The sequence below is a fragment of the Kitasatospora sp. NPDC051164 genome (assembly GCF_044455625.1).
Taxonomy (GTDB): Bacteria; Actinomycetota; Actinomycetes; order Streptomycetales; family Streptomycetaceae; genus Kitasatospora.
Genome location: NZ_JBITFB010000025.1, coordinates 57,330 through 112,373, shown reverse-complemented (window position 1 = coordinate 112,373; position 55,044 = coordinate 57,330). Strand labels below are relative to the sequence as shown.

Sequence of the window (55,044 nt, the reverse complement as noted above, 5' to 3'; positions counted from 1 at the left end):
GCCGAAGACGTTCATCGCGAGCGGCATCGACGAGCCCTTGACGTTCTCGAAGAGCAGCGCGGGGCCCTTGGCCTTCTGCACGCGGTCGACGATCTCGCCGATCTCCAGGTGGGGATCCACCTCCGCCTTGATGCGCTTGAGGTCGCCTTCGCGGTCGAGGGCCCGGAGAAACGAGCGGAGATCGTCGTATGCCATGCCTGTCAGTATCCGCCACCAGATAGCCTGGCTTGCGTCAAGGGCCCCGGGAAGGCGCCCGCCAATGCCGCCCGCTGGGGGGAGCTCGCAGCCATGTTGCGGATTCTGCTGACCATCGTCCTTCCGCTCGCGCTCTGGGTGTGGGCGTTCGTCGACTGTCTGACGACGCCCGAGGACGAGGTGAGGCATCTGCCGAAGGTGGTCTGGGTGCTGATCGTGCTGCTCTTCCCGCCGCTCGGCCCGATCGCCTGGCTGATCGCCGGCAAGCAGCGCTTCCTGCGGGCCGCGACCGCCGACGGCTACCCGGGGTACCCGGCCGCCGGCGGCCCGGGGCGGCCCGCCGCGCGTGGCGGGCGTCCGCTCGCGCCGGACGACGACCCGGAGTTCCTCGCCTCGTTGAAGAAGAGCGACAAGGATCACGAGTCCATGCTCAAGGAATGGGAGGCCGATCTGCGCCGCCGGGAGCGGGAGCTGCGCGACCGGGACGAGCCGGAGGACGGCCGAAAGAGCTGATCACGGGGGTTCTCACGATCCCTCCAACGGCCCACCCGGGCGGCCTCGGGTGGGCCGTGGCCTTTTTGGCGCTTCCCTACGACTGAACGCCGTCTCACGCGGATGGCCTCGATCCGGGCGCCCGGCTTGAGTGGACCTTGAGCGGCACCCCAGATGACCGACCTACATTACTGAGGGACGGCCCTGACCTGCGCTTTTGTTCATGCTCAGATCATCGGACCATCATCTGCCCGACAACCCCCGGTATTCGAACGAACACCCAGCGCTCCGGCTCCGACCCGCCCGCTTCTGTGCAAGCCTGACAGCTAAACGAACTCGACCTTGTACGGAATCGACGCCGAAACCAGCGCACGGCCCCTCGTACAGTCATAAGTGAAGAAAGTGATTCGCGGCCGGGGGCACAGCAGACGTTGGCTGTCGGACAGTTCCCTCACCCTTGGAGTGGTTCGAGATGACGGTTGTGCATGAGGCGCCGGTCGACGGCGAGGTTCCCGAGGTCCCGGCCGACGCCCGCGGTCGGGTCGCCGAGCTGCACGAGCTGCGCGAGAAGGTCCGCCGCGGCCCCAGCGACAAGGCCACCGAGGCCCAGCACGCCAAGGGCAAGCTGACCGCCCGCGAGCGCATCGAGCTGCTGCTGGACGAGGGCTCCTTCCGCGAGGTCGAGCCGCTGCGCCGGCACCGCGCCCAGGGCTTCGGCCTGGAGGCCAAGAAGCCGCACACCGACGGCGTCGTCGTCGGCTGGGGCACCGTCCACGGCCGCACCGTCTTCACCTACGCGCACGACTTCCGGATCTTCGGCGGCGCGCTGGGCGAGGCCCACGCGCAGAAGATCCACAAGATCATGGACATGGCCATCGCGGCCGGCGCGCCGCTGGTCTCGCTGAACGACGGCGCCGGCGCCCGCATCCAGGAGGGCGTCACCGCGCTGGCCGGCTACGGTGGCATCTTCCAGCGCAACACCAAGGCCTCCGGCGTCATCCCGCAGATCTCGGTGATGCTCGGCCCGTGCGCCGGCGGCGCCGCGTACTCCCCCGCGCTGACCGACTTCGTCTTCATGGTCCGCGAGACCTCGCAGATGTTCATCACCGGCCCGGACGTGGTCCAGGCAGTCACCGGCGAAAAGATCAGCCAGAACGGCCTCGGCGGCGCGGACGTGCACGCCGGCGTCTCCGGGGTGGCCCACTTCATCTACGACGACGAGCAGTCCTGCATCGAGGAGGTCCGCTTCCTCCTGTCGATGCTGCCGCAGAACAACCGCGAGATGCCGCCGTCCGTGGTGAGCGAGGACCCGGTCGAGCGGCGCAACGACGGCCTGCTGGACCTGGTGCCCGCCGACGGCAATCGCCCGTACGACATGCGCAAGGTGATCGAGGAGATCGTCGACCACGGCGAGTACCTGGAGGTCCACGAGCGCTGGGCCACCAACGTGCTGTGCGTGCTGGCCCGGGTCGACGGCCACGTCACCGGCATCATCGCCAACCAGCCGCAGTCGCTGGCCGGCGTGCTGGACATCAACGCCAGCGAGAAGGCCGCCCGTTTCGTGCAGATGTGCGACGCCTTCAACATCCCGCTGGTCACCCTGCTCGACGTTCCCGGCTTCCTGCCCGGCGTCGACCAGGAGCACGGCGGCATCATCCGCCACGGCGCCAAGCTGCTGTACGCGTACTGCAACGCCACCGTGCCGCGCATCTCGCTGATCCTGCGCAAGGCCTACGGCGGCGCCTACATCGTGATGGACTCCCGCTCCATCGGCGCCGACCTGTCCTACGCCTGGCCGACCAACGAGATCGCCGTCATGGGCGCCGAGGGCGCGGCCAACGTCATCTTCCGGCGTGAGATCAACGCCGCCGAGGACCCGGACGCCATGCGCGCCCAGAAGATCAAGGAATACAAGAGCGAGCTGATGCACCCGTACTACGCGGCCGAACGCGGCCTCGTGGACGACGTCATCGACCCGGCCGAAACCCGCCAGGTGATCGCCTCCGCCCTGGCCATGCTCCGCACGAAGCACGCCGACCTGCCCAGCCGCAAGCACGGCAACCCGCCGATGTAGCAGCGCGGTTCACCGCAGCAAGCCCTACCGAGCACCGCACCGGGCACCACCTCAGACCACAGCAACCGGGGGAGAAACCAGAACATGACCGCTTCCGCCGAACCCCTCGTCCGCATCGTCCGCGGCAGCCTCACCGACGAGGAACTCGCCGCCCTGACCGCCGTCCTGATGGCGCGCGCCGCCGCCGCGCAGCAGGCCGCCGCCTCCGCGCCGATCGAGCCGATCGCCAACTGGCAGCGCCTGGAGCGCCGTCCGGCCTACTACTCGCCGGTCAGCTGGCAGCAGGCCGCCTGACGGCCCGCGGCTTCCGCCGACGGCCGGTCACCCCCATCGGGTGACCGGCCGTCGGCCGTTCCCGGGGAGCGGGCGCACCCTTCGCGTCCGTCCGGTCCGCCCCGGTGCGCCTCGGGCCGGGAACAGCCGACCGGCGGCTCGGTAGGATGCCTGCTGGACGGTATGCCTCCGCCGCCCCGTCGGCCCCATAGGATCGGCCGCTGCCGAGGTACCAGAACTTTCCAGGGAGGCTGCGATGGCCAGGCAGGCCCGCGCACTGGCGACCCGCCAGGCGGTACTCCTCGCGGCGGCCGAGGTGTTCGACGAGCGCGGCTACGCCGCCGCCACGATGTCCGAGATCCTGGACCGCGCCGGCGTCACCAAGGGCGCGCTGTACTTCCACTTCCGCTCCAAGGAGGAGCTGGCGCTCGCCGTCATCGAGGGACAGGGCGCCTGGATCGCCGGCTGGGAGCCGTCCTCGGACAGCTCGGTGCAGAACCTGATCGACCTCGGGTACGCCTTCGCCCGCGCGCTCCAGGACGACCCGCTGGTGCGCGGCAGCATCCGGCTGACCATCGAGCACGGCAGCTTCACCCAGCCGCAGATCGCCGCCTACCAGGGCTGGATGGACCTGGTCCGGGAGCTGCTGGAGCACGCCAGGGACGCCGGCGACCTCCACCCGGGGATCGACCTGGTCGCGGCCTCCGGGGTGATCACCGGGGCCGTCACCGGGATCCAGCTGAGCTCCCAGGTGCTGGCCGACCGGCAGGACCTGATCCAGCGGATGGCCGACCTGTGGACGCTGCTGCTGCCCGGCCTGGTCCAGCCGCACGCGCTCGCCCGGCTGAGCGTGGCCGAGCGCTCCTGACCGCGCGCCCGGGTCGGACCGGGGCCAGGCCGGTCAGAGCCGGTCAGAGCCGGTAGCCGACCCGGTTCTCCGCCGCCACCAGGGCCGGCAGCGCGGCCGTCCACACCCGGCGCACGGCCTCCGGCCGGGGCCGGTCGGTCTCCTCGCCCGCCAGCAGCACCTGGCCGGCCGCCACCGCGGTGAGCAGCTCGGCGGTGGCCGCCAGGTCCACCCCGGGGCGCAGCTCACCGGCTTGGGCGGCGCGGTCCAGCAGGCGGTGGACGACCGCGGTGAGACTGCGCCAGGTGGCGTCGGGGCCGGGCGGGCCGCCCGGGACGGCGTGCCGGCGCGGGCCCTGGCGGCCGAGCCGCACTCCGGCTCGCACCACCAGGTCCTCGCGCAGCATCCGGGCCAGCTCGTGCGAGAAGTCGATCAGTCCCTGGAGGGCCGGGCCGTCGGCGCGCAGGGCACGCAGCGCGGCCGAGCCGATCTCCCGCCCGGCGGCGCCGCGCACCCCGTCGGCGAGGGCCTGCTTGGACACGAAGTGGAAGTAGAGGGCGCCCTTGCTGACCCCAGCGCGGCGGCTGATGTCGACCAGGCTCGCGGCCTCGAAGCCCACCCGCGCGAAGGTCTCCGCGGCGGCGAGCAGCACGGCCTGCCGGGTCCGCCCAGCCCGTTCCTGCTTGACCACTGGCCCCCTCCGGACTCGACCGGGCGTGATCCCCTCCCCGCCCGGCTGCTGTCGGCGCGCCCCCTGCCGGGAGCGACGCTCGCATGCGGACGGCCGCGACCGAAACCGCATGGTTGGTATCTAATCTAGCGCGTGCGTCGCCCCCGCCGTCCAGCGGGGACGGCCCCCCGCCCAAGGTCTGCGGTCATCCGCAGGGCATTGCCCCAGCCCACGGGGCGGGTAGCGTGAGCGGGCCGGGCTGCGCGGCCGGGGCACCCCAGTCGCTGAACACAAACCGGGTGGTCTGTATGTTTTGCTCGGGCGTCCATGGCGGCCGCTCGACCGACACCCTGGGAGCGGGGGCCAGTCATGCCATCGATCGTAGAGCCGGACCCCCACGGCGCGTACGCCCACCCCGGCCCCGGCCTCGGCCCCGGTTCCGGCTACGACTTCCACGACCGGACCGTCTCCCGGCACCTGGTGCACCGCGCCTCGGTGTCCGAGGTCCTCCTCACCGGCTGGCAGGCCACCGGCCCGTACGACTTCCTGCTCGGCGCCCAGTGGCCCCGGCTGCACGGCTTCTACCGGCTGCCCGGGGACCGCTACCACGACCCGGTGCTGATGGCCGAGACCGTCCGGCAGGCCGGGCTGCTGATCGGCCACGCCGGGTTCGGGGTGCCGCGCGGCCACCACTTCGTCATGGACGACCTCTCCTACGCCCTCGCCGAGCCCGGCCTGCCCGGCCTGGCCGTCACCTCCACCCCGGCCTCGCTGATGCTCGCCGTCGGCTGCGAGGACGTCCGGATGCGGCACGGCCGACTGGTCTCCCTGCGAGTGCACGCCGAGGTCACCCGGGACGGCCGGCCGATCGGCCGGGGCTCGGGCCAGCTGCGCGTGCTCTCCCCCGCCTCGTACGCCCGGCTGCGCGGCCCCGGACGGCACGCCGTCGCCCCGCCGCGGCCGCCGGCCCCCACCGCGCCCGAACTCGTCGGCCGCGCACAGCCCGCCGACGTGGTGCTCAGCCCGACCCTGCGACCGGACACCTGGCTGCTGCGCGCCGACGCCACCCACCCGGTGCTCTTCGACCACGAGCTGGACCACGTGCCCGGGATGCTGGTGCTGGAGGCCGCCCGGCAGGCCGCCCAGCGGCTGCGCCACCCCGAGCCGGTGGTGCCGGTCGAGCTGGTGACCTCCTTCGACCACTACATCGAGCTGGACCGGCCCTGCTTCGTCCGGGCCGTCCCCGAGCCGGCGGCGGACGGCCGCCGACTGCCCGTACGGGTCCAGCTGATCCAGGACGGGCGGACGGCGGCCGAGTGCCGACTGCTCACCGAGCCCCTGGACGGGCCGCTGGACGGGCCCGCCGAGGGCCCGACGGTGCCGGCCCGGCGGGACGCCCTCGACGGCCGCACCGCCGCGCCGGGCCTCGGCAGCACCCGGCTGCCGCTGGCCAGTTGACCCCCGCTACGCGGCCACCAGCGCCGATGACGGCCGCCGCCCGGCGTGCATCACGCTGAGGTTGGTCGCCAGCCTGACCGGGTCCTGGGCCAGCCAGAGCCGCAGCGCCGCCCCCAGGGCGGCACTGGCCGACTCGATCCGGACGTCGGTGATCTGCGCGATCCGGGCCGCGCCGGGCACCAGCAGGTCCGCCAGCGCGGACGGCAGCCAGACCGTCAGGGCACACGGTGCGGGCATCGCGAGCGCCCCCAGCAGCCGGTAGGCGTCCCCCGGCGCGCTCAGCGTGGGAATGATGTCCAGCAGAGCGTCGGCCACCACCTCGGACACGTCGCTCCGGTGTCCCTGGGCGAGCCGGCGGAGCAGCATGCGCTCGGCGGCGGTGATTCGGACGGTCAGCATGACCTCTTCGCACTCCATTGCGCGATTTCCTCCTCAGTTCCCTCTCGCGCCGACCGGCGGCCGGCACGAACTACCCCTGTCACACCTCGGCCCGGCTACCTTCTGCGGAGAGCCGGGCCGGTGGGTGGTTGCGCCCCGGTCAGATCCCCGCGTACGAGTGCTTGCCGGTGACGAAGATGTTCACGCCGTAGAAGTTGAAGAGCCAGAAGGCGAAGGCCGCCAGCGCCAGGTAGGCCGCCTTGCGTCCCTTCCAGCCGGCCGTCGCCCGGGCGTGCAGGTAGCAGGCGTAGGCGACCCAGGTGATGAACGACCAGGTCTCCTTCGGGTCCCACTCCCAGTACTTGCCCCAGGCCGCCTCGGCCCAGATCGCGCCCGCGATGATGGTGAAGGTCCAGAGCGGGAAGACCAGGGCGTTGATCCGGTAGGACAGCTTGTCGAGGGTGGACGCGGCGGGCAGCCGGCGCCAGACCGACGCCGGGGTGCCCAGCGGGCCGGTGGTCAGACCGGCCGCGATCCGCTTGTCGAAGGAGTCCTTGCCGAGGTAGAGCAGCGTGGCGATGAACGCCGCGTAGAAGGCGCCGCCGCAGAAGATCGCGGTGGAGACGTGGATCGCCAGCCACGGCGAGTGCAGCGCCGGGACGAGCTGGTCGGAGTCGGTGTACAGCATCGACGTGGCGATGCCGAGCGTCAGCAGGACCGCGATGGTGACCGGCAGGCCGAGCCAGCGGACGTTCTTCCGCGCGGCCAGCAGCACGATGTACGCCGCCGCCATGGCCAGCGCGAAGGCGCAGGAGAACTCGTACATGTTGCCCCACGGCCAGCGGGACACCGAGAGGCCGCGGGTGATCACGCCGCCCGCGTGCAGCAGGGACCCCAGGACGGTGAGCGAGACCGCGATCCGGCCGGCCAGGTCGGCCTTCTCGCTGGTGCCGGCCGCGCCCGGGCCGTCCACCTCCTCCTCGCCGCGTCCGCTGGTGACCACCGTCGCGCCCTCGCCCGCCAGGGCGGTGCGGGTCAGCGTGGTGGTGCCACCGTTGGCGCCCGCGACGGTCACCGTGACCTTCTTGCCGCCCTTGGTGCCGGCGGCGGCGACGGTCTCGGCCAGGTTCCCCGACTGCTCCTTCGAGCGGACCGCGACGGCGCCCTTGCTGCCGAAGGTCCACTCGAAGATCTGGGCGAACATGGCGATCGTGTAGACCACCATCGCCGAATAGATCAGCTTGTTGGAGAGGTCGGCCAGGTGTGGGTCGACCCCCGAGGCGAGATGCACCGTCTACTCCTTGGAGTTCTGGTCGGCGGGGACTGCGGGGTCTGCGGGGTCTGAGGCCTCGGCCTCGGTGTCAGCGGATCCGGCGGCGGCTTCCTCGCCGTCCGGAGCCGGGGTGTCGTCCTCGTGCTCGTGCTTGTGCTCGCCCTCCCCCTCGGAGGCGGGGGCGTCGTCCTCCTCGGAGGCGGGGGCGTCGTCCTGGAGGTCCACCGCGAGCTCGGCCAGCTCCTCGGCGATCTTCGCCGACTCGCTGCGGCCCAGCCCGGCCAGCTCCACCTGGGTGCCGCCGCCCGGCAGGGCGACCGCCCGCACCCAGATCCGGCGGCGCTGCACGAACAGCGAGCCGATCAGGCCGAGGATCGCCAGCACCGCACCGGACAGGGCGATCGCGTTGCCCGGGCGGTGCGAGACGTCGAAGCTGGCCCAGCGCTTGTAGCCCTCGAAGGTGACGGTGCCGTAGCCGTCCGGCAGGTCCCACGCCTGGCCGGGCCTGAGCCGGATCTTGGCGGGCTGGCCGTCCTGGGTCAGCTGGGTCATCTTCCGCATGTTGAGCTGGTAGATGTTCTGCGGCAGGCCGGAGTCGGTGCCCAGGTCGCCCGCGTAGGCGTTCAGGACCAGCTCCGGCGCCGCGTCGTCCGGGAACAGCGAGATCGGACCGGTGCCCTCGAAGCTCACCGGCGCGGTCGGCAGGAAGAAGCCGCTGAAGCCGAGCTGGGTCCGCTGGCCGTCCTTCTCGCCGTAGTCGGAGACCTTCACGACGCCGGTGGAGGTCTGGTTGGCGTCCTGCGGCAGGAACGGCGTGGCGCCGCTGTAGACGACCTCGCCCTTGGCGTTGCGGACGGTGACGACCGGGGCGAAGCCGTGGCCGATCAGGTAGACCTTGCTGCCGCCGATCTCCAGCGGGTGGTTGACCTCGATCGTGGACTTCTTCAGCTTCGACGCGTCACTGCCGGTCGCGTACTCGACGTTCGCGGTGAACTGCCGGGCGGCGCCGATCTGGGAGCCGCTGGCCTGGAACTTCGCGGTGAAGGTGTCCAGCTTCAGGTAGAAGGGGTCGAGGTCGTCGCTGCCGTAGAACCGGGTGCCGTTGAAGTCGTCGAGCTGGGTGATGGTGTTGGAGTAGCCCTCGCCCTCGACCATCAGCTTGCCGCCGGTGCCCGAGGCCAGGCTGGCCCAGGCGAAGCCGCCGAGCAGCGCGAACAGCGACAGGTGGAAGAGCAGGTTGCCGACCTCGCGCAGGTAGCCCTTCTCGGCGGCCACCGCGCCGCCGGACAGGTCGGCGCGGAAGCCGCGCTTGCGCAGCAGCCGGTGTGCGGCGGCGTTCACCGTGTCGGCGTCCGCCTCGGTGCGCCAGGCCGCGTGCACCGGCATCCGGGTCAGGTTGCGCGGCGCGGCCGGCGGCTGGGCGCGCAGCACGCCGACGAACTGCCAGGTACGCGGGACGATGCAGCCGGCCAGCGAGACGAACAGCAGGATGTAGATCGCGGAGAACCAGACCGAGCTGTAGACGTCGAACAGCTGGAGCTTCTCGTAGATCGGCGCGACGGTGCCGTGCTGCGCCTTCCAGGCCTCGACCTTCAGCTGCCCCTGGCCGTTCTGGTACTGCGGGATCAGCGAGCCGGGGATGGCGGCCAGCGAGAGCAGGAAGAGCAGGATCAGGGCGACCCGCATCGAGGTCAGCTGACGCCACATCCAGCGCGCCCAGCCGAACGCCCCTATGCCGGTCGGTCCGTCGGACTCGACCGGCGCGGAGCTGAGCCGCTCGGCGGCGAGGTCGTCCGGCGCCGGGGGCTGCTCGGTCTCGGTCGTGGTGTTGCTCACGGTCAGATTCCGATCGAGGAGTCGGCGGTCCAGGACTGCAGTTCGCTCATCCAGGAATCCCAGATCCCGGTGACGAGCAGCAGACCGACCACGACGAGCATGCCGCCGCCGATCCGCATGACGAGCGGGTAGTGCCGCTTGACCCACCCGAAGGCGCCCAGTGCCCGGCGGAAGGCCACCGCGGCCAGGATGAACGGTACGCCGAGGCCCAGGCAGTAGAAGGTCATCAGCATGGCGCCGCGCGCGGCGTCGGCCTGGTTCAGGGCCAGGTTCTGGACGGTCGCGATGGTCGGGCCGAGGCAGGGCGTCCAGCCGACGCCGAAGACCACGCCCAGCAGCGGGGCGCCCAGCAGACCGACCGCCGGACGGCGGTGGGAGCGCACCTCGCGCATGCTCAGGCCGGGGACGAGGCCCATGAAGGCGAGGCCCATCACGACGGTCACCACGCCGAGGACCATCGAGATGACGCGCTTGTGCTCCTGCAGGGTGTCGCCGAACTGGCCGAACAGCGCACCGCCGGAGACGAAGACCGCGGTGAAACCGAGGATGAAGAGCGTCGCCCCGAGCGCCATCCGGCCGCGCCGCACGCCGCGCGCGTCCGCAAGGTCGGCCGCGGAGAAGCCGGTCACGTACGACAGGTAGCCCGGGACGAGCGGCAGCACGCAGGGCGAGAAGAACGACACCAGGCCGGCCGCCAGCGCGATCGGCGCGGCCACCAGCAACGCTCCGCTCTGGAGGGTGCCGGTGTTGTCGGCGAGCTGCTGCGGCAGGCTCACTGCTTCTGCTCCGCGACCACCGGCTGCAGGATCGACTCCAGCGCGTCCTCGGTCGTGCCGCCGACGGCGCGGGCGGCCAGCTTGCCGTCGCGGTCGACGATCAGGGTGGTCGGGATGGACTGCGGATTGAGGCTGCCCTTGGGGAACTTGAGCAGCTGGGTGCCGGCCGGGTCGAAGATGCTCGGGTAGGTGACGCCCTGCTCCTGCTCGAAGCGGACGGCGTTGGTCTTCTCGGTGTCCCGGGTGTTGACGCCGAGGAACTGGACGCCCTGGTCCTTGTACTTGTCCGCGACGGCCTGCAGGCTCTTCGCCTCGGCCCGGCAGGGCCCGCACCAGGAGCCCCAGACGTTCAGCACGACGACCTTGCCCCGGTAGTCGGAGAGCTTGGTCTGGCTGCCCTCCAGGGTCTCCCCGGAGATGTCCGGCGCGTCCCCGCGCTTGCCGGCGTCCGCCTTCGACAGGTTGGTGCCCTTGACCGTGACGAAGCCGACCTGGCCCGCGCCGCCGCCGGACGAGCCCGAGGAGGAACAGCCGGTGAGGGCGAGCGCAGCGGCCGCGGCGGTGGCGGCGGCGGCTGCGGCGACACGGGGACGGGGGCGCGCCATGGCAGACATGTGAAAAGTTTCGCATGGAGTTCCGGGCAGGTTCGGGGGGGTCCTGCCTTGCGCGTCGCACCCCCTCTGACCTGCGACGAAATCGGGTCACCCGGCGCTCGCCGGGTGACCCGAAGTCATACTTACGCACCGCTTACGGAGGCGCTCGCGAGTGTCAGGCGCCGAAGCTCTTGCCCACCGGCTTGTCGCCCTTGCGGCCCTTGCCCACCAGGTGCGCGGGCAGCAGGTCGCGGGCCGGTTCGCGGTAGCCGACCGAGACGATCTTGTCGCCCTCGAAGGTGAAGCTGGTCAGCGAGGCCAGCGAGCACTGCCGGTTGCGCGGGTCGTGCCAGAGCCGGCGGCGCTCGACGAAGGACCGGACGATCCAGATCGGCAGCTGGTGGCTGACGCAGACCGCCTCGTGCCCGCGCGCGGCGTCCCGGGCGGCGCCGAGCGCGCCCATCATCCGCACCACCTGGTCGAGGTACGGCTCGCCCCAGGAGGGCTTGAACGGGTTGGTGAGGTACTTCCAGTAACCCGGGTTGCGCAGCGAGCCGTCGCCGACGCCGAAGGTCTTGCCCTCGAAGATGTTCTCGGCCTCGATCAGCCGCGCGTCCGCCGCGACGGCCAGGCCGTGCGCCTTGGCGATCGGCTCGGCGGTCTCCTGGGCCCGCTCCAGCGGCGAGGCCACCACGTGGGTGATGTCCCGGCCGGCCAGGTCCTCGGCCACCCGGTCGGCCATCCGTCGGCCCAGCTCGGACAGGTGGTAGTCCGGCAGCCGCCCGTACAGGACGCCCTCCGGGTTGTGCACCTCACCGTGCCGCATCAGGTGGACGACGGTGATCTCTTTGGCGCTCACTTCTCAACTGCTCCTGGGGCTCGGGGTGGACTGGGCCGTGGCGGCCGGTCTCGCGACCGGGCCGTGGCGACTAGGCCGTGGCGGCGGCAGCGGCGCGCGCGGCGACCGGCAGGGCGGCGGCGATCCGCTCGATCGCCCGCTCGTCGTGGGACGCCGAGACGAACCAGGACTCGAAGGCGGACGGCGGCAGGTAGACGCCCTCGGCCAGCATCGCGTGGAAGAAGGCGGTGAAACGGTACGCCTCCTGGGTCTTCGCCTGGTCGTAGTCGGTCACGGCGGCGTCGGTGAAGAACACCGAGAACATGTTCCCGGCGGTCTGCAGCCGGTGCGCCACGCCCTCCTTGGCGAGCGCCTCGGTGACCAGGCCGGACACCTCGGCGGCGACGGCGTCCACCTTCGCGTACACCTCGTCGGTGCAGCCGCGCAGCTGGGCCAGGCCGGCCGCGGTGGCGATCGGGTTCCCGGACAGGGTGCCCGCCTGGTAGACCGGGCCGGCCGGGGCCAGGTGCGCCATCACGTCGGCGCGGCCGCCGAAGGCCGCGGCCGGGAAGCCGCCGCCCATGACCTTGCCGAAGGTCAGCAGGTCCGGCGCCCAGCCCTCGTTCGCGGCCTCCAGGCCGTACCAGCCGGCCTTGGAGACGCGGAAGCCGGTCATCACCTCGTCGGAGATGAACAGCGCGCCGTTGTCCCGGCAGAGCCGGGCCAGGCCCCCGTTGAAGCCGGGCAGCGGCGGGACGACGCCCATGTTGCCGGGCGAGGCCTCGGTGATCACACAGGCGATCTCGCCCGGGTGCGCCGCGAAGGCCTGCTCGACGGCGGCCAGGTCGTTGTACGGCAGCACGATGGTGTCGCCGGCCTGGGCGCCGGTGACACCCGGGGTGTCCGGCAGGCCGAAGGTCGCCACACCGGAACCGGCGGCGGCCAGCAGGGCGTCCACGTGACCGTGGTAGCAGCCGGCGAACTTCACCACCTTCGCCCGGCCGGTGAAACCGCGGGCCAGCCGGATCGCGGACATGGTGGCCTCGGTGCCGGAGGAGACCAGGCGGACCTGCTCGACCGGGGCGACCCGGGCGACGATCTCCTCGGCCAGCTCGACCTCGCCCTCGCCGGGCGTGCCGAAGGAGGTGCCGCGGGTGACGGCCCGCTGGACGGCGTCGATCACCGCGGGGTGCGCGTGGCCGAGGATCATCGGACCCCACGAGCACACCAGGTCGACGTACTCGCGGCCGTCGGCGTCGGTCAGGTAGGGGCCGGTGCCGGACACCATGAAGCGCGGCGTGCCGCCGACCGCGCGGAAGGCGCGCACCGGGGAGTTGACGCCGCCGGGCGTCACCACGGAGGCGCGATCGAACAGCGACTGGGACTGGGGGGCTTCGTACGGGTAGCTCACGGGAGACATGGTCTCAAATCGTGTCCTTGCCCTCTGCATGTCGGACCCGATCATCTGGAACGATGATCCGGGCACCGTTGTCTGTACGGTTGTCCGTACAGTCCGTACGGACGGGGCCGCTGAGTGCTCCGGAGGACGGACCAGTCAGACTGTGTACACAGAGTGCGCGAGCGCTCCGGTTTGTGTACAGGGGTGTGGAGAGGACTGCCGCGTACCGCGAGTGGGTACGGCGGCGCATGACGGGTAAGGAGCACGTCCGGAGGGACGCCGGACGTGCGGGGGTCTGTCGATTCCGGCGAATTCCGGTGAGGATGGTCCGAGTGTCCGAGGCGCAGGACGGTTACGACGAGGCCGCGGGGGGCTCCCGCAGGCCCGCCGAGACCGCACGCGGGGGTACGGGAGCGGGTACGGGACGTGGTCGCCGCGGCGGCGAGAGGCGGGGTGAGGGACGCGTGGGGGTGACGTACAAATACTTCGGCGCCCCCGACCGCGCCACCGCCGCCAGAGTCCCCACCGCCCTCGGCCCGGGCGGACTCGGCCTGGACGCCGGCGAACTCGGCTCGCTGGGGCGGCTCGGCGACCTCATGGAGACCAGCGGCTCCCCCACCGGCCACCTCTCCACCAAGATCAAGCCGGAGACCATGAGCGCCATGGTCCTCACCGGGATCCAGGGCGTCCCACTGCACCAGGTGCCCCCGCTGGAACTCGTCGTGCTGCACCCGGACTACGCCGTCGTCCAACTCCCCCACAACGTCGTCGAACCACTCCGCAAGGCGGACGAGACCGAGCTCGGCGCCGCCGCCTTCATCTGGTCCACCGTGCCGGACCGGCGCGGGCCGCGGGACGCCTTCGTGATCTACAGCATGCTGCACGAGTGGCAGGACTTCGCCAACCGGCTGCACGACGCCGGGCACCAGCTGTACTGCCTGGTCTGGCCGTAAGGCGACCCGCGACGCCGCTCGCAACACCGGCCGTGATGCCGACCGCAACACCGGCCGCAGCGCCGCGCCCCGAACCGCTGGACACGGGCCGGGGCGAGGCGAGTCGACTTGACATCAATTCTCTTCGGTGGCGGTCGACTTGAGCACGGTGGCGGCGACCAGCAGCGCCGCGGTGAGCAGGCCGGCGGCGATCCCGAAGGCGAGCCGGAAGCCGTCGGCAAGGGCGTCGGCGCCGGCCTGCCCGGCCGCGGCCAGGGTGGCGGTGCGGCCGTCGGCGAGGGTGGTGAGGACGGCGACCCCGAGCGCGCCGCCGATCTGCTGAGTGGTGTTGAAGAGGCCGGAGGCGGCGCCCGCGTCGTCCGGACCGGCGCCCGACATGCCGAGGACGGCGAGGGTGGAGAGCACCAGGCCGCCACCGCCGACGAGCAGCATGGTCGGCAGCAGGTGAACGGCGTAGTCGGCGTCGGCGGGCAGCCGGGCCAGCAGGCCGAGCGCGGCGACCAGCAGGGCGAGACCGGCCAGCAGGACGCGGCGCTCGCCGAAGCGCGCACTCAGCCGGGCCGACAGCAGCAGGGACACCGCGCCGATGGCGACCGCGGCCGGCAGCATCGCGAGGCCGGTGGCGGCGGCCCCGTAGCCGAGGACGTTCTGCAGGTAGAGGGCGACCAGGATCTGGAAGCCGAACATCCCGGAGATGGTCAGGACCTGGACGAGATTGGCGCCGGAGACGTTGCGGGAGCGGAACATCCGCAGCGGCAGCAGCGGATGGGCGGCCCGGCCCTCGTGCCACAGGAACCCGGCCAGCAGGGCAACGGCGAGCGCGCCCAGGCCGAGGGTGCGGGCGGAGGCCCAGCCGTGCTCGCCGGTGCCGACGATCGTGTAGACGCCGAGCATCAGGGCGGCGGTGATCAGCGCGGCGCCGAGGGCGTCGGCGCCGGCCCGCAGGCCGGGGCCTCGCTCGGACTCCAGCACCCGGACGGCGAGCAGGGCGGCGGCGATGCCGAGCGGCAGGTTGATCAGGAAGATCCAGTGCCAGTTGAGGGCCTGGGTGAGGACTCCGCCGAGCACCTGGCCGATCGAGGCGCCGGCCGCGCCGACGAAGCTGAACGCGCCGATCGCGCGGCCGCGTTCGCGCGGTTCGGGGAAGAGCGTGACGATCATGCCGAGGCTGACCGAGGAGGCGAGCGCGCCGCCGACGCCCTGGAGGAAGCGGGCGCCGATCAGCAGCCCGGGGCTGGTGGCGACGGCGCAGAGCAGCGAGGCGGCGGTGAAGACGGCGAGCCCGGCGACGAAGACCCGCTTGCGGCCGATCAGGTCGCCGAGCCGGCCGGCCAGCAGGAGCAGGCCGCCGAAGGCGATCAGGTAGGCGTTGACGGTCCAGGTCAGCCCGGACGGCGAGAAGCCGAGGTCCTCCTGGATGGCCGGCAGGGCCACGGTGACGATCGAGCCGTCCAGGATGATCATCAGCATTCCCGCGCAGAGCACCGCGAGGGCGAGGGCGCGGGAGCGGGCGGGGACGGCGAGGGCCGCGAGGGGTGCGGCCGGGGCGTGCGTGGTCATGGCGGTTCTCCCGGTTCGTCGAGTACCGAGTAGAACGCTATCGGATTGTTTTGTTCAGGACTATCTATTTCGGGAGCAGGTCGCGAGGTGCTCGGCGAAGTGGGCTTACCCGCGGGAACGACGGGCCCGGCGTACGGTGCGGTCGCTCTCCACCGGCTCCGCGAGAGGGCCGTCCACCAGGTGCGACAGGGCCGAGACGAACACCTCGCGCTCGGGCTGCGGCAGCGACTCCAGCACCTCGCGGTGCACCCGGTCCGCGATCGCGGTGCCCTGCACCACGGCGCGCGCGCCCGCCTCGGTGACGGAGATGACCCGGGCCCGGCGGTCGGTCGCGGACGGGCGGCGCTCGGCCAGGCCCGCCTTCTCCAGCTCGTCCACGGTGACCACCATCGTGGTCTTGTCCAGGTCGCTCAGCTCGGCCAGCTGGATCTGGGTGCGTTCGGCCTCCTGCGCGTGGAACAGCACGCAGTACGCGCGGGGGGTGATCCCGAGCTCGGTGAAGGCGGCCGACATGCGCGTGGCCAGCACGTGGCTCGCGTGGTCCAGCAGGCCGGAGATGTCGCGGATCTGCCGTACGGGCGGGGTCGTCGTCATACGTCCGAGGTTAGCAACGGCCCGTCTGCTGCCGGATGATCCCGTTGCCAACCAACGCCGGGTCTACGGAATGCCCAACTCGAACAGCGCATAGCCGGCGTACCAGCCGGCCGCGATCACGGGCATCGCGAACAGCCCGACCAGCGAGGACACCCGCACCCGGCGCAACGCGAACGCCAGGCCGATGCAGAGCGGGAAGGCCGGCAACAGGTACCGCGAGATGTTGCCGAAGATCTGGTTGCTGCTCAGCGCGGTGGCGATGGTGAGCGCGGTGTAGACCCACAGGACCAGCGGCGGCCGGGCCCGCCAGAGCAGCACCAGCAGTCCGGGCAGGGCCATCAGCAGGGCGATGGCGATCAGGTCCGGGACGGGGTTGGACTGCCAGAAGTCCCAGTGGCCGGTGATCACGTCCATGATCGTGCGGAGCGTGGAGGCACCGCCGTCGAAGTAGCGGTTCCACGCGCCCCGCTGGAGCTTGAAGTAGCCGCCCCAGTCGCCCATCTTCCAGCCGACCCAGGCGACGAAGCCGATCAGGCCCCACGGGGTGATCAGCATCGCGGTCAGCGGACGGGCCACCCCGTCGGTCCGGCGCACCAGCGCGACCAGCGCGGCGATCGACACGGCGGCGATCAGCGCGGCGGCGGTCGGCCGGTTGAGGCCCGCCACCAGCGCCAGCAGACCGGCTGTCAGCCAGCGGTGGGTCATCACGCAGTAGCAGGCCCAGGCGGACAGCGCCACGAACAGCGAGTCCGAGTAGACCGCCCACTCCACGCCGGAACCCGGGAACAGGCCCCAGATCACCGCGGCCGTCACACCCGCCCGGAAACCGCCGAGCCGCTCGGCGATCGCGAAGATCCCGGCCGCCGCGACCAGCGAGGCGAGCACCGAGACCACGATCCCGGAACCGTACGAGCCGAGCCCGGTGACCGCGCCGACCAGCCGCATCAGCCACGGGTAGAGCGGGAAGAAGGCGGCCGAGTTCTCGTAGTAGGTGGCCAGCGGGAAGCCGTGCAGCGGAATCAGCTGCGGGTCGTACCCGTTGTCGGCGATCCGCTGGTACCAGACGCCGTCCCACGTGCTCAGCACGTCCCAGGGGTTGGCGCCGCCGCCGCGCCCCGGCTGCTTCTTCAGGTAGTCGCCGGTGTGCGAGAGCAGCAGCATGAAGACGGTCAGGCCGATGGCCTTGACCACCGCGTACGCGCCCAGCGCGGGCGCGAACCGGTCCACCAGCGCCCCGAACCGCCCGGGCCCCCGGCCCGTCCGCTCCTCGGACGGCGCCGGCGTCGCCGCGGCGGACGCCCCGGGCTCGGTGCTGGACGACTCGGTGCTCGATGCCGTGCTCATCTGCTCTGGGTACTCCCCGCCCCGCTCGTGGTCCGCGCGGCTCCGGCGCAACGATTTTCCCGTGAGCCTACGGCACACCCCCGGCGGGAAAACCGCTGGCGCCCCGGCGGCGGCGGCCGCGACGATTCCGGGTATGCCGAGCACCCCGCCGACCCGCCGGATCCGGGCCGCCCACACCGCCGACACAATCACCGTCTACCAGGCGTTTCCCCCGGAGATCGCCGAGCCCGCGGCGGCCGACGGGCGGTTCCCGGAGGCGTTCAAGCGTGACCGGATGACCTGGATCAAGCCGTCGTTCCTCTGGATGATGCACCGCAGCGACTGGGGAAGGAGCCCCGGGCAGGAGCGGGTGCTGGCGCTGGAGATCAGCCGGGAGGGCTTCGACTGGGCGCTGGAGCAGGCGGTGCTGAGCGCCTACACCGGCCGGGTACACGACTCGCAGGCCGCGTGGAAGCGGGAGCTGCGGCACAGCCCGGTGCGGGTGCAGTGGGACCCGGAGCGCGACCTCCACCTGCGGCCGCTGGACCACCGGGCGATCCAGGTCGGACTGCGCGGCAAGGCGGTGCGGCGGTACGCGGACGAGTGGATCCGGCGGATCTCGGACGTCACCGAGCTGGCCGGGCGGGTGCGGCTGGAGCGGGACCCGGCGTTGCTGCCGGTCGAGACGCCGTACCCGGTGGGTGCGGCCGTCGCCGCCCGGTTGGGGGCGGCGACGGCCTGAGCGGTGCCCGGGGGGTCAGCCCTGGACGTAGACGATGCCGAGCTTGGTGAGCTGCCAGAGCTGGTTGGCGGCGCCGGTGTCGGTGGCCAGCTCGACGTAGGGGTTGCCCTTGGCGTCGAGGGTGCTGCCGGCCGCCAGGACCCTGCTCTGGTCCTGGGAGTCGGCGATCTTGTAGCGGCCGTCGCCGGCCGGCTTGAACACCCAGTGCTGGTTGCCGCCGCCGTTGCAGCGCCACTGCTGGATCCGGGTGCCGGGGGCGGTGGCGGCCGCGTTGGCGTCCAGGCACATGTCGCGGTTGCCGCTGAAGTCGAGTTCGTAGCTGCCGCCGGCCTTGGCCTCCAGCACGAAGGACTGGTTCAGCCCGCCGCCGGCCGGGTAGCTGATGGCGGCCCGACCGTTGGTGGAGTCGCCGTAGGTGCCGCCGCCGGTGAGGTCCAGGGCGTTGCCGGTGCCCGCGTTGGTCAGCTGGTACCAGGCGCCGTCCTCGGGGCCGTCACCGAAGGGTTTCCCGGGGGTGAGCGGCTGGATCGACGTGGTGTTCTGCTGGTTGAGCGTGCAGTAGGCCTGGGTCAGTTCGGGCCGGGCGTAGAACTGGCCGAGGCAGACACCCTCGCCGCGGTAGCCGGCCACCCGCAGGTGGTACGACTGGCGGACCATGTTCATGCACAGGCCGGGGATGCCGATCTGCGAGTCACAGCCGTTGCGCACCCACTCGGAGAGGTTGATGACGTCCCCGTTGGAGTACTCGTACGGGGAACTGGTCCACTCCGCGCAGACCTCGTGCCCGAAGGCGACCCGCCGCTGGTCCAGGTACCGGACGCCGGGCACCTGTTCGGCCGCGCCGCGCAGCGCGTCGCTCAGGGTCGGGACCACCCAGTTGTGGCCCCAGGCGAGGTCCTCGGGGAAGGCCGGGCAGCCGTCGGCGACCTTGCCGAGGTAGTCGTTGCGCCGGATGTCCGGGGTGATCGGGTTGAAGTACGACTGGTAGACCAGCTGGTACGAGGAGTCGGCGTAGCCGGCCTTGCGCATGGTCTGCCGGATGTTCTGCAGCGCCGCGACGACCTTGGGCTGGACGCCCTTGGCGCGCCGGAGGATCTCGTCGCTGCCGATGGTGTCGCGGCAGCCCTGGTCCTTGGGGACCGGGAAGTACTGCGCCAGGCAGTGCATCATGATGCCGCTGAAGTCGAAGTCGTCGTTGGCGCCGATCGTCACCACGACCAGCTTGACGTCGTACTTGGACGCCGCGTCGGCGAGCTTGACGTCCTGTTTGGGCTCGCCGAAGTCGCCGCTGCCCGCGCCGGTGATCTTCGCCAGCTCGGGGTCGCTGACCAGGTCGCCGGTCTGGGCGCCGGAGCAGGCGAGGTCGATCGGGGTGACCCCGGGGATGTCGGTGACGAAGATCTCCGACTTGGGGTGCCGGTGGCAGTAGTTGGTGGGGCTGTCGGTGTCCGGGAAGTAGCCGTCGCCGGTGTCGGTGCCGGCGCCCTCCCCGGAGATGGCGCTGTCGCCGAGGGCGACGACCGCCGCCGGTTTGACGGCGCCGGGTGCCGGGGCGGAGTCGGCGAGGGCGGCGGGGGCGCCGGCCAGGCCGAGGGTGGCTATGAGGGCGCCGGTGGCGAGCGCCGCCGACAGGCGGGACCTGATCACACGCGACTCCTTGCGAGGGGGTGGGGGACCGCCCGGGCGGGCGCCGAGCGGCGCGGTGCAAGAGAGGGGGCCGAAAAGGTGAGCAGGACTCGGATTGTAGGTACTGACAACTAGTGCAACAAGGCTCGTGACAGCGCCGGGAATCGACGGACGACTCCCGGGCGAGCGGCGACCGGGAAAACGAAGAGCCGCCGCCCCGCACCCCAGGAGGGAAGCGCAAAGCGGCGGCTCTCACCGGCCGAACCGGCCGCGGGTTCAGCCCGCGTTGACGCAGTGGTTGCCGAACGCGGGGTTCAGCAGGCCGGCACCGTCGATGGTGTTGCCGCACAGGTTGACCGGAATGTGCACCGGAACCTGGATCTGGTTGCCCGAGACGACACCGGGGGAGCCGGCAGCGACGCCCTCGGCGCCGGAGCTGGCCATCGCGGTGCCGGCGCCGGCGGCCACGATGCCCGCCACGGCAGCGCCGACGGCAGCGGTCTTCTTGATGCTCATGCGAGCCTCCTGACTGTTCAACAGAGATGCACGGGGAGTGCGACATCTAGAACGAGACCTGTAGGGACCGGTTGCGACGGCGCGCACACTGTCACCCGTCCGGCTCAACGGGGCCTGGGTGCCCGGCATTCGGGTGATCGAAAGGCCGGACCGTTTCCCCCCGCCCCCCGCCTCGTTCTCCCTGGCGGAAGACGATCCACCGGCCCCACTCACGAATCGAGTACCGCCCATGCGCAGCTCGCCCACGGCCTCGTCGGCACCGAGGCCACCGGCAAGTCGCTCGACGTGGCGGGCCCCCTGAACCCGGCGTTCGGCGGCACCGCCTGAATGTCCGACCGGGAACTCCTGGTTGCGCCTCGCCAGAATCGTTCCCGGCCGTGCGGGAATCGTTCGCGAGGCGCCGGAACAACGCGACGGCTGCGTCGACGCCCGAGCCATGGGCGGAGCACGCCGGTGTGCGCCGTCAGAGTGACAATCACGGCAACCCCTGAAGCCATTGGGCAAGTAATTCATGCTCGCCCGGCCCCCGACGTCCACCGTCCGTCGGGCAGAAACTCGGAGGAAAATCATGCACAACTTCAAGAAGGCCGCTGCCCTGACCGTGGCCACCACCGGCCTGGTGCTCGGTGTCGCCGGGGGCGCCTTCGCCAGCTCGGGCGCCGAGGGTGTCGCCGCCGGCTCCCCGGGTGTGCTCTCCGGCAACCAGCTCCAGATCCCGGTGCACGTCCCGATCAACATCTGCGGCAACAGCGTCGGCGCCACCGGCATCCTGAACCCGGTGTTCGGCAACCACTGCGCCAACGTCGGCTGAACCGGCGGTCGCCGCACCGGCGACAGCTGAATCACCGAGCCCGTGCCGCGCCCCGCAGTGCCGGGGCGCGGCACGCTCCCCCCGTGTGTGATCGAGGAGATCAACCCCCATGCAGAACGTGAAGAAGGCCGCCGTCCTCTCCGTCGCCGCCGCCGGCCTGGTGCTGGGCGCCGCCGGATCTGCCGCCGCCAGCTCGGGCGCCGAGGGCGTCGCCGCCGGCTCCCCCGGCGTCGCCTCCGGCAATCAGCTCCAGATCCCGGTGCACATCCCGGTCAACCTGTGCGGCAACTCCCTCAACGCCAGCGGATTCCTGAACCCGGTGTTCGGCAACAGCTGCGCCAACGTCGAGGCGCAACCCACGGACGACTGCTGATCCCCGATCGGCACCTGATCCGGCCGTCCTGCCCCCCGACCAGTCGGCCGGGGGGCAGTTCGGCATATCCGGACAGCCGTCCGGGACCCCGATCCATCGAAGGGTGATCCGCATGGTTTCGAAGAAGGGCGGGGCCGGCCTGGCCGCCGCCGTCGGTGCCGCGGTGCTGCTCGGCGCCGGTTCGGCGCAGGCCGCCACTGCGCCGGCCGCACAGGCCCCCGCGGGCCCGGCCACGCTGGCCAGGAACGACGTCGGCCAGGCGCTGAACGGAACGACCTCCGGCCTCGGCTACGGCATCGCGCCGATCAAGGGCCTACGCCTGGACCCCTGGGCGAACTCCTCCGCCGACGTGCTCAACAACGGCGCGACCGTCCAGCCGGACCAGGGCCTGGCCCCGGTCGGCACCGGCGCGCTGACCGGCCCGCTGAGCGCGGGCGGCGGCGTCAAGGACCTGCCGTTGGTCGGCGGGCTGACCGGCGTCCTGCCGGGCTGAGCGTCCGTCCGGACGCACCGGAGCCCGGTATCCCGCTCGCGGCGCGGGGTACCGGGCTCCTGCCGTCCGGGGGGCGCCGGGTCAGAGCCGGGTCAGGTCGGTCAGCCCGGTCTGCTGGAGCACGCCGGTGGCCGTCGCGGTGGTGGCCGCGGGGTCGGCCAGGCCGGTCTGCCCCACCACCCCGGTGGTGGTCGCGGCGGTGGTCGTGGTCAGGTCGCCGACCTCGTCGGTGACGGAGAGCCGGTGGTTCTCGGTGCCGAGGCTCGCGTCGGCCCCGGGGACGGCCTGGACGGTCCCGGTGAGCAGGCGCGGGTCGACCTCGCCGACCTTGAGCCGACCGTCGGCGAGCTGGCCGGCGCCATCCTGGGCGAGCGAGAGCGGCTTGCCGAGGCTGACCCCCGGGGTGTCGGCGTGCAGCGGCGAGGCCGGGGCGTCCAGCAGCACCTGGCCGAGGTCGGCGCCCTGGTCGACCAGCGGGAGCGGCAGCTCGGCCTTGGCGCTCGGGCCGACCTTGCCGGTGCTCAGCTGCGGGACGATCCGCTCCGGGATCAGCTCGCTGCTGGTGCTGGTGGTCCGGCCGGGCACCGGCGGCATGACCAGCGAGGTCGGGATGCCCGCCGAGAGGTGGCTGCCCAGCGGGGTGAGCGGCACATCCGCCGGGACCTGCCGGGTGGCCAGCGCGTCCTCCAGGGCTCCGACGTGGTCGGGGCCGACCGGGGCGGCGGAGGCCGCCCCCTGGGAGGCGAGCACGCCCGCACCGACCGCCAGCAGCATGGCACCGGCCCGCTTGGAGAACTTCATGCTTTTCACCGTTCTGCTGTCCGTACAGAGAATCACTGAGGAAGGGCTGCGCGGGCGCAGCCGGAAAGTAATCCGCTCAACGAGCAACCGGGAGTTCGGATTGCGCCGGTTAGCCGATTCGGCCTAATAATGCGACCGGAAACCATCCGCCGCCGCGCCTCCCGGACTCATTTCAAAAAACCCCGTAACCTTCCGTGCCGTCATTCTTTGATCTGGACGTCAGTGACTGCAGACCGGGTCTGAGCGTTCTACGCGTTGCACGCAAGGAATCCAAGAGCATTTCAGAGAGGGATCTCCCTATGATCCAGAAGTCCTTCGCCGCTGCCGGCCTGGCCGTCGCCGCGCTGGCCGCCGCCGCCGCGCCCGCCTCGGCCATCGGTGACGCGGACGGCGCCGCCGCCACCATCCAGGGCAACGGCGGCACCAACTTCACCGGGACGGTCGGAAACAACAGCCCGAACTTCCACTTCCTGGACAACCTGAACGTCTGCCTCCCGGAGATCCACAACATCGCCGTCAGCGCGGCCGGGGGCCTGGCCGTCCCGATCGAGGTCCCGATCGCCAACAGCGGTGGCAAGCAGTTCTGCACTCAGGGCCAGGGCACCCAGAGCCACGGCGACGCGGGCGTGTCCCACCTGGTCGGCTGACACTCCGCTCAGCTCGCCCCCCCCCTGCACCACCCCCACTGATCCACCTTCGAATCGCTCCCCGATTCACACCCGAGAGGAAAACCGGAAATGATCAAGAAGTCCCTCGCCGCCGCCGGCCTGGCCGCCGCCGCCATCGCGATGTCCGCCGGCTCGGCTTCCGCCATCGTCGACTCGGACGGCGCCGCCACCTCCGTCCAGGGCAACGGTGGCACCAACCAGACCGGCACCCACGGCAACGGCAGCCCGAACTTCCACACCCTGGACAACGCGAACATCTGCCTGCCGGAGATCCACAACATCGCCATCCCCGCCGCAGGCGGTGTGGCCGTTCCGATCGAGATTCCGGTCCTGAACAGCACCCCGAAGCAGATCTGCAACGTCGGCCAGAACACCCAGTCCTCGGGCGACGCGGGCGTCTCGCACCTGATCGGCTGATCAAGGGGCACCGCACGGACGGAGGGCCCGGGGAGGAAGGTCTCCCCGGGCCCTCCGGGCTTGGCGGACGAAGTGTCCGGTCGGCCGCAACAGCGCGGACCGGCCGGGTGACCGGCCGTCCGGCCCGGCGGGGCGCCGGGCCGAGCAGCCGGATGTGAACACGTGTCAGAGCGCCCGTGCGGGCGCTCCCAGAGAGAGGGCAGATCCATGAAGAGCATGCTGGCCAAGGCCGCGCTGACCGCCACCGCCGCGCTGGCACTCGCCGGTGCCGCCACCCCCGCCTTCGCCCACGTGGGCCTGGTCGGCGGCGGCGCGGTCGTCGCCACCGCCGACGAGCCGTTCGTGGCCGGGGAGGGCTTCGGCCTCGCCCACACCAGCAACACCGCCGCGGGCGGCTTCGGCTGCGGCGCCGCCACCTCCACCGACCTGATGGGCCGCGGCGAGGGCTTCGCCCACGTCAACGGCTGGGAGTAGAACCCGGAAGGCCGGGCCGCCCCCCAACGGGGAGCGGCCCGGCCTTCTGCGTGCGCGAGTACCCGCCCCGAGCCGAAGGGGCGCGCCGGTGCCGAAAGGGAGAAGCGACAAGCGAGGCACGAGCGCCGGAGCGCCGACCCTCGGCACCGGGTCGGAGCGCCCCGGAGGCGAGCGGGCGAGTAACAGCTACTTCAGCATCGCGGCGGCCTCGACGGCCCAGTAGGTGAGGATCTGCTCGGCGCCGGCCCGGCGGATCGAGGTGAGCGTCTCCATGATCATCCGCTCCCGGTCGATCCAGCCGTTCGCGGCGGCCGCCTCGACCATCGCGTACTCGCCGGACACCTGGTACGCCGCGACCGGCACCGGGGAGGCGTCGGCGACCTGGCGCAGGATGTCCAGGTAGGCCATGGCCGGCTTGACCATCACCAGGTCGGCGCCCTCGGCGAGGTCCTGCTCCAGCTCGCGCAGCGCCTCGCGGGCGTTGGCCGGGTCCTGCTGGTAGCTCTTGCGGTCGCCCTTGAGCGAGGATCCGACGGCCTCGCGGAACGGGCCGAAGAAGGCCGAGGCGTACTTGGCGGTGTAGGCGAGGATGCCCACGTCCTGGTGGCCGGCCTCGTCCAACGCCCGCCGGACGACGGCGATCTGACCGTCCATCATGCCGGAGGGGCCGACCAGGTGGACGCCGGCGTCGGCCTGCACCCGGGCCATCTCGGCGTAGCGCTCCAGGGTGGCGTCGTTGTCCACGCTGCCGTCGGCGGCCAGCACGCCGCAGTGGCCGTGGTCGGTGTACTCGTCCAGGCAGAGGTCCGACATGACCACCAGCGAGTCGCCGACCTCGGAGACCACGTCCCGGATCGCCTGCTGCAGGATGCCGTCCGGGTTGGTGCCCTCGCTGCCGATCGCGTCCTGCACCTGCGGGACACCGAACAGCATGACGCCGCCCAGGCCCGCCTCGGCCGCCTCCACGACGGCCTTGCGCAGGGTGTCCCGGGAGTGCTGGACCACGCCCGGCATCGAGCTGACCGGGACGGGCTCGCTGACGCCCTCGCGGACGAACAGCGGCAGGATCAGCTCCGCCGGGTGCAGCCGGGTCTCGGCGACCAGGCGGCGCATCGCCGGGCTCTGCCGCAGTCGGCGCGGGCGTACGTACGGGAATTCAGCGGACACGGCTTCTCTCTCCGAACGGTTGTGCAGTGCCGGGGGCGACGGCTCGCCGCCCCCGGCCGGGGTTGGGGCGGGCCCTCAGCGGGCCTTGCGGCGCGAACCGGGACGGCGCTCGCTGGGCCGGTAGACCGGTTCACCGGCGGCCGTCGCGGTGTCGCGGCGCTTGGCCCCGAAGTCTGCCAGGGCCTGGGCCAGCGCGGCCGCCGACGGAGCCGGGGCCATCACGTCGACCCGCAGGCCGTGCTCCTCGGCGGTCTTGGCGGTGGCCGGGCCGATGCAGGCGATGACCGTGACGTTGTGCGGCTTGCCCGCGATGCCGACCAGGTTCCGGACGGTCGAGGACGAGGTGAACAGCACCGCGTCGAAGCCGCCGCCCTTGATCGCCTCACGGGTCTCGGCCGGCGGCGGCGAGGCGCGCACCGTCCGGTACGCCGTCACGTCGTCGACCTCCCAGCCGAGCTCGACCAGGCCGGCCACCAGGGTCTCGGTGGCGATGTCGGCGCGCGGCAGCAGCACCCGGTCGATCGGGTCGAAGACCGGGTCGTACGGCGGCCAGTCCTCCAGCAGACCGGCGGCGGACTGCTCGCCGGAGGGCACCAGGTCCGGCTTCACGCCGAAGTCCACCAGGGCCTGCGCGGTGGTCTCGCCGACCGCCGCGACCTTGATCCCGGCGAACGCGCGGGCGTCCAGGCCGTACTCCTCGAACTTCTCCCGGACGGCGCGCACCGCGTTCACCGAGGTGAAGGCGATCCACTCGTAGCGGCCGGTGACCAGGCCCTTGATGGCCCGCTCCATCTGCTGCGGGGTGCGCGGCGGCTCGACCGCGATGGTCGGCACCTCCTGCGGCACCGCGCCGTACGAGCGCAGCTGCTCGGACAGGCCGGTGGCCTGCTCCTTGGTGCGCGGCACGAGGACGTTCCAGCCGAACAGCGGCTTGGTCTCGAACCACGAGTGCGAGGCCCGGTGGGCGACCTGCTCGCCCACCACGGCTATCACCGAGGTGGCCGGGTCGACCGGGGCGGAGACCGGCGAGGGCAGCACCCGGGCGGCCTTCAGGTCGGCCGCGATGCCGGCCAGCGTGGAGGTGAAGGTCCGCTGGCGGGTGGTGGTGCCGGAGAGCGTCGCGCTGAGCGCCGAGTCCGGCTTGCGCCCGTTGGAGACCAGCGCGTTGGCGGTGGCCGGCAGCTGGCCCAGGGTGGTGCGGACCACCAGGGTGGTCTCCGGCGCGCCCAGGTCCACCGGGCCGCCGGACAGCAGCTGGGCACCGTCCACGAAGCGCACGTCGGTGCCGGCCCCGACGCGCAGCGGGACGCCCGCGTAGGCCGGGACGCCAACCGACTGGGCGACGCCCGGGATCACCTCGAAGGGGATCCCGTCGCCCGCGCAGCTGAGCATCTCCTCGGCGGCGCAGCCGTCCAGGCCCGGGTCGCCGTCGACGGTGCGGACCACGTGCTTGCCCGAGCGGACGGCCTCGGCGACCACCTTGGCCAGGTCGAAGTCGATGCCCTCGACGGCCGGGGTGTGCACCTGCACGGCGGCCGGACAGTGGCTGCGCACGGCGGCGGCGGTCAGCGGGTCGGCGACCAGGACGTCGGCCGTGGACAGCACCTCGACCGCGCGCAGGGTCAGCAGGCCCGGGTCGCCGGGGCCCGCGCCCAGGAAGGTGCACCGTCCGGTGGCGGGCTGCCCTGCGGGGAACAGGGCGTCGGTGGCGGCGGTGGGGCTCATCGGGCTCGCTCCCCCATCAGGGTGGCCGCGCCCGCGCCGAGCAGCCGGTCAGCCAGCGCGCGGCCGAGGGCCGCCGCCTGCTGCTCGGCGGCCTCGTCGAGGACGATCGGACCGTTGGCGGACATCTTCAGCAGGGCGGAGCCGTCGGGGTCGCCGACCACGCCGTCCAGCCGCAGTTCGTTCTGCCGGCCCCAGGTGGCCAGCGCGGCCACCGGCGCCGAGCAGCCGGCCTCCAGGGTGGCCAGCAGGGCGCGCTCGGCGGCCACGGCGACCCGGGTGGGGGCGTGGTCCAGGGCCGCGAGCGCGGCGGTCAGGTCCGTGTTCCCGGCGGTGCACTCGATCGCGAGCGCGCCCTGGCCGGGGGCCGGGATCATCAGCTCGGGGTCGAGGTGCTGGGAGATCTCGGCACTGCGGCCGAGCCGGTTCAGGCCGGCCGTCGCCAGCACCACCGCGTCCAGCTCGCCGTCGGTCACGTAGCCGATCCGGGTGTCCACGTTGCCGCGGATCGCGACGGTCTCCAGCTGGGCGCCGCGGGCGGTGGCCCAGGCGTTCAGCTGCGCCATCCGGCGGGGCGAACCGGTGCCGATCCGGGCCTGGCGGCCGGCGCCGGCCAGCTTCTCGACCAGCTCGTCCAGGTTCAGGCCCTCGGCCGCTACCAGGGCGTCCCGGACGTCCTCGCGCTCGGGGACGGCGGCCAGCACCAGGCCCGCGGGGGCGGCGGTGGGCAGGTCCTTGAGCGAGTGCACGGCGAAGTCGATCCGGCCCTCCAGCAGCGCGTCCCGCAGCGCGGAGACGAACACGCCGGTGCCGCCGATCTGCGCCAGCGCCTCCCGGGAGGTGTCGCCGTAGGTGGTGATCTCGACCAGCTCGACAGGGCGCCCGGTGACCCTGGTCACCTCGCGGGCCACCATGCCCGACTGGGCCATGGCGAGGGCGCTGCGCCGTGTGCCGAGCCGCAGGGGTGCGGCGGCGGAGGGCTGCTCCGTGATCGGTTGACCATTCATGAGGTGATCGTCCCGGTGGTACTCGTGGGATGGCTGACGGTTCATCTGGTGCCCCCGGCGGAGGGCTGGGGCGCGCCGCCGACGGGCGTTCCGGACACGGCGTGCACGGCCGCCGGGTCGAGGTCGAAGAGCTCGCGCAGTGCCTCCGCGTAGGAGGCGCCGCCGGGCTCGGCGGCCAGCTGCTTCACCCGGACGGTCGGGGCGTGCAGCAGCTTGTCGACGACGCGGCGGACGGTCTGGCCGATCTCGGCGCGGGAGCGCTCGTCCAGGTCGGGCAGCCGGGACTCCAGCCGGCCCAGCTCGGCGGCGACCACGTCGGAGGCCATCGAGCGCAGCGCGACCACGGTCGGCGCGATCCGGGCGGCCCGCTGGGCGGCGCCGAAGGCGCTCACCTCGTCGGCGACGATCCGGGTGACCTGGTCGACGTCGCCGGCGCCGGGGGTGGCGGCGTGCGCGTGGGAGAGGCTCTCCAGGTCGACCAGCAGGGCGCCGTCCAGCTCGTGCACGGCGTGGTCGACGTCGCGCGGCATGGCCAGGTCGAGCAGGGCGAGCGGCTCGGCGGCCGAGCGGAGGGCGACGGCGGCGGCCACGTCCTCGGCCTTGACCACCACGCCGGCCGCGCCGGTGCAGGAGATCACCAGGTCCACGTCGGCCAGCGCCTCCGGCACCTTGGCGAGGTCCAGGGTGCGGGCCACGTCCGGGCCGAGGATCTCGACCAGCCGCTCGGCGCGGGCCGGCGTCCGGTTGGCGATCAGCAGGTCGGTCACGCCGGAGCGGATCAGGGTGGCGGCGGCCAGCGAGCTCATCGAGCCGGCGCCGACCACCAGCGCGCGCTTGCCGGCGATCTCGCCCGCGCCCGCCGCGACCTGCTCCAGGCCGAAGGTGACCAGCGACTGGCCGGCCTTGTCGATGCCGGTCTCGCTGTGCGCCCGCTTGCCGACCCGCAGCGCCTGCTGGAACAGCTCGTTCAGGCCGCGCCCGGCGGTGTGCTCCTCCTGGGCCTTGGCCAGGGCGTCGCGCAGCTGGCCGAGGATCTGGCCCTCGCCGACCACCATCGAGTCCAGGCCGCAGGCCACCGAGAAGAGGTGGTGGACGGCGCGGTCCTCGTAGTGGACGTAGAGGTGGGAGGTCAGCTCCTCCAGGTCCACCCCGCTGTGGTGGGCCAGCAGCAGCGACAGCTCGGCGACGCCGGCGTGGAACTTGTCCACGTCCGCGTACAGCTCGATCCGGTTGCAGGTGTTCAGCAGCGCGGCTTCGGCGACGGTCGCGGTGGCGGCCGCGTCGTGCAGCAGCCGGGTCGGCACGTCACCGGTCAGCGCGGCGCGCTCCAGCACCCCGACCGGGGCCGTGCGATGGCTCAGCCCTACGACGAGAAGGCTCATGCCCGCCCCCCACAGCTCTCGGTGTTCATGCGGGCATCACCGCGGAGAGATCCCCGTCGCCGCCCTTGGCGGACTTTCCCTTGGCCGGCTCGACCGGGTCCTTGGCCGCCGACTCGGCGGTGCCGCGGCCCTTGCCGTTGCCGCCGGCCGCACGGCGCAGCTTGGCGGCGGCCGCGCGGACCGGGCCGGGGGCGCGGTCGAGGACCGACTCGGCGCGGTCGTCCGGCTCCTCGCCGGCCTTGCGCTGCTCGTGGAAGGCCAGGATCTGCAGCTCGATGGAGAGGTCCACCTTGCGCACGTCCACGCCGTCCGGGACGGTCAGCACGGTCGGGGCGAAGTTCAGGATGCTGGTGACGCCCGCCTCGACCAGCCGGTCGCACACCTGCTGGGCGGCGCCGGGCGGGGTGGTGATCACACCGATGGAGACGTGCTGGCTCTCGACGATCGACTCCAGCTCGTCCATGTGGCGCACCGGCAGGCCGGCCGCGCTGGTGCCGACCACGTTCGGGTCGGCGTCGAGCAGGGCGGCCACCCGGAAGCCTCGGGAGGCGAAGCCGCCGTAGTTGGCGAGGGCGTGGCCGAGGTTCCCGATGCCGACGATGACGACCGGCCAGTCCTGGGTCAGGCCCAGCTCGCGGGAGATCTGGTAGACGAGGTACTCGACGTCGTAGCCGACGCCGCGGGTGCCGTACGAGCCGAGGTAGGAGAAGTCCTTGCGCAGCTTCGCCGAGTTCACGCCGGCCGCCGCGGCCAGCTCCTCGGAGGAGACGGTCGGCACCGAGCGCTCGGAGAGCGCGGTGAGGGCCCGCAGGTAGAGGGGCAGGCGGGCGACGGTCGCCTCCGGGATGCCCCGGGCACGCGAGGGTCGGCGCGCGGCGCCCTGGTCGGGCGTCTGCGAACTGCTCTGTGGTGATCGGCCGATTGCCACGGTGCTCCTGTGGGTGAAGCTGGGCTTTGGCAGCCAGGCTATGCGTTTGTGAACGTGTGCACAAAGATGGTGTCCGTTTTGTCCCCGCACAGTGATGCGCATCACGCCGTCGAACCCATAGCACCGGCCTGCGTCAGCACCACCTCCGGGGCCCGGGAACCGGGCAGCCAGGGGCCGTACGGCGCCTCCCGGCGCAGCAGCGGGACGGCCTCGCCGGACGGGCGGGAGCGGGCCCGGCCCAGCCGGGGCCAGGGCACCCGGGCCGCCTCGCGCAGCGGGCCCGCCCAGTCGTCCGGCGGACAGGACGTGGCGCCCAGGCAGTACCGCAGCAGCTCGGCGGTCACCCGGGCGTCGCCCAGCGCGGTGTGCGCCGGGTACCAGCCGAGGCCCGCCGCCTCCACGCAGGCCGCCAGGCCGTGACTGCGGGCCTCCGGCAGGTGGGCGCCGGCCAGCCGCATCGTGCACAACAGCGGGACGGGCGGCAGCGGCACCCCGATCCGGGCGAACTCACGCTCGAGGAAGGCGTGGTCGCAGCTGACGTGGTGGCCGACCAGCACCCGGCCGGCCAGCAGCTCCAGCAGCCGCGGGGCGATCTCGCGGAAACGCGGGGCGCCCTCGACGTCGCACTGCCGTATCCGGTGCACATGGGTCGGGCCGACCGGACCCAGCGGGTCCAGCAGGGTGGCGAACTCCCCCTCGGGGCGCAGCCGCTCGTCGAGCAGCACCACCGCGACCTCGACCACCCGGTGCCGCCACGGGCTGCGGCCGGTCGCCTCCACGTCGACCACGGCGAAGCCCCGGGCCCCGGGCGGGGTTTCGGGTGTCGCAGGGGTCGGGCCGGGAAGCATGGCGGCACTCCTCGTGTGCTCAGCCCCCCTCGGGCGCAAACGCGTTCGATCGTAAGCCGACCAACCCGCCCCGCCGCACGCCGAAACGGAGTGTCTTTGGCAACGATTCGGCGAAGCGCCCCCGCCGAGTGGCGGGGGCGGCGGTGCCCGCGCGGGCGGCCGGGTCAGCCGCCCAGGGCCGTGCGCAGCCGGCGCTCGTCGACCCGCCAGAAGTCGTGCTGACGGCCGTCGATCAGGGTGACCGGGATCTGCTCCCAGTAGCGGCGGTACAGCTCCTCGTCCTGGGTGATGTCCTTCTCCTCGAAGGACGCCCCCAGCTCGCCCGTCACCCGGACGATCACCTCGCGGGCCTCGTCGCACAGGTGGCAGCCGGGCTTGCCGACCAGGGTCACGGTACGGTCCGCGGGCTCGGGGCTCTTACGTCGCAGCAGTGGGCTCACCGCCCCATTCTGCGCCCACCGCGCACCCGCCCCCGCGCGCGGTGGAGCTGTTCACCTCTCGGGCACGGCACCGTCACGGCCGCTCCGCGCCCGGCTGGCTATGCTCGGTGCCATGGCCGTGCTCCGAAGGCTCACCCAGGCAAGACGTTCCACCAGCGAGCGGAGCGCCCTGGCGGGCGAGGCCGCGGCCGAGGCGGCCGAGGCCGCGCTGCGCGCCGAGCCCGAGCCCGTCCCGGCCGCCGCGGCGGAGACCGTGCCGGACACCGCCGAGGCGCCGGCCACGGCCAAGCCCGCGAAGGCCCCCAAGGCCCCCAGGACCCCCCAGACGCCCACCGAGAACCACACCCCGGACCCGGACGACCCCCGCGCCGCCGCCTTCTTCGACTGCGACAACACCATCCTGCGCGGGGCCGCGGTCTTCTACCTCGGCGTCGGCCTCTACCGCCGCGGCTTCCTCACCCGCCGCGACATCGCCCGCTTCGCCTGGCAGCAGGCCTGGTTCCGGCTGCACGGCGCCGAGGACCCGGACCACATCTCGGACGCCCGGAACACCGCCCTCGGCATCGTCGCCGGCAAGCGCGCCGCCGACCTGGAGGAGATCTGCGAGCAGATCTTCGAGGAGGTCGTCGCCGACAAGATCTGGCCGGGCACCCGCGCCCTGGTCCAGATGCACCTGGACGCCGGCCAGCGGGTCTGGCTGGTCACCGCCGCCCCGCTGGAGGTGGCCCGGATCATCGCCCGGCGGCTCGGCATGACCGGCGCGCTCGGCACCGTCGCCGAGGCCCGGGACGGCCACTACACGGGCCGACTGGTCGGCGACCTGCTGCACGGCCCGGCCAAGGCCGCCGCCGTCGGCGCGCTGGCCCGCCGCGAACGGCTCGACCTCGACCGCTGCGCCGCGTACAGCGACTCGGCCAACGACATCCCGATGCTCTCGCTGGTCGGCCACCCGTACGTGGTGAACCCGGACGGCGCGCTGCGCCGCCACGCCCGGGCCCAGGGGTGGCGGGTGCGGGACTTCCGCACCGGTCGGAAGGCGGCCCGGGTGGGGCTGCCGGCGGCGGCCGCAGTCGGGGTGCTGGCCGGCGCGACGGCGGCCGGGGTGGCGCTGTACCGCCGTCGCCGCCACGCCTGATTTCCCGCCCGATCCCCTCACCGGAGCCGTCAGGCGCGCTTGCGCGAGGTCACCCGACGGGCTCGCCCGCGCGGGTGACCGGACGTCAACCAGGGCCCTGACCTGGCCGCTCGTACGGGCGAACTCCCGTGCGTGACAGGACAGTCCGGGCCCCATGTGCGAACCTGTCTGCCGGTGACCGGTTCTGATCGTTCGCCAGGCCGGGAAAGTCAGGGGTTGCGGAGCCCCAAGGCTGGGAAACCGCCCGCCAGGCCGCCGAATTGGTCACCCTGGGCGCCTGTTCGATCACGTTGAGCCGGATGAACGATGACAGCTCCGGTCAGTGTCAGCCGAATATGCGCAACAAATGGATCCCAAACGACCACTTCAACCACACGGTGTAGCTGTCATTGCACAAAGCGTTATTCTCTCCTGGATGCACGTCACCCACGCGTCCCGTTCGAACGGATGCTTCGGGGAGTGCTCTCCGCGCAGGCGGAGGTGATCCGTCCACAGTTCTGCCTCTGGGAGTCCCGTGTACCCACCCGTCCGGAACGACGCGCCTGCACCCTCCCGCCCGTCGTCCGCGCCCCTGCGCCCCCGTACCGGCCACCGCAGCCGTCCGACCGCCGAGCGGCAGATCTCCACCGGTCTGGACATGCTGCGCAACCTGCTCCGCAGCCAGCTCGCCGCCTCGCCCCAACTCGCACCCGCCGGCGGATCGTTCAACCACCCGCACGGCCCCGGCCTGGCCCTGCGCACCACCGCCGCCGGCTCGACCGGCACCGGCTCGACGGGCACCGGTTCGCGCGGCCGCACCGGCAGCACCGGCGTCGGCCGCGGCCGCGCCCGGACCACGACCGGCCCCGGCTACGAGACCGAGCACAACCCGATCATGGAGCTGGTCGAGCGGGCCCAGGCCGGCGAGAGCGAGGCCTTCGGCCGGCTCTACGACCACTACGCGGACACCGTGTACCGCTACATCTACTACCGGGTAGGCAGCCGGGCCACGGCCGAGGACCTCACCAGCGAGACGTTCCTGCGCGCGCTGCGCCGGATCGGCACCTTCACCTGGCAGGGCCGCGACTTCGGCGCCTGGCTGGTCACCATCGCCCGCAACCTGGTCGCCGACCACTTCAAGTCCAGCCGCTTCCGGCTGGAGGTCACCACCGGCGAGATGCTCGACTCCAACGAGTGCGAGCGCAGCCCCGAGGAGTCGGTGCTGGAGTCGCTCTCCAACGCCGCCCTGCTGGACGCCGTGCGCCGGCTCAACCCGCAGCAGCAGGAGTGCGTCACGTTGCGCTTCCTGCAGGGGCTCTCGGTCGCCGAGACGGCCAGGATCATGGGCAAGAACGAGGGCGCCATCAAGACCCTCCAGTACCGCGCCGTCCGCACCCTGGCCCGGCTGCTCCCGCCCGACGCGCGGTGAGCCTGTCGTGACCGAGGGGGACACAGCCGGGGCGTCGCCCGGCCGGCCGTCACCGTCCGCACCCGATCGACACGTCAGAGTGAACGGTCGATCCGATGATCAGCCGTGCGTAACCGACCGCCCGCACCGATCGTTGGCCAGAGTGCAAGCCTCCACCAGGCGTACGGTCAAGCCGAATTGTGACCTGTCACCCGATGGAGTGGCTTTGGCCAGCCGGGGCAACCGTCCGGCAGGCCGGGGTGTCGACAACGACGAAGGGAGGTGTGGCCCGTGACGGCAAACGTGCTGGAGCACCGGCGGGCGAAGGCCTTCGCCGAGGTGCTGGAGGCCCACCGGACGGAGCAACGCGCTGCAACCGACGCGGAATCGGCCAACGCCGCAGGTACCGGCCCCGGTTCGGCCGCGATGGCCGAACTGGTCGGCCTGACCGACGCACTGGAAGCGCTGCCCGGACCGGTGCTGGACCGCGAGATCCGGACGGTCCAACGCGCCCAGCTGATGGCCGCGTTCGAACAGGCCTTCGCCGGCGGACCGGGGGCCGCGGTGCCCCGCCAGCGCCGCCACCGGGCGATCCGGAGCGCGCCACGCGGCCGCTGGAGCCGCCGGTTCGCGATCGGCGGACTCGTGGCCGGGCTCGCCGTCGGCAGCCTGGCCGGTGCCGCCGCCGCGAGCACCGGCTCCGTACCCGGCGACACGCTGTACGGGCTGAAGCGCGGCCTCGAAGGGCTCCGACTGGACTTCGCGGGCTCCGATTCGGAGCGCGGCGAGCTGCTGCTCGACAACGCCGCCACCCGGCTCGGCGAGGCGAAGGTCCTGGTCGGCCGCACCGGCCCGGCCGGCGGGCTCAGCCCGGGCACCGTCGAGCAGGTCCGCCACGCCCTGGACGACATGCACGCCGACGCCCTCAAGGGCCGCGAGCTGCTGCGCTCGGTCTACCGCAGCAACGGCTCGCTCGAGCCGATGCGCGCGCTGGCCGGCTTCGCCCAGGACGAGGACGGCCGCTGGACCGAGCTGCAGGGCAAGCTGCCCGTGCAACTCACCCAGCAGGCCTCCCTGGTGAACCAGCTCTTCGACGACATAAGCGAGGACGTCGCGCCCCTGCGCCTGGCCCAGCCCCCCGCCAACAGCGGTGGCACGGCAGGCTCCGGGGCGGGCGGCTCCTCCGACCGGACCGGCGGCTCCCCCGCCGGTACCCCGGCCGACGGCTCCGGCGCGACCCAGGGCGGCGGCCAGGCCCCGGGCAGCGGCGGCAACCGTCCCGGTGCCACCGAACACGCCCCGGCCAACCCCGGCGCCGGCGCGACCGGCGGCAGCGGCGGCAAGGGCGCCGGCCTGCCGAGCACCCTGCCCACCAGCGCCCCGGACGCCGTCAACGGGCTGGTCGGCGACCTCACCGGCGGGCTCACGGGCGCCAAGCCCTCGCCGAACCCCGACGCGGCCCCGCCGCCGGCGCCGAAGCCGTCCGGCACGCCCGGAGTCCCGGACGAGGCCCGGCAGCAGGGCGTCGAGGTGCCCCCACTGGTCCCGGGCCTGCTGCCCGGGTTGCGGATCCTCGGCGGCTGACCGGGGTTGTGCGGCGGGCCCGGCGGAGTGCGATATCCGCCGGGCCCGCTCCGTACGCTCGTGCGCTGCCGCACCCCCGCGCTGGTACGGACGGTCAGAAGAACACCGAGCGGCGCTGCATCAGCAGCTGGTAGAGCGTGTGCTGGATGGTCTCGCGCACCTCGTCGGCCAGGTCGAAGACCAGCATCGGGTCGTCCGCCGCCTCCGACGGGTACCCGTCGGTGGCGATCGGCTCGCCGAATCGGATCGTCCACTTGGTCGGCAGCGGCAGCATCCCCAGCGGGCCCAGCCAGGGGAAGGTCGGCGTGATCGGCACGTACGGCAGGCCCAGCAGCCGGGCCAGCGTCTTCACGTTGCCGATCATCGGGTAGGTCTCCTCCGCCCCGACGATCGAGCACGGCACGATCGGCACCCGCGCCCGCAGCGCCGAGGCAACGAAGCCGCCCCGGCCGAAGCGCTGGAGCTTGTAGCGCTCGGAGAAGGGCTTGCCGATGCCCTTGAAGCCCTCCGGCCAGACCCCGACCACCTCGCCGCGCTCCAGCAGCGCCTGGGCGTCCTCGTTGCAGGCCAGCGTGTGGCCGGCCTTGCGGGCCAGCTCGTTGATGCCGGGCAGCACGAAGACCAGGTCGGCGGCGAGCATCCGCAGGTGCCGCCGGTTCGGGTGGTGGTCGTGGATGGCCACCTGGGTCATCAGCGCGTCCAGCGGGATCGTCCCGGAATGGTTGGCGACGATCAGCGCGCCGCCCTCGGCCGGGATGTTCTCCGCGCCCTGGACGTCGATCCGGAAGTACTTCTCGGCCAGTGGGCGCAGCAGCGCGAGCAGCACCTCCTCGGTGAGCTCCCGGTCGAAGCCGAACTCGTCCACCTCGTAGTCGCCGGTGACCCGGCGGCGCAGGAAGGCCAGCCCCTCGGCGGCGCGGCCCTCCCAGCCCTTGCCGAACAGCCGGGTGGCCGCCGGGCCGAGCGGCCCGGACAGCGCCCCGCCGACGGCCCCGGCGAGCCGGTCGGCCAGGCCGGGGCCCGGGCCGTCGGGCTCGGACCAGCTGGGGGCAGACTCGATCGGGATGACCTTGGCCTCGCCCGACGCGTTCTCGGCTGCGGCACTCATCGCGGGTTCAGCTCCTCGGTCGGCGGGGGCGGTTCGGTACGGCGGAGGCGGCGGCGGCCGCCCCTTCCGGGCTGAGCAGGGCGGTCAGCCGGTCGGTGACGGCGGCCAGCCGCCCGGGCGGCAGCAGGCCCGGGCCCCGGGCGGCGGCGAAGTCGGCGAAGGCCTCGGGGGTGGTGAACGCCGGGCGGTAGCCGAAGGTCTCGCGCAGCCGTGTGGTGTCCACCACCCGGCCGTGGGTGAGCAGCCGCAGTTGCTCCGGCGAGACGTCCACCAGCCGGGTCTGCCGGGCCAGGACGGCCATCCAGCTGACCGCGGGCAGCAGCAGCGGCAAGGTGGGCCGGCCGAGCCGGCGGGCGCACTGGGAGAGCAGCAGGACGCCCTCCCCCGCCACGTTGAAGGTCCCGGTGTTGACGGTGCCCGGTTCGGGCTCGCCCACGGCCCGGCAGAGCACGGCGACGGCGTCGTCCTCGTGGACGAACTGCAGCCGCGGGTCGTAGCCGAGGACGGTCGGCAGCACCGGGAGCGCGAAGTACTCGCCGAGCGGGGTGTCCGCGTTCGGACCGACGATGTTGGCGAAGCGCAGCACCGTCACCGCGACGTCAGGGCGGCGCCGGGCGAAGCCCCGGACGTACCCCTCGACCTCCGCCGCGTCCTTGGCGAAGCCGCCGCCGGGCGGGTCCTTCGGCTGGATCCGCTCGCTGAACACCGCCGGGTCACGGGGCGCGGAGCCGTACACGCCGGTGGTCGACTTCACCACCAGCCGGCGCACCCCGGGTGCCTTCTGGCAGGCGCCGAGCAGCTGCATGGTGCCGATGACGTTGGACTCCTTCACCGCGGAGCGGTTGGTGGAGCCCAGGCCGGTGGCGCTGACGCTGAGGTGCACGACGGTGTCCACCCGGTGCTCGGCAAGCACCCGGGCGAGCGCCGGGCGCCGCAGGTCGAGCTGGTGGAAGCGGTACGGGGCGGCCGGGCCGGCCGGCTCCTCGGCCGGCGCCCGGGGCGGCTGCACGTCCACGCCGACGACCAGGTCCACGCCCGGACGGCGACGGACCTCGGCGGCGAAGCGGGCACCGAGACGGCGCGCCACGCCGGTGACGAGCACGACCACGCCCACGGTGCTGCACCCCATTCCTCGACCCGAGCGGCCTGCGTGCACCGTACCGCGCCGCCCTGCCGGGCCGGGAAACGACACCGCCCGCCCGGGCCACGAGGGCCAGGGCGGGCGGTGGAAGCGCTGGACGCGCTGGGCGCGGCCGGGGGCGCTTACTTCTTGTTGCGACGCTGAACGCGAGTGCGCTTGAGAAGCTTGCGGTGCTTCTTCTTGGCCATACGCTTGCGACGCTTCTTGATGACAGAGCCCACGGAACAACCCTCGCTCACTGAGACTCTCGTCCGTGAGAGACGGAGTCCATACGACTGACGTGAGGGCCTAGCCTACCGTCCATGGCGCGAAGGCCGTAATCCCGCTCCCGGTAGCCGGGAAACTCGCGGGAAATCCAGGGCGAACGGGGACGAACGGGGGTGGGCCCGCGGCTGCGGACCCGCCCCCGCCGGCCCGGTCCTACGCGCTCTCGAGCCGCACGTACGACTCCTTGAGGTACTCGTGCACCGCCTGCTGGGGCACCCGGAAGGACCGTCCGACCCGGATGGCCGGCAGTTCTCCGCTGTGCACCAACCGGTACACCGTCATCTTGGACACCCGCATGACCGCAGCGACCTCCGCCACGGTCAGGAAGACGACTTCCTGCAGGGGACGCTCCAGGGAACTCATGACCATCACCCGACCCTTACCCGTGTGCAAGGCACCGGCTTCCCCTCCGGTGACTCCACCGGCACACGTGTATCCCCAGAGTAGTTATGGGTGGTACCAGTGGGAAGAGGGGAGGTGCAGTCCTCGTACGGTGAGAGATAGGACTGTTGCAGTACGTAGCCACTCGGCGGATCGCACGGGTCGGCGTACGCACGGCCCGGCGGGCGGGCGGCCGGTGCGCCCTCGCTGCCGGCCGGGGCGGCGGGTTCAGGCCAGCAGACCGTGGTGGGGGAACACCGCGCGGCGGCTCGCGAGGATGGCCTGATCGAGCCGGTCGGCCGGATCGTAACCCGCGTCGAAGTCGCGCCAGGCCGGGCGGGCGCCGTCGGTCATCCGCAGCGGGGCCGGGCGGCGGGTACGGCGGTAGACCTCGCCGCGCCAGGACTCGGGGGTCTCGGTGGCGGGGTCGACGGGTCGTCCGGCGGCGGTGGCGACCAGGTGGGTCCAGGTGCGCGGGACGACGTCGACCACCGCGTAGCCGCCCCCGCCGGTGGCCACCCAGCGGCCGTCGGCGTGGCGGTGGGCGAGGTCGTGCAGCTCCTCGGCGATCAGCCGCTGGGCGTCCACGGTGACGGCGAGGTGGGCGAGCGGGTCCTCCACATGGGTGTCGGCGCCGTGCTGGGTGACCAGGACCTGCGGCCGGAAGGCGTCGAGCAGGTCGGGCACCAGGGCGTGGAAGGCGCGCAGCCAGCCGGCGTCGCCGGTGCCGGCCGGCAGCGGCAGGTTGGCGGCGGAGCCGGGGGCGTCCGGGCCGCCGGTCTCCATCGGCCAGCCGGTCTGCGGGAAGAGCGTGGCGGGGTGCTCGTGCAGGGAGACGGTGAGCACCCGGGGGTCGTTCCAGAAGGCCTCCTGGACGCCGTCGCCGTGGTGGACGTCCACGTCGACGTAGGCGACCCGCTCGGCGCCGAGCTCGAGCAGCCGGGCGATGGCCAGCGCGGGGTCGTTGTAGATGCAGAAACCGGAGGCCTTGCCGGGCATCGCGTGGTGCAGTCCGCCGGCGAAGTTGACGGCGTGCGGGGTCTCGCCGCGCCAGACCGCCTCGGCGGCGGCCACCGACTGGCCGGCGATCAGCGCGGAGGCCGAGTGGATCGCGGGGAAGGACCAGTTGTCGTCGGTGCCGAGGCCGTGCCGGGGGTCGGTCCGGTCGGGGTGGGCGGCGGCGTGCTTGACCGCCTCGACGTACTCCCGGGTGTGCACCAGCTGGAGGGTGGACTCGCCGGCGGCCGGCCCGGACCGGACGGTCACCCCGGGACCGCCGTCCAGCCCGAGGGCCTCGACCAGACGCATGGTGAGCGCCAGCCGGGTCGGGTCCATCGGGTGGCCGGGGCCGAAGTCGTAGGCGGTGACGGCCTCGTCCCAGAAGAGGTGCAGGCCGCAGGGGGTGTCACGCTCGGCGTCGGGCATGGCCTCCACCGTAGCGGGTGGCGGTGGCCGGGCCGCCGCCAGGGCGCGCCGGGGCGGAAGCGCCTTGTTGAGGCGGTACAGACAAAAGCTATCCGGCTCCCTATCCTCTCCGCCATGAAGCCATTCAGCGTGCAACGCCTTGGGGTAATTCTCGCTGCAATACTGGGACTTGGCCTGTTCTTTGCCGCCCAGCCGGCCTCCGCCGCGGTCAGCGGACCCGCTTTCGCCGTCGACAAGTCGACCGCGAAGGCCGGTGACCAGCTGACCCTGACGCTGTCCCTCACCAACACCGAGACCAGCGACATCTACTTCGCCTACGAGACCATCTCGCCGACCTGGCCCGCCAACACCAGCGGCGCCTTCACCGTCACGAGCTGCACCGGGGACACGGTCGACTGCGTGATCAGCGGGAACGGCGCCAACTTCCACTTCAACGCGCCGATCGCGCCGGGAGCGACCAGGACCGTCACGCTCACCGTCAAGATCGCCGACACCCCGTCGTGGGGCGCCGGGCCCTACACGGTGAACTGGGCGACCTACCTCTACTACGAGTTCGGCCAGGTGGGCAGTCCGACCGACGTCCGGGAGGGCGGCTCGCTCTCCGGGCTGCCCGAGCTGCAGACCGTGATCAGCTGACCCCCCTCCCGCCAACGGCCCCCGTCGTCACGCGGCGGCGGGGGCCAGCGCCGGTGCCGGGGCGAAGCGGTCCGCCAGCGGCAGGACGGCGAGCACCAGCAGCATCGGGGCCAGCAGCGCCCAGCGGTAGGAGCTCGCGTCGGCGATCGCCCCGACCAGCGGCGAACCGATCAGGAAACCCACGTAGTTGAAGAGGTTGAGCCGGGCCACCGCGGCGTCCGAGTCGGCCGGGAAGAGCCGGCCGCCGGCCGCGAAGACCTGCGGAATGATCGCGCAGATGCCGAAGCCGAGCACGGTGAACCCGGCGATGCCCGCCCAGGCGGCGGGCGCCACTGCGGCCACCCCGAAACCGAGCGCGGCCAGCGCCGCACCCGCGCGGACCACCAGGACGGCGCCGAAGCGCTGCACCGCGCGGTCGCCCAGAGCGCGGCCGAGCAGCATCGCAACCATGTAGCCGAGGTAGGAGAGCTTGGCGAGGTCCTCGCGGCTGCCCAGGCCGTCGGTGAGGTACTTGACGCTGTAGTTGGAGACCGAGGCGTCGGCGATGTACGCGAAGGCCATCGCCAGGCAGAGCGGCAGCAGCGGCCGCCAGGGGATGGACCGGGCGGCGGCCTCGGCGGCCTCCCGGACGGCGTCGCCGAGTTCGGCCGGGCCCGCGAAGCTGGTGCCGGTGACCACCGCGAGCGGGGCGATCACCACGGCGGCCGTGCCGAACAGCACCGGCAGCCCGAGGTCGTAGTGCGAGCCGAGGCCCGCCAGGGCCGCGCCGACGATGCCGCCCAGGCTGAACGCGGCATGGAAGCCGATCATGATCGAGCGACCGTAGCGGTGCTGCAGGCCCACCCCGAGCATGTTCATACTGGCGTCCAGTGCCCCCACCAGCAGCCCGAACGCCCCCAGCGCGAGGGCGAGTTGCCACAGCGTGTCACCGAGCCCGGCCGCCGCCAGGCTGAGGCAGACGGCGGGTTGGACCACCCGCAGCACGGCCCGCGCGCCGGTGCGCTTCACCAGCTGCTCGGAGGTGATCGAGCCGACCCCGGCCAGGATCGGCACGGCGGCCAGGAAGACCGGCAGCAGCCCGTCGCTCAGCCCGTACCGGTGCTGCAGCTCCGGGATACAGGTGACCAGCAGCGCGAAGGTGGTGCCCTGCAGCAGGAAGCTGACGGCGAGTGCGGCCCGCCCCACCCGCAGGCCGGGCGGGACCGCGGACGGCGCAGCACTCATACGGACCTCCACACGGGCCTCCCGGCGACCTCGCTACCGCCCGGTAGGACGATGTTGGCGAGAGCGTAGGCGGTGCGCCGCGATTGCGGGAGGGGTCGCGCAGGGACTTCCGCCCCGGCCGCCGCGGACTACTTCCCGCCGGAGGCCAGCTCCCGGGAACGGTCCCGGGCCGCCTCCAGGGCGCCCAGCAGCGCGGCCCGCACACCGTGGTTCTCCAGCTCGCGGATGGCCGCGATGGTGGTGCCGGCCGGGGAGGTGACCGCCTCGCGCAGCTTCACCGGGTGCTCGCCGGAGTCCCGCAGCATCACCGACGCGCCGATCGCGGACTGCACGATCAGGTCGTGCGCCACCTGGCGGGGCAGGCCGAGCAGGATCCCCGCGTCGGTCATCGCCTCCACCAGGAAGTAGAAGTAGGCCGGGCCGGAGCCGGAGAGCGCGGTGGCCGCGTCCTGCTGGGACTCCGGCAGCCGCAGCGCCTTGCCGACCGAGCTGAAGATCTCCTCGGTGCGCGCCAGGTGCTCCTCGGTGGCGTGCGAGCCCGCCGAGATGACGCTCATCCCCTCGTCCACCAGGACCGGCGTGTTGGGCATCACCCGGACCACCGGAGTGCCGGGCGCCAGCCGCTCCTCGAACCAGGCCGTCGGGACGCCGGCCGCGGCCGAGATCACCAGCCGGTCCGCACCGACGTGCGGGGCCAGCTCCTCCAGCAGGGTGCCCATGTCCTGCGGCTTGACCGCGAGGATCAGGGTGTCGGCGAGCTTGGCGGCCTCGGCGTTGGAGACCGCCACCACGCCGTACCGGGCGGCGAGTTCGACCGCGCGCTCGGGGCGGCGGGCGGTCACCAGGACGTCCGCCGGGTTCGTGCCCGCCCGCAGCAGGCCGGAGAGCAGGGCCTCGCCGATCTTGCCGGTGCCCAGGAAGGCGATCTTCTGTCCGCGTGCTGCGCTGCTGCCCATGGTCCGCTCCTTGCCTTGGTACTGCGGCCATCCTCGCACCGTACGTCGGCGCCCGGCGGGACCGTCCGGTTCGTGGTCGCCGGGCCCGGCGGGGTGCGCCGCTCGTTCGGCCGTCGCCGCCGGTCGCCGCCCCTTGTCGCGCCTTGTCGCCCCTCGTCGCGCCTTGTCGCGCCTTGTCGCGCCTTGTCGCCCCTAGGGAGAAAACCAGGGGGTTCCCCTATGGCCTCCGGGGCCGGGCGGGCGCACCGTTGAACCATGGCACACGACGAAATGTCCCGACGTGAGAACCGGCAACTCGCCGTCGCCTCGGCGACCGTGGGCCCGTGGCGAACCGCCGCGGGGGTCGGTGCGGTGGTGGGGGCGACCTCCCTGGGGATCGAGGCGATCTCCGGGAGCTGGTCGCTGAGCATGCTGGCCGGACCGGCCGGCTGGGCGCTGTTCTTCTTCTTCCTGGTCGGCACCGTCGGCGGGCAACTGCGCCGCGACACCGCCGACCGGCGGCTGCGCCGCTGGGCGAACGACCACCCGTGGCAGTCGGCCCTCCCGGCGGCCGGCGGGCTGCTGGCACTGAACACCCTGGCGCAGCTGTTCCTCGGCGACTCCGGTCTGTTCGGCGCCTTCTTCATCTCGCTGCTGCCCGCCGGCCTCCTGCTGGCGATCGCCGGGGTGGTGGGGTCGGTGAAGCAGGCCCGCCGCAAGGGCTGACGCACCGGCACGGTTCCGGACGAAACACGGTGAAGCGCCACCCGGCGGGCACGAGTTCACCACGTGAGCGCCCCCGACCAGCGCATCGTCACACCCCGTCGTCATACTGGCGCGATGCCGATAGCCGAAGATCCGGAACCGCGCCCCGTCAGGGGCGACGAGCCGGGCGGGTCCGACCCGTCCGGAACGGGTGCGAAGGACCCGTTCGCCGACCTCGTCCTGGACGACGAATTCGTCCGGGGCGCCGCCGTCAAGGAACAGAGCGGGCGCACCCGCATGCTCACCGCCCGGTGGAAGCACACCCCGCCGGTCGACCCGGGCGGCCGCCGCTCGGTCAACGACGGCCCGGCGAAGAAGGCCAAGCGCCGCTTCGGGCGCAAGCCGAAGCCCCAAGCGGTCGACCCCTGGGGCAACCCGCGCCCGCGCAGTCGCCAACTGCCGTGGCGCACACCGCTCTACGTCGTGCTGACCGTCACCGTGCTGCTCGCGGCCCTGAACGTCAACGGGTTGCGTAACTGGTACTCGGACCACTACGGCGGCTCCTCCTCGGCCCACAGCCCCGCGCCGACCGTCGCCCCCGAGACGGCCAGGCCGACCACCGCGCCGCCGAAGGTCGACGAACAGCAGCCGACCGTCGACCGCCCCTGGGCCGGGTCCCTCGCCGAGGGCTGGCCGAACGGCGCCGAGGCCTTCGTCCTCCCCGAGGCACAGGCCACCGGCGTCTTCTCCACCGCCCAGGTCGCCGCCCAACTGCAGTCCGTCAAGGACTACCTGATCGCCGCCAACCTCGACCCCAAGGTGGTCGCGGGCGGCCGTCCGGACGCCGCCCTGGCACTGCTGGAGCGGGAGGACCAGGACGGCGCGAAGGCCGCACTGGAGCACCCGTCCAAGGACAACGACCCGACCAACTGGTTCAGCCGGTTCGACCCGCGCGACGCGATCCCGGTGGGCGACACGGTCAAGGTGCAGGGCCGGATGACCTACGAAGGCGACGGGGACAAGGGCGTCCTGATCCACACCGACTTCAGCTTCGTGTACGCGCTGCGCCCCGGCCCCGAGGCCGCCAAGCGGGCCGGGTCGCCCCAGCCGACGACCCCCGCCCCGCAGCCGACGAAGCCCGCCGCGCCGCAGGGCGGCGGCACGGCCAAGCCGGCGGGTCTCCTCGTGCCGGCGGGTCTGCTCGCGCCGACGGACGACGTGGCCGGGGACACCTGGACCACCCGCACGATCGTGCGGCGGGCGGACACGTTCCGCTTCTACGACCCGGGCCGCTACCAGGTCCAGCCGAAGAAGATCGTGTACGCCAAGAGTCAGACGGACCCCGCCAACTCGGCCTGCGACGTCTACGACGGCTTCTTCCACCCACAGTTCGACCAGTTCGCGGCGCTGCGACCGGACACCCCCGGCTCCCGGCCGACCGGCCCGGCCATCGACCCGTACGACCGCAGCAAGGACATCCAGCAGACCGACGAGTGCGGCACGATCAGCCGCTACTGACCGGTCAGCGCTTGCGCTTGGCCCTGGCGTCGGGCCGGCCGCTGCGGCCGGCCTGGCGCTTCTCGTACTGGGCGACGGCCCGCTGGTACGCGGCGCGTCGCACCGCCTCGCCCGGCGCCTCGACCACGCTGCGGGCGAAGTAGGCGGCCAGGGCGCCGGCGCTGCCGATGAGCCAGACCGCGCCGAGCGACTTGTCCTCGGCCATCCAGCCGGTCAGCTGGTCCCTGCCCTCGGTGAGCAGCTTCCAGGTGCGCCGGACGGACATCATCGAGCAGATCGCGATGGCGGCGGTCATCAGCCCGTTGACGAAGGTCCCGTTGTCGGAGAGGGCGATGCCCTCGACGCCGAACCGCAGCACCAGCACCACGGCGGCGGTCGCGGCCAGGGCGCCGACGGACACGGCGACCCGGCGCGGCCAGTAGCCGCCGTCCCGGTTCAGCCAGCTGGTGCCGAACCAGCGGATCGGCTCCGGCTCGGGCGCGCCGACGGTCTTGGGGGCGCCGACGGCCTTGGGCGCGGGGGTGGGGGGCTGCTCGCTCACGCCGTCGATTATCACCCGACCGCCCCATCCGGCGGAGGAGCCGTCCGATCCGACGGAGGAGCCGTCCCGGCCTGCGGGACGGCTCCTCCTCGTACTGCCGGGGCTCAGCCGAGCTTGGTCACGTCGCGGACGGCGCCCTTGTCGGCGGAGGTGGCCATCGCGGCGTAGGCGCGCAGGGCCTGGCTGACCTGGCGCTCGCGGTTCTTCGGGCGGTAGCCGCCCGAGGCCTCCAGGGCGCGGCGGCGCTCGGCGAGGACCTCGTCCGGAACCTCCAGGGAGATGGTCCGGCCGGGGATGTCGATGGCGATGGTGTCGCCGTCCTCGACGAGGGCGATGGTGCCGCCGGAGGCCGCCTCCGGGGAGGCGTGGCCGATCGACAGGCCCGAGGTGCCGCCCGAGAAACGGCCGTCGGTGACCAGCGCGCAGGCCTTGCCGAGGCCGCGGCCCTTGAGGAAGGACGTCGGGTAGAGCATCTCCTGCATGCCCGGGCCGCCCTTGGGGCCCTCGTAGCGGATGACGACGACGTCGCCCTCCTTGATCCGCTTGGCCAGGATCGCCTCGACCGCGTCCTCCTGGGACTCGACGACGACGGCCGGGCCGCTGAAGGTCCAGATCGACTCGTCCACGCCGGCGGTCTTCACGATGCAGCCGTCCTCGGCGAGGTTGCCGTGCAGCACGGCCAGGCCGCCCTCGACGGAGTAGGCGTGCTCGACGCCGCGGATGCAGCCCTTGGCGGCGTCGGTGTCCAGCGACTCCCAGCGCTCGGACTGGGAGAAGGCCTCGGAGGAGCGGACGCAGCCGGGGGCGGCGTGCCACAGCTCGACGGCCTCGGCGGAGGGCGAGCCGCCGCGCACGTCCCAGGTCTTGAGCCACTCGGCGAGCGAGTCGGCGTGCACGGTGTGGACGTCCTCGTTGAGCAGCCCGCCGCGGTACAGCTCGCCGAGGATCGCCGGGATGCCGCCGGCCCGGTGGACGTCCTCCATGTAGTACGAGCCGTTCGGCGCGACCTTGGACAGGCAGGGCACCTTGCGGGAGATGGCGTCGATGGCCCGCAGGTCGAAGTCCAGCTCGGCCTCCTGGGCGGCGGCGAGCAGGTGCAGGATCGTGTTGGTCGAGCCGCCCATGGCGATGTCCAGGGCCATGGCGTTCTCGAAGGCGGCGCGGGTGGCGATCGCCCGGGGCAGGACGGAGGCGTCGTCACCGTCGTAGTAGCGGTTCGCGATCGCGACGACGGTCTGCCCGGCGTTCTCGTACAGCGCCCGGCGGGCCGTGTGGGTGGCGAGCACCGAACCGTTGCCGGGCAGCGAGAGGCCGATGGCCTCGGTGAGGCAGTTCATCGAGTTGGCGGTGAACATGCCGGAACACGAGCCGCAGGTCGGGCAGGCGTTCTCCTCGATGATCGCGATGTCCTCGTCGGAGACGTTCTCGTTGACGGCCTGCGAGATCGCGTCGACCAGGTCGAGCTTGCGCACGGTGCCGTCGACCAGGGTGGCCTTGCCGGCCTCCATCGGACCGCCGGAGACGAAGACGGTCGGGATGTTCAGGCGCAGCGCGGCCATCAGCATGCCCGGGGTGATCTTGTCGCAGTTGGAGATGCAGATCAGGGCGTCCGCGCAGTGCGCGTTGACCATGTACTCGACCGAGTCGGCGATCAGGTCGCGCGAGGGCAGCGAGTAGAGCATGCCGCCGTGGCCCATCGCGATGCCGTCGTCCACGGCGATGGTGTTGAACTCGCGCGGGATGCCGCCCGCCTGCTTGATCGCCTCGGAGACGATCCGGCCCACCGGCTGGAGGTGGGTGTGGCCGGGGACGAACTCCGTGAAGGAGTTGGCGACCGCGATGATCGGCTTGCCGAAGTCCTCGCGGGCTACACCGGCCGCCCGGAGAAGCGCCCGGGCGCCTGCCATGTTGCGACCGTGGGTGACCGTACGGGACTTCAGCTCGGGCACTGTGCTCCACTCCTTCGGGCTCTCGCCGGCGCCCCGCCGGCGGGAGGGTGCGGGGGCCGCTGTGGCTACCGAGCCTACGCCCGCCGTCCGGGCGGCGGACGGGCCGTCCGCGATGCGGTCGTACCGCCGGCGTGCGGGCCGGCGTGCGGGCCGGGGGGGTTGTCGACGGGCGGTGGGCGGGGGCGGCTGGCCGGCGGGGGGCGGTCGGCAGGAGGGTAGGCGGCTGGTCGGCTGGTCGGTGGGCGGCGCTGCGGGATCACCCCGGGGTGCCGGCCACCGTGAGGTCGAGGGCGAACGGCTCGACCACGATGCCGTCCGGGAACTCGGCGAGCATGGCCTCCCGCTCGGCGGCCAGCACCGGCGCGCGCTCCTCGGGGCTCAGCGAGGCCAGGTACGAGCGGGAGGTGAGGTCGGTCAGCACGTGGTCGACGGTGACCCGCCGCTCCCAGTGCAGCACCGCCCGTTCGACCGCGAGGCCGGCCGGCGCGAAGTGGCTGGTGTGGTCGCTGATCCCGCCGTAGCCGCGGTAGCGGGCGGGCAGTGCGGCGGCCATCCGCCGGTCCCGGGCCCGGACCCACGGCACGGTCTCGTCGTGCACGTTCCACCAGACGGCGACGGCGCCGCCCGGCCGCAGGACCCGGAGCGCCTCGGGGACCGACCGCTCGGGGTACGTCCAGTGGAAGGCCTGGGCGTAGGTGATCAGGTCGGCGGAGTGGTCATGGAAGGGCAGGTCGTCGCCGCTGCCGCGGACCAGCGGCAGCATGGGCGAGGAGGCCAGGAACTGGGCGGCCATGCCGGAGCTGGGCTCGACGGCGACGACGTCCGCGCCCCTGGCGGCCAGCAGCCGGGTGGCGATGCCGGTGCCCGCGCCGACGTCCAGGACCCGGGCGCCCTTGAGGCCCCGGCCCCACAGCCGCTCCAGCGCGTCGAACAGCTCATCGGGGTAGCCGGGGCGGCCCCGGTCGTACTCGGCGGCCACCGCGCCGAAGCTCCCGGCGGCCTCACGGTAGTTCCGCTCCTCCGTCATGTCTCGCCCTCCGTACGGAAGTTCGCACCCACAGCGGGGCGTGCCCGTGCGGCTCAGCGTACGCGCGAGGAGGTGGCCAGGTGCAAGCGGGTAAAAGCCAGGGCCTCGGCCAGATCGGCCTCGCGTTCGGCGGGCGACGCGGAGCGCCGGGTGTTGACTTCCAGCACCACGTGGCCGTCGAACCCGGTACGGGCGAGGTGCTCCAGCAGCTCCGCGCAGGGCTGCTTGCCGCGGCCGGGGATCAGGTGCTCGTCCTTGCCGGAGCCGCTGCCGTCGGCCAGGTGCACGTGGGCGAGCCGGTCGCCCATCCGCTCGACCATGGCGAAGGTGTCGATCCGGGACGTCGCCACGTGCGAGAGGTCGATGGTGAAGTGCCGGTACTCCTCGTCGGTGACGTCCCAGCCGGGCGCGTACGCCAGCACCTCGCGGTCGCGGTAGCGCCACGGGTACATGTTCTCGACGGCGAAGCGGACGTCGGTCTCGCCCGCCATCCGGTTGATGCCCTCGACGAAGTCCCGGGCGTACTGGCGCTGCCAGCGGAACGGCGGATGGACGACGACGGCGCTCGCGCCGAGCTTCTCGGCCGCCGCCCGGGCCCGGACCAGCTTGGTCCACGGGTCGGTGGTCCACACCCGCTGGGTGATCAGCAGACAGGGCGCGTGCACGGCCAGGATCGGCAGCTGATGGGCGTCGGAGAGCCGGCGCAGCGCCTCGATGTCCTGACTGACCGGATCGTTCCAGACCATCACCTCGACCCCGTCGTAGCCGAGCTTCGCCGCCAGCTCGAAAGCGACGGCGGTGCTCGCCGGGTACACCGAAGCGGTGGACAGGGCCACCTTGGTGTCGGGGATGTGCAGCGCCGGGTGCTGGGGCAGCACCAGCCGGTCGGTGGTCCGCAGCAACGGCGGACGGGCGGCGTCCCGGCGGGCGGCCTTGACCGAGCGCACCGACTGGACGGCGGCCTTCGCGGCACCGGCGGCCCGGGCGGTGCGGGTCTCCCGCGGCGCGGCCTTGGCGGCCGCCTTGCGGGGGGCCGGGCCGCGGGCGGGCGCCGCCCCGGGCTGCTCCGGCGGCTGCGTCGGGGGCTTCTTGTCCGTGGCCTTCTTCGTCGCCGGCTTCTTCGCGGGCGGCTTCTCGGCGGCGGTGCGCGTCGTCGCAGCGGTCTTCGATGCGGCCGTCGTCGGGGCGTCCTTCGTGGCAGCCTTCTTCGTGGCGGCCTTCTTCGTGGTGCGCTGGGCCGCCTTCACAGCCTTGGCGGCCTGCGCGGCGGTGGCGCCCTTGACCGCCTTGCCGAGCCGGCGGCGCGGGCTGTCCGGCCGCGGCTGCCCGTCCCCGGGAGCGCGGCCCTCCCGCGTCCCGTCCTCGCCCGCTGGTTGCACCACGGGAGACAGCGTAAGCGGAGCTCGCTCCGAACGGGACGCCGTCCTACGGAGTCAACGCCGGTCGGCGCCGGTCGGCGGGGCTGTCCATGGCGTCCAGCCGGCGCAGGATGATGCCCTCGCGCAGCGCCCACGGGCAGACGTCCAGCTCGTCGAGGCCGAACAGGTCCATCGCGGCGTCGGCGACCAGCGCGCCGGCCAGCAACTGCTTGGCACGGCCCTCGGAGACGCCGGGGATCTGGGCGCGCTCGGCGACGGTCATCGTGGCCAGCCGCGGCAGCCAGGCTCCCAGCCCGCTGCGGGTGAGCCGGCGGTCGGTGTACGGGCCGGCGTCGGCGGGCGCGGCGCCGGTCATCCGGGCCAGCTGCTTGAAGGTCTTGGAGGTGGCGACCGCGTGCTGCGGCGGCCCGAGCCGGGAGATCTCGCCGACCACGGTGGCCATCTCGGCTCGGATGTGGCGTCTCAGCTCGCGCAGCCCGTCCGGGTCCGCGACGTCCCCGGGCAGCCAGCGGGCGGTCAGCCGCCCGGCGCCCAGCGGCAGCGAGCAGGCGACGTCCGGCTGCTCGTCCAGACCGCAGGCGATCTCCAGCGAGCCGCCGCCGATGTCCAGGTTGAGCAGCCGGCCGGAGGACCAGCCGAACCAGCGGCGAACCGCCAGGAAGGTGAGCCGGGCCTCGTCCTGCCCGGAGAGCACCCGCAGCTCGACACCGGTCTCGGCGGTCACCCGGCGCAGCACCTCCTCGCCGTTCGCGGCCTCGCGCACGGCGGAGGTGGCGAACGGCAGGATGTCGACGACACCCTTGTCCTCGGCGACCCGCAGCGAGGACGCGATGTGGCCGACCAGCCGCTCGATACCGGCCTCGTTTATCGAGCCGTCCTCGTCCAGCAGCTCGGCCAGGCGCAGTTCGGCCTTGTGGGAGTACGCGGGCAGCGGGGCGGCGCCCGGATGGGCGTCCACCACGAGGAAGTGGACCGTGTTGGAACCTACGTCGAGAACACCGAGTCGCATAACTCTCCACGCTACGCGATCCGGGCCCGGGCGAGGGGGGTTGCGACGGTATTCACGCTGGTCCGGGGCGGCGTCCGGGCCCTCGGCGGCCTCCGGCTCCCTGGCGTTCGCCCCCCGGCGTCAGGTTCCCCGGCGTCCCGTCACAGCAGGCCGTCCCACAGCTGCTCCACGATGACGGCCCACCAGTTCTCGGGATCGGCGAAGACCGAACCGTCCGCCTCCACCAGGGCACGCTGCAGACCCTCCACCGCCTCGCCCGCCGTCACCGGGCCGAGGCCGCGCAGGGCGGGCCACCAGCCGGCGAACACCTCCAGGCAGCGGACGAAGGCGCGCAGGTCCGCGTTGCAGTGGCGGGCGGTCGCGTAGTCCGGATCCACCGCTCGGACGGCGCCGTCCACCGTGTCGAGGGCCACCAGCGCCCAGCCGTCCGTCCCCAGCACCAGCTGCCCGGCGAGCGCCGGACGCTCGCGCTCGGCCACCCGGGCGCCGCGGCCGAGCGCCGCCAGGTGGGCCGCCAGCGGCGGCAGCACGGTGCCGGGGCGGGTGCCGTCCGCGATCGCCTCCGCGCCGGGGTGGTGCAGGGCGAAGAACCCCGGCACGGCCGTCGGCACACCCACCGCCAGCAGCAACGCGGCCGCGTCCCCGGGCAGTTCGGCCCGCGCCACGTCCGCCGGGTCGAAACGCTGCACACCCGCCGGGCCGAACCGCTCCGCGAGCCGCGCGGCGAGCGTCGCGTCGGGCTCGTCCGGCGCGTTCCGCACCGGGCGGGGGAAGGGCACCCGGTTGCGGGCCGGCCCGTCCGGGGGCGCGGGCAGCGCCCGTACGGCGGCGGCCCGGTGGTCGAACCGCGGGCCGTACGGCAACTCGAAGTCGACCCGGGTGTCCGGCAGTTCGGCGGCCAGCGCGTGGGCCCAGTAGCCGCCGGGCAGGGCGCTCATCCGCAGGTCGGTCCGGACGGCCAGCACGTCCCCGGCCGCCACCCCCTGCTCGCGCAGCCACCACCAGCCGCGCAGCGCCGGATGCGGCAGGCCCGCCGCCGAACGCAGCGCCAGCGACCGCTCCTCGCCCGCGTCGTCCCGGTACGTCAGCTCGGCACGGGCACCGCGGCCGGTCGCCGGCGGCCGGGTCGGGTCGTGCCCGCCCGCGCCGACGAAGTCCCGGTACAGCCCGACCACTTCGTCCACCGGCACCGAGGGCCACACCGTGAACCGCCCGCTCTCCCGGTCCACCACGGCACAGGCAGCCCCCACCTCCTCGGGCGCCCGCCGCTCACCGGTCCGCGGATCCACCTCCGCACGCGCGGGCTCCGCCCACACCACCCACCCGAGCTCGAACTCGTGCGCGCACACCCGCCGCACCACCGCGGCGCCCTGCGGAAGATCCCCGTTGATCCACCGATGTCCCGCCGCCACCGCCTGCGCCCGCGAAACCACTCGGCCACCCCCGTCCCCGACACCCAACCCGACCGCGCCGCGACCCTACGCCCTCACACCAAGGAGTGCCGCCTCCACCCGAACTCCCCTGCCGACTCACACAGAAAGTCGACCCCACCGACTTCCTGAGCAACTCCCGCCCACCCCTGCACGACCATGAAGGCCGGTCTACAGATCCACAGCGAGCCCACACACGAAAAGTCGGCCCACCCGACTTCCCACGCACACGGGCAAAGATATGGCGACCGGTCTACAGATTTACGGGTAGCCGACCCCCACCGCACACAGGAAGGCGACCCCGCCGACTTCTCGCGCAACACCCACCCAACCCCGGCGATCGGTCTCCATACCGACCCAGCACGCGAAAAGTCGGCCCGGTCGACTTCTCACGCACGCACGCTTTCCGTCCCCATCCGGCCAATATGGAGACCGGTCTGCATATTTGCCCTGGCGGAGGTGAGCGAGCGCAGGAAGTCGGCCTGGTCGACTTCCTGCGCAAACTGCGGGTGGCTAGCCGGTGAGGGCGAGGGGGCGGCCTTCGGGGGTGAGGGCGATGGCCCAGAGGCCGTGGGTGGCGGGGTGGAGGGGGGTGGGGCCCTGGCGGGCAAGTTGGTGGTCGAGGTAGGTGACGGTGTCCTGGTGGTTGACGGCATTCCAGGCGTGCGGGCGGCCGAAGGCGTCCAGGGTGAGGAGGACGGCCTGGGAGCCGTGGCCGGCGCGGCGGAGGTCGTCGGCGAGGCGGTCGATGGCCTGGTCGCCGTCGCCCAGGTCGCGGAAGGGGGCGCCGAGTTCGCGTTCGGCGCGGTCCCGGCCGACGCGTTCGCCGGCGTCCCCCTCGGTGGGGATGCGCGGGGCGGCGCAGGTGGGTCGGCCGGTGTGACACTCGACGGCGGAGAGGGCGATCTCCAGGCTGTTGTTGGCCCGGCCCGGTTCGCGGTAGCCGCCGGCGTTGACGGCCTCCGCCCAGCCGCCGATGGCCGGGTGGGGGTGGCGGACCGGGAGCCCGTCCGCGTCGCGGGGTGCGCGGCGTTCGAGTTCGGCCTGGTGCTCCGGGTCGACCGGGCCGAGCCCGCCGGGCAGCCCGTACGGGCGGCTGTCGGTGATGCTGCGCGGCTGGGCGGCCGGGTCGTCGGGGTGGGCTCCGCGCCGTGCGCGCAGGGCGAGTTGGAGGGCCATGGCGTGGGCGGTCGCGACCGGGACGGCGCCCCACGCGAGGGTGGGGTCGGCGACGGTCTCGGCAGTGTCCCGGCGTCGGGTGTCGACGTGGTGCGGCTCGGGCCGGCCGAGCACCGGGGTGGTGCCGACGATCGGCGGTGTGACCGGAACCGGGGTCGGCGGACCGGTGACGGGGTGCGGCGCGGCGCCGACCGGGGTGCGGGGTGCGGGAGCGCCCGGCCGGGGTTCGCCGAGGGCGGGCTGCGGCGCGGCAGCACCCGTTCCGCTGCCGAACGGTGCCGCCACCTGCGCGGCAGGCCCTCCGCCGCCGCCCGCGAGCGGCCCTGGCCCGACCGCGCCAACAGCCCCGACCGCGCCAACGGCCCCGACCGCACCGACTGCACCCACCCCTCCGGCCACCGGATACCCGGCACCGTACGCCGGTGTCCCGAACGGCCCGGCGACGCCGACCGGCCGGATCGCCGGCGGGGCGTCCGGCGCCGGTGTGTACGAGGAGCCGGAGGAGCTGTTGGTGGACTGCGCGGCACTGGGCGCGGGCGGCGCGCTCACCGAGTCGGTCCGTACGGTCACCGGCCCGCCGCCGCCACCGCCCCCACCGTGTGCCGGAACCGAAGCTGCAGGGGCCTGGAGTGGGTAGTCCCCGTCCGCCCAGCCCGCCGACCCGCTGCCCTGGCGGACCGGCGCGGCGACGGACCGCCCGGGAGACCCGTCGTCGCGCGCCGGCGGCGTCCAGTCGGCACCGCCGGCCACCGCCCGGTGTTGCCCCTGCCAGCCCCCGGTCGCGTACGAGGCCCCCGCCGCCACCGCACCGGCGGGCGCGCTCGCGGCGACGGCGGTGTCCGCCCCGCCCACGACCGCACCCGGGTCCGCCACGACGGCCGAGGCCACGGTCACCACGCCGGGCGTCTTCGGATCCGGCTTGCCGTCCGGCCCCGTGCCGTCGGCCGGCTTCCCGTCCGCGGTGGCCGGCTTGTCCGGTGTCTCGGGCAGCCCGGCGGGTGGCAGCCCCCCGACGGGCAGCCCGTGGACCTCCTGGCCGTGTTCGTCGGTGAGCACCGGCTGCCCGTGCTCGTCCAGCCGGACGGCCAGGTCGGCCACCCCGACGACCGGTTTGCCGTCCGGCCCCGGGACGACCAG

The 55,044-nt window shown here is 73.1% G+C and carries 55 protein-coding genes (2 of these 55 running past the window's edge); 19 read left to right on the top strand and 36 right to left on the bottom strand.

The window, feature by feature from the left end:
- A protein-coding gene (locus tag ACIBEC_RS32530; protein ID WP_360495557.1) for a menaquinone biosynthesis decarboxylase crosses the window boundary here: on the bottom strand, positions 1–195 show its 5' portion. Its footprint begins 1,263 nt before the window's first position; 195 of the gene's 1,458 nt are visible here — the first part of the coding sequence; its start codon is at positions 193–195; its stop codon lies off the left edge, out of view.
- A 93-nt stretch (positions 196–288) separates the two neighbouring features.
- Between ACIBEC_RS32530 and ACIBEC_RS32525 the strand changes: the two genes are divergently transcribed.
- From ACIBEC_RS32525 to ACIBEC_RS32510, 4 genes are all read left to right on the top strand, one after another.
- Complete coding sequence (locus ACIBEC_RS32525) at positions 289–708, top strand: PLD nuclease N-terminal domain-containing protein (RefSeq protein WP_360495560.1); 420 nt, start codon at positions 289–291, stop codon at positions 706–708.
- 451 nt (positions 709–1,159) lie between these two features.
- Positions 1,160–2,761: an acyl-CoA carboxylase subunit beta gene (locus ACIBEC_RS32520; RefSeq protein ID WP_360495562.1), complete on the top strand. Its 1,602-nt coding sequence runs from the start codon at positions 1,160–1,162 to the stop codon at positions 2,759–2,761.
- An 84-nt stretch (positions 2,762–2,845) separates the two neighbouring features.
- Positions 2,846–3,055, top strand: a complete 210-nt coding sequence (locus tag ACIBEC_RS32515; RefSeq protein ID WP_360495565.1) for an acyl-CoA carboxylase subunit epsilon — start codon at positions 2,846–2,848, stop codon at positions 3,053–3,055.
- Between the two features lie 235 nt (positions 3,056–3,290).
- Positions 3,291–3,902, top strand: coding sequence for a ScbR family autoregulator-binding transcription factor (locus ACIBEC_RS32510; protein ID WP_360495568.1), 612 nt, complete (start codon positions 3,291–3,293; stop codon positions 3,900–3,902).
- A gap of 43 nt (positions 3,903–3,945) precedes the next feature.
- On the opposite strand, the gene ACIBEC_RS32505 is transcribed toward ACIBEC_RS32510, so the two are convergent.
- Positions 3,946–4,572, bottom strand: a complete 627-nt coding sequence (locus ACIBEC_RS32505) for a ScbR family autoregulator-binding transcription factor (protein WP_360495572.1) — start codon at positions 4,570–4,572, stop codon at positions 3,946–3,948.
- 348 nt (positions 4,573–4,920) lie between these two features.
- Between ACIBEC_RS32505 and ACIBEC_RS32500 the strand changes: the two genes are divergently transcribed.
- Entirely contained in the window at positions 4,921–6,009 is a 1,089-nt protein-coding gene (locus ACIBEC_RS32500; protein ID WP_360495575.1) for a ScbA/BarX family gamma-butyrolactone biosynthesis protein, read from the top strand.
- Positions 6,010–6,015: 6 nt separating this feature from the next.
- On the opposite strand, the gene ACIBEC_RS32495 is transcribed toward ACIBEC_RS32500, so the two are convergent.
- The 7 genes from ACIBEC_RS32495 to hemL all read right to left on the bottom strand — a co-directional run bounded on the left by ACIBEC_RS32495 (position 6,016) and on the right by hemL (position 13,123).
- Positions 6,016–6,426, bottom strand: a complete 411-nt coding sequence (locus tag ACIBEC_RS32495) for a hypothetical protein (protein WP_360495578.1) — start codon at positions 6,424–6,426, stop codon at positions 6,016–6,018.
- 121 nt (positions 6,427–6,547) lie between these two features.
- Complete coding sequence (ccsB, locus tag ACIBEC_RS32490; RefSeq protein WP_360495581.1) at positions 6,548–7,678, bottom strand: c-type cytochrome biogenesis protein CcsB; 1,131 nt, start codon at positions 7,676–7,678, stop codon at positions 6,548–6,550.
- Positions 7,679–7,681: 3 nt separating this feature from the next.
- Positions 7,682–9,496, bottom strand: coding sequence for a cytochrome c biogenesis protein ResB (locus tag ACIBEC_RS32485; RefSeq protein ID WP_360495584.1), 1,815 nt, complete (start codon positions 9,494–9,496; stop codon positions 7,682–7,684).
- A gap of 2 nt (positions 9,497–9,498) precedes the next feature.
- Positions 9,499–10,272, bottom strand: a complete 774-nt coding sequence (locus ACIBEC_RS32480) for a cytochrome c biogenesis protein CcdA (protein ID WP_360495587.1) — start codon at positions 10,270–10,272, stop codon at positions 9,499–9,501.
- Positions 10,269–10,886: a TlpA disulfide reductase family protein gene (locus ACIBEC_RS32475; protein ID WP_360495590.1), complete on the bottom strand. Its 618-nt coding sequence runs from the start codon at positions 10,884–10,886 to the stop codon at positions 10,269–10,271. Before ACIBEC_RS32475 ends, ACIBEC_RS32480 begins: the two co-directional genes overlap by 4 nt.
- A 154-nt stretch (positions 10,887–11,040) precedes the next feature.
- Positions 11,041–11,691, bottom strand: a complete 651-nt coding sequence (locus ACIBEC_RS32470) for a histidine phosphatase family protein (protein ID WP_360496072.1) — start codon at positions 11,689–11,691, stop codon at positions 11,041–11,043.
- A 103-nt stretch (positions 11,692–11,794) separates the two neighbouring features.
- Positions 11,795–13,123 carry a glutamate-1-semialdehyde 2,1-aminomutase gene (hemL, locus tag ACIBEC_RS32465; protein ID WP_360495593.1) on the bottom strand — a complete coding sequence of 443 codons (1,329 nt, stop codon included), beginning with the start codon at positions 13,121–13,123 and terminating at the stop codon, positions 11,795–11,797.
- A 449-nt stretch (positions 13,124–13,572) separates the two neighbouring features.
- Between hemL and ACIBEC_RS32460 the strand changes: the two genes are divergently transcribed.
- Complete coding sequence (locus ACIBEC_RS32460; RefSeq protein ID WP_121174810.1) at positions 13,573–14,055, top strand: hypothetical protein; 483 nt, start codon at positions 13,573–13,575, stop codon at positions 14,053–14,055.
- Positions 14,056–14,169: 114 nt separating this feature from the next.
- Here ACIBEC_RS32460 and ACIBEC_RS32455 read toward each other — a convergent pair whose 3' ends face one another.
- The 3 genes from ACIBEC_RS32455 to ACIBEC_RS32445 all read right to left on the bottom strand — a co-directional run bounded on the left by ACIBEC_RS32455 (position 14,170) and on the right by ACIBEC_RS32445 (position 17,553).
- Positions 14,170–15,615: an MFS transporter gene (locus ACIBEC_RS32455; protein ID WP_360495597.1), complete on the bottom strand. Its 1,446-nt coding sequence runs from the start codon at positions 15,613–15,615 to the stop codon at positions 14,170–14,172.
- A 105-nt stretch (positions 15,616–15,720) separates the two neighbouring features.
- Positions 15,721–16,209, bottom strand: coding sequence for a MarR family winged helix-turn-helix transcriptional regulator (locus ACIBEC_RS32450; protein ID WP_360495600.1), 489 nt, complete (start codon positions 16,207–16,209; stop codon positions 15,721–15,723).
- Positions 16,210–16,272: 63 nt separating this feature from the next.
- Positions 16,273–17,553 (bottom strand): glycosyltransferase family 39 protein, encoded by a 1,281-nt coding sequence (locus tag ACIBEC_RS32445; RefSeq protein WP_360495603.1) that lies wholly within the window; start codon positions 17,551–17,553, stop codon positions 16,273–16,275.
- A 133-nt stretch (positions 17,554–17,686) separates the two neighbouring features.
- On the opposite strand from ACIBEC_RS32445, the gene ACIBEC_RS32440 reads away from it, so the two are divergent.
- A complete protein-coding gene (locus tag ACIBEC_RS32440) occupies positions 17,687–18,274 on the top strand; it encodes a DUF4291 domain-containing protein (protein ID WP_360495605.1) in 588 nt (195 codons plus the stop codon).
- A gap of 15 nt (positions 18,275–18,289) precedes the next feature.
- Here ACIBEC_RS32440 and ACIBEC_RS32435 read toward each other — a convergent pair whose 3' ends face one another.
- On the bottom strand, positions 18,290–19,921 hold the full coding sequence (locus ACIBEC_RS32435) for an RICIN domain-containing protein (protein WP_360495608.1): 1,632 nt from the start codon (positions 19,919–19,921) through the stop codon (positions 18,290–18,292).
- A gap of 255 nt (positions 19,922–20,176) precedes the next feature.
- Entirely contained in the window at positions 20,177–20,416 is a 240-nt protein-coding gene (locus tag ACIBEC_RS32430; RefSeq protein ID WP_360495611.1) for a chaplin, read from the bottom strand.
- A 568-nt stretch (positions 20,417–20,984) separates the two neighbouring features.
- Between ACIBEC_RS32430 and ACIBEC_RS32425 the strand changes: the two genes are divergently transcribed.
- From ACIBEC_RS32425 to ACIBEC_RS32415, 3 genes are all read left to right on the top strand, one after another.
- Positions 20,985–21,227 carry a chaplin gene (locus tag ACIBEC_RS32425; protein WP_360495614.1) on the top strand — a complete coding sequence of 81 codons (243 nt, stop codon included), beginning with the start codon at positions 20,985–20,987 and terminating at the stop codon, positions 21,225–21,227.
- A gap of 109 nt (positions 21,228–21,336) precedes the next feature.
- Entirely contained in the window at positions 21,337–21,600 is a 264-nt protein-coding gene (locus tag ACIBEC_RS32420; RefSeq protein ID WP_360495617.1) for a chaplin, read from the top strand.
- Positions 21,601–21,712: 112 nt separating this feature from the next.
- Positions 21,713–22,093 carry a hypothetical protein gene (locus tag ACIBEC_RS32415; RefSeq protein WP_360495620.1) on the top strand — a complete coding sequence of 127 codons (381 nt, stop codon included), beginning with the start codon at positions 21,713–21,715 and terminating at the stop codon, positions 22,091–22,093.
- Positions 22,094–22,174: 81 nt separating this feature from the next.
- Here the strand turns inward: ACIBEC_RS32415 and ACIBEC_RS32410 are convergent, their stop codons facing one another.
- Positions 22,175–22,894: a hypothetical protein gene (locus ACIBEC_RS32410; protein ID WP_360495623.1), complete on the bottom strand. Its 720-nt coding sequence runs from the start codon at positions 22,892–22,894 to the stop codon at positions 22,175–22,177.
- 299 nt (positions 22,895–23,193) lie between these two features.
- Here ACIBEC_RS32410 and ACIBEC_RS32405 point away from each other — a divergent pair, with 299 nt between their 5' ends.
- From ACIBEC_RS32405 to ACIBEC_RS32395, 3 genes are all read left to right on the top strand, one after another.
- Positions 23,194–23,541 (top strand): rodlet layer protein, encoded by a 348-nt coding sequence (locus ACIBEC_RS32405; RefSeq protein WP_360495626.1) that lies wholly within the window; start codon positions 23,194–23,196, stop codon positions 23,539–23,541.
- 90 nt (positions 23,542–23,631) lie between these two features.
- Positions 23,632–23,979 carry a rodlet layer protein gene (locus tag ACIBEC_RS32400; RefSeq protein WP_360495629.1) on the top strand — a complete coding sequence of 116 codons (348 nt, stop codon included), beginning with the start codon at positions 23,632–23,634 and terminating at the stop codon, positions 23,977–23,979.
- Between the two features lie 207 nt (positions 23,980–24,186).
- Entirely contained in the window at positions 24,187–24,453 is a 267-nt protein-coding gene (locus ACIBEC_RS32395; protein WP_360495632.1) for a hypothetical protein, read from the top strand.
- Positions 24,454–24,639: 186 nt separating this feature from the next.
- Here ACIBEC_RS32395 and hemB read toward each other — a convergent pair whose 3' ends face one another.
- From hemB to ACIBEC_RS32360, 7 genes are all read right to left on the bottom strand, one after another.
- Positions 24,640–25,620 (bottom strand): porphobilinogen synthase, encoded by a 981-nt coding sequence (gene hemB / locus ACIBEC_RS32390; protein WP_360495635.1) that lies wholly within the window; start codon positions 25,618–25,620, stop codon positions 24,640–24,642.
- 75 nt (positions 25,621–25,695) lie between these two features.
- A complete protein-coding gene (locus tag ACIBEC_RS32385; protein ID WP_360495638.1) occupies positions 25,696–27,345 on the bottom strand; it encodes a bifunctional uroporphyrinogen-III C-methyltransferase/uroporphyrinogen-III synthase in 1,650 nt (549 codons plus the stop codon).
- Positions 27,342–28,349, bottom strand: coding sequence for a hydroxymethylbilane synthase (hemC, locus tag ACIBEC_RS32380; protein WP_360495641.1), 1,008 nt, complete (start codon positions 28,347–28,349; stop codon positions 27,342–27,344). Before hemC ends, ACIBEC_RS32385 begins: the two co-directional genes overlap by 4 nt.
- Positions 28,350–28,390: 41 nt before the next feature.
- On the bottom strand, positions 28,391–29,731 hold the full coding sequence (locus ACIBEC_RS32375; protein ID WP_360495644.1) for a glutamyl-tRNA reductase: 1,341 nt from the start codon (positions 29,729–29,731) through the stop codon (positions 28,391–28,393).
- Positions 29,732–29,756: 25 nt separating this feature from the next.
- Positions 29,757–30,659 (bottom strand): redox-sensing transcriptional repressor Rex, encoded by a 903-nt coding sequence (locus tag ACIBEC_RS32370; protein WP_360495647.1) that lies wholly within the window; start codon positions 30,657–30,659, stop codon positions 29,757–29,759.
- Between the two features lie 101 nt (positions 30,660–30,760).
- A complete protein-coding gene (locus tag ACIBEC_RS32365) occupies positions 30,761–31,507 on the bottom strand; it encodes a 3'-5' exonuclease (RefSeq protein ID WP_360495650.1) in 747 nt (248 codons plus the stop codon).
- 164 nt (positions 31,508–31,671) lie between these two features.
- The gene (locus tag ACIBEC_RS32360) at positions 31,672–31,947 is read right to left on the bottom strand and encodes a glutaredoxin family protein (protein ID WP_360495653.1); all 276 of its coding nucleotides are present in this window, start codon (positions 31,945–31,947) and stop codon (positions 31,672–31,674) included.
- Between the two features lie 112 nt (positions 31,948–32,059).
- Between ACIBEC_RS32360 and ACIBEC_RS32355 the strand changes: the two genes are divergently transcribed.
- From ACIBEC_RS32355 to ACIBEC_RS32345, 3 genes are all read left to right on the top strand, one after another.
- Positions 32,060–33,082, top strand: coding sequence for an HAD family hydrolase (locus tag ACIBEC_RS32355; protein WP_396289530.1), 1,023 nt, complete (start codon positions 32,060–32,062; stop codon positions 33,080–33,082).
- A 637-nt stretch (positions 33,083–33,719) separates the two neighbouring features.
- Entirely contained in the window at positions 33,720–34,490 is a 771-nt protein-coding gene (locus ACIBEC_RS32350; RefSeq protein ID WP_396289559.1) for an ECF subfamily RNA polymerase sigma factor, BldN family, read from the top strand.
- A 270-nt stretch (positions 34,491–34,760) separates the two neighbouring features.
- On the top strand, positions 34,761–36,053 hold the full coding sequence (locus tag ACIBEC_RS32345) for a DUF5667 domain-containing protein (RefSeq protein WP_360495662.1): 1,293 nt from the start codon (positions 34,761–34,763) through the stop codon (positions 36,051–36,053).
- A 94-nt stretch (positions 36,054–36,147) separates the two neighbouring features.
- Here ACIBEC_RS32345 and ACIBEC_RS32340 read toward each other — a convergent pair whose 3' ends face one another.
- The 5 genes from ACIBEC_RS32340 to ACIBEC_RS32320 form a co-directional block, all read right to left on the bottom strand.
- On the bottom strand, positions 36,148–37,161 hold the full coding sequence (locus ACIBEC_RS32340) for a lysophospholipid acyltransferase family protein (protein ID WP_360495665.1): 1,014 nt from the start codon (positions 37,159–37,161) through the stop codon (positions 36,148–36,150).
- Between the two features lie 7 nt (positions 37,162–37,168).
- A complete protein-coding gene (locus ACIBEC_RS32335; RefSeq protein ID WP_360496075.1) occupies positions 37,169–38,275 on the bottom strand; it encodes an NAD-dependent epimerase/dehydratase family protein in 1,107 nt (368 codons plus the stop codon).
- 149 nt (positions 38,276–38,424) lie between these two features.
- Entirely contained in the window at positions 38,425–38,523 is a 99-nt protein-coding gene (locus ACIBEC_RS32330) for a 30S ribosomal protein bS22 (RefSeq protein ID WP_003948845.1), read from the bottom strand.
- A 199-nt stretch (positions 38,524–38,722) separates the two neighbouring features.
- Positions 38,723–38,932 carry a helix-turn-helix domain-containing protein gene (locus ACIBEC_RS32325; RefSeq protein ID WP_360495668.1) on the bottom strand — a complete coding sequence of 70 codons (210 nt, stop codon included), beginning with the start codon at positions 38,930–38,932 and terminating at the stop codon, positions 38,723–38,725.
- A 246-nt stretch (positions 38,933–39,178) separates the two neighbouring features.
- The gene (locus ACIBEC_RS32320; RefSeq protein WP_360495671.1) at positions 39,179–40,375 is read right to left on the bottom strand and encodes an acetoin utilization protein AcuC; all 1,197 of its coding nucleotides are present in this window, start codon (positions 40,373–40,375) and stop codon (positions 39,179–39,181) included.
- A gap of 114 nt (positions 40,376–40,489) precedes the next feature.
- On the opposite strand from ACIBEC_RS32320, the gene ACIBEC_RS32315 reads away from it, so the two are divergent.
- Positions 40,490–41,011, top strand: coding sequence for a hypothetical protein (locus ACIBEC_RS32315; RefSeq protein WP_360495674.1), 522 nt, complete (start codon positions 40,490–40,492; stop codon positions 41,009–41,011).
- Between the two features lie 27 nt (positions 41,012–41,038).
- Here ACIBEC_RS32315 and ACIBEC_RS32310 read toward each other — a convergent pair whose 3' ends face one another.
- Positions 41,039–42,235 (bottom strand): MFS transporter, encoded by a 1,197-nt coding sequence (locus ACIBEC_RS32310; RefSeq protein ID WP_360495676.1) that lies wholly within the window; start codon positions 42,233–42,235, stop codon positions 41,039–41,041.
- Between the two features lie 128 nt (positions 42,236–42,363).
- Positions 42,364–43,191 (bottom strand): pyrroline-5-carboxylate reductase, encoded by an 828-nt coding sequence (proC, locus tag ACIBEC_RS32305; protein ID WP_360495679.1) that lies wholly within the window; start codon positions 43,189–43,191, stop codon positions 42,364–42,366.
- Between the two features lie 255 nt (positions 43,192–43,446).
- Here proC and ACIBEC_RS32300 point away from each other — a divergent pair, with 255 nt between their 5' ends.
- Complete coding sequence (locus ACIBEC_RS32300) at positions 43,447–43,896, top strand: hypothetical protein (protein WP_360495682.1); 450 nt, start codon at positions 43,447–43,449, stop codon at positions 43,894–43,896.
- Between the two features lie 114 nt (positions 43,897–44,010).
- On the top strand, positions 44,011–45,393 hold the full coding sequence (locus ACIBEC_RS32295) for a hypothetical protein (RefSeq protein ID WP_360495685.1): 1,383 nt from the start codon (positions 44,011–44,013) through the stop codon (positions 45,391–45,393).
- A gap of 4 nt (positions 45,394–45,397) precedes the next feature.
- On the opposite strand, the gene ACIBEC_RS32290 is transcribed toward ACIBEC_RS32295, so the two are convergent.
- The 7 genes from ACIBEC_RS32290 to ACIBEC_RS32260 all read right to left on the bottom strand — a co-directional run.
- Positions 45,398–45,934, bottom strand: coding sequence for a hypothetical protein (locus ACIBEC_RS32290; protein ID WP_360495688.1), 537 nt, complete (start codon positions 45,932–45,934; stop codon positions 45,398–45,400).
- Positions 45,935–46,038: 104 nt separating this feature from the next.
- On the bottom strand, positions 46,039–47,883 hold the full coding sequence (ilvD, locus tag ACIBEC_RS32285) for a dihydroxy-acid dehydratase (RefSeq protein ID WP_360495691.1): 1,845 nt from the start codon (positions 47,881–47,883) through the stop codon (positions 46,039–46,041).
- A gap of 256 nt (positions 47,884–48,139) precedes the next feature.
- A complete protein-coding gene (locus ACIBEC_RS32280; RefSeq protein ID WP_360495694.1) occupies positions 48,140–48,910 on the bottom strand; it encodes a methyltransferase domain-containing protein in 771 nt (256 codons plus the stop codon).
- Between the two features lie 53 nt (positions 48,911–48,963).
- The gene (locus ACIBEC_RS32275; RefSeq protein ID WP_360496078.1) at positions 48,964–49,767 is read right to left on the bottom strand and encodes a sugar phosphate isomerase/epimerase; all 804 of its coding nucleotides are present in this window, start codon (positions 49,765–49,767) and stop codon (positions 48,964–48,966) included.
- Between the two features lie 568 nt (positions 49,768–50,335).
- Entirely contained in the window at positions 50,336–51,298 is a 963-nt protein-coding gene (locus ACIBEC_RS32270) for a Ppx/GppA phosphatase family protein (protein ID WP_360495697.1), read from the bottom strand.
- A 140-nt stretch (positions 51,299–51,438) separates the two neighbouring features.
- Positions 51,439–52,731, bottom strand: a complete 1,293-nt coding sequence (locus ACIBEC_RS32265) for an SUKH-4 family immunity protein (protein ID WP_360495700.1) — start codon at positions 52,729–52,731, stop codon at positions 51,439–51,441.
- Positions 52,732–53,241: 510 nt separating this feature from the next.
- Positions 53,242–55,044, bottom strand: partial view of a toxin glutamine deamidase domain-containing protein gene (locus ACIBEC_RS32260; protein ID WP_360495703.1) — the 3' portion only. Its footprint extends 954 nt past the window's final position; 1,803 of the gene's 2,757 nt are visible here — the last part of the coding sequence; the start codon falls outside the window, past its right edge — the gene reads right to left on this strand; it ends in the stop codon at positions 53,242–53,244.

What these genes read in the sequence shown, in the direction of transcription:
- ACIBEC_RS32325 (WP_360495668.1), bottom strand. Translation starts at nt 38,932, where the DNA reads ATGAGTTCCCTGGAGCGTCCCCTGCAGGAAGTCGTCTTCCTGACCGTG.
- ACIBEC_RS32395 (WP_360495632.1), top strand. Translation starts at nt 24,187, where the DNA reads ATGAAGAGCATGCTGGCCAAGGCCGCGCTGACCGCCACCGCCGCGCTG.
- ACIBEC_RS32400 (WP_360495629.1), top strand. Translation starts at nt 23,632, where the DNA reads ATGATCAAGAAGTCCCTCGCCGCCGCCGGCCTGGCCGCCGCCGCCATC.
- ACIBEC_RS32420 (WP_360495617.1), top strand. Translation starts at nt 21,337, where the DNA reads ATGCAGAACGTGAAGAAGGCCGCCGTCCTCTCCGTCGCCGCCGCCGGC.
- ACIBEC_RS32410 (WP_360495623.1), bottom strand. Translation starts at nt 22,894, where the DNA reads ATGAAGTTCTCCAAGCGGGCCGGTGCCATGCTGCTGGCGGTCGGTGCG.
- ACIBEC_RS32300 (WP_360495682.1), top strand. Translation starts at nt 43,447, where the DNA reads ATGGCACACGACGAAATGTCCCGACGTGAGAACCGGCAACTCGCCGTC.
- ACIBEC_RS32415 (WP_360495620.1), top strand. Translation starts at nt 21,713, where the DNA reads ATGGTTTCGAAGAAGGGCGGGGCCGGCCTGGCCGCCGCCGTCGGTGCC.
- ACIBEC_RS32280 (WP_360495694.1), bottom strand. Translation starts at nt 48,910, where the DNA reads ATGACGGAGGAGCGGAACTACCGTGAGGCCGCCGGGAGCTTCGGCGCG.
- ACIBEC_RS32350 (WP_396289559.1), top strand. Translation starts at nt 33,720, where the DNA reads ATGCTGCGCAACCTGCTCCGCAGCCAGCTCGCCGCCTCGCCCCAACTC.
- ACIBEC_RS32405 (WP_360495626.1), top strand. Translation starts at nt 23,194, where the DNA reads ATGATCCAGAAGTCCTTCGCCGCTGCCGGCCTGGCCGTCGCCGCGCTG.
- hemL (WP_360495593.1), bottom strand. Translation starts at nt 13,123, where the DNA reads ATGTCTCCCGTGAGCTACCCGTACGAAGCCCCCCAGTCCCAGTCGCTG.
- ACIBEC_RS32430 (WP_360495611.1), bottom strand. Translation starts at nt 20,416, where the DNA reads ATGAGCATCAAGAAGACCGCTGCCGTCGGCGCTGCCGTGGCGGGCATC.
- ACIBEC_RS32365 (WP_360495650.1), bottom strand. Translation starts at nt 31,507, where the DNA reads ATGCTTCCCGGCCCGACCCCTGCGACACCCGAAACCCCGCCCGGGGCC.
- ACIBEC_RS32375 (WP_360495644.1), bottom strand. Translation starts at nt 29,731, where the DNA reads ATGAGCCTTCTCGTCGTAGGGCTGAGCCATCGCACGGCCCCGGTCGGG.
- ACIBEC_RS32525 (WP_360495560.1), top strand. Translation starts at nt 289, where the DNA reads ATGTTGCGGATTCTGCTGACCATCGTCCTTCCGCTCGCGCTCTGGGTG.
- ACIBEC_RS32295 (WP_360495685.1), top strand. Translation starts at nt 44,011, where the DNA reads ATGCCGATAGCCGAAGATCCGGAACCGCGCCCCGTCAGGGGCGACGAG.
- ACIBEC_RS32440 (WP_360495605.1), top strand. Translation starts at nt 17,687, where the DNA reads ATGCCGAGCACCCCGCCGACCCGCCGGATCCGGGCCGCCCACACCGCC.
- ACIBEC_RS32425 (WP_360495614.1), top strand. Translation starts at nt 20,985, where the DNA reads ATGCACAACTTCAAGAAGGCCGCTGCCCTGACCGTGGCCACCACCGGC.
- proC (WP_360495679.1), bottom strand. Translation starts at nt 43,191, where the DNA reads ATGGGCAGCAGCGCAGCACGCGGACAGAAGATCGCCTTCCTGGGCACC.
- ACIBEC_RS32340 (WP_360495665.1), bottom strand. Translation starts at nt 37,161, where the DNA reads ATGAGTGCCGCAGCCGAGAACGCGTCGGGCGAGGCCAAGGTCATCCCG.
- ACIBEC_RS32385 (WP_360495638.1), bottom strand. Translation starts at nt 27,345, where the DNA reads ATGAGCCCCACCGCCGCCACCGACGCCCTGTTCCCCGCAGGGCAGCCC.
- ACIBEC_RS32520 (WP_360495562.1), top strand. Translation starts at nt 1,160, where the DNA reads ATGACGGTTGTGCATGAGGCGCCGGTCGACGGCGAGGTTCCCGAGGTC.
- ACIBEC_RS32310 (WP_360495676.1), bottom strand. Translation starts at nt 42,235, where the DNA reads ATGAGTGCTGCGCCGTCCGCGGTCCCGCCCGGCCTGCGGGTGGGGCGG.
- ACIBEC_RS32270 (WP_360495697.1), bottom strand. Translation starts at nt 51,298, where the DNA reads ATGCGACTCGGTGTTCTCGACGTAGGTTCCAACACGGTCCACTTCCTC.
- hemC (WP_360495641.1), bottom strand. Translation starts at nt 28,349, where the DNA reads ATGAATGGTCAACCGATCACGGAGCAGCCCTCCGCCGCCGCACCCCTG.
- ACIBEC_RS32455 (WP_360495597.1), bottom strand. Translation starts at nt 15,615, where the DNA reads ATGACCACGCACGCCCCGGCCGCACCCCTCGCGGCCCTCGCCGTCCCC.
- ACIBEC_RS32450 (WP_360495600.1), bottom strand. Translation starts at nt 16,209, where the DNA reads ATGACGACGACCCCGCCCGTACGGCAGATCCGCGACATCTCCGGCCTG.
- ACIBEC_RS32470 (WP_360496072.1), bottom strand. Translation starts at nt 11,691, where the DNA reads ATGCGGCACGGTGAGGTGCACAACCCGGAGGGCGTCCTGTACGGGCGG.
- ACIBEC_RS32320 (WP_360495671.1), bottom strand. Translation starts at nt 40,375, where the DNA reads ATGCCCGACGCCGAGCGTGACACCCCCTGCGGCCTGCACCTCTTCTGG.
- ACIBEC_RS32475 (WP_360495590.1), bottom strand. Translation starts at nt 10,886, where the DNA reads ATGTCTGCCATGGCGCGCCCCCGTCCCCGTGTCGCCGCAGCCGCCGCC.
- ACIBEC_RS32510 (WP_360495568.1), top strand. Translation starts at nt 3,291, where the DNA reads ATGGCCAGGCAGGCCCGCGCACTGGCGACCCGCCAGGCGGTACTCCTC.
- ACIBEC_RS32500 (WP_360495575.1), top strand. Translation starts at nt 4,921, where the DNA reads ATGCCATCGATCGTAGAGCCGGACCCCCACGGCGCGTACGCCCACCCC.
- ACIBEC_RS32445 (WP_360495603.1), bottom strand. Translation starts at nt 17,553, where the DNA reads ATGAGCACGGCATCGAGCACCGAGTCGTCCAGCACCGAGCCCGGGGCG.
- ACIBEC_RS32355 (WP_396289530.1), top strand. Translation starts at nt 32,060, where the DNA reads ATGGCCGTGCTCCGAAGGCTCACCCAGGCAAGACGTTCCACCAGCGAG.
- ACIBEC_RS32315 (WP_360495674.1), top strand. Translation starts at nt 40,490, where the DNA reads ATGAAGCCATTCAGCGTGCAACGCCTTGGGGTAATTCTCGCTGCAATA.
- ACIBEC_RS32515 (WP_360495565.1), top strand. Translation starts at nt 2,846, where the DNA reads ATGACCGCTTCCGCCGAACCCCTCGTCCGCATCGTCCGCGGCAGCCTC.
- ACIBEC_RS32495 (WP_360495578.1), bottom strand. Translation starts at nt 6,426, where the DNA reads ATGGAGTGCGAAGAGGTCATGCTGACCGTCCGAATCACCGCCGCCGAG.